This is a genomic window from Enterococcus sp. DIV0561, from assembly GCF_050539875.1.
Classification (GTDB): Bacteria; Bacillota; Bacilli; order Lactobacillales; family Enterococcaceae; genus Enterococcus; species Enterococcus faecalis.
Genome location: NZ_CP172927.1, coordinates 1,596,887 through 1,654,557 on the forward strand (window position 1 = coordinate 1,596,887; position 57,671 = coordinate 1,654,557).

At 37.3% G+C, this 57,671-nt stretch carries 59 protein-coding genes and 1 CRISPR repeat array (2 of these 60 running past the window's edge); of the genes, 8 read left to right on the top strand and 51 right to left on the bottom strand.

The window, feature by feature from the left end; all coding sequences use genetic code 11:
* The 3 genes from IGM13_RS07755 to ccpA form a co-directional block, all read right to left on the bottom strand.
* Positions 1-681, bottom strand: the 5' portion of a protein-coding gene (locus IGM13_RS07755; RefSeq protein ID WP_002420132.1) for an ABC transporter permease. The gene continues 420 nt to the left of window position 1, outside the view; 681 of the gene's 1,101 nt are visible here — the first part of the coding sequence; it begins with the start codon at positions 679-681; its stop codon lies beyond the left edge, outside the window.
* Entirely contained in the window at positions 674-1,366 is a 693-nt protein-coding gene (locus tag IGM13_RS07760; RefSeq protein WP_002420131.1) for an ATP-binding cassette domain-containing protein, read from the bottom strand. Before IGM13_RS07760 ends, IGM13_RS07755 begins: the two co-directional genes overlap by 8 nt.
* 206 nt (positions 1,367-1,572) lie before the next feature.
* Positions 1,573-2,574 (bottom strand): catabolite control protein A, encoded by a 1,002-nt coding sequence (gene ccpA / locus IGM13_RS07765; protein WP_002357319.1) that lies wholly within the window; start codon positions 2,572-2,574, stop codon positions 1,573-1,575.
* A gap of 214 nt (positions 2,575-2,788) precedes the next feature.
* Here ccpA and IGM13_RS07770 point away from each other — a divergent pair, with 214 nt between their 5' ends.
* Entirely contained in the window at positions 2,789-3,892 is a 1,104-nt protein-coding gene (locus tag IGM13_RS07770; protein ID WP_002408910.1) for an aminopeptidase P family protein, read from the top strand.
* Between the two features lie 120 nt (positions 3,893-4,012).
* On the opposite strand, the gene IGM13_RS07775 is transcribed toward IGM13_RS07770, so the two are convergent.
* From IGM13_RS07775 to hprK, 6 genes are all read right to left on the bottom strand, one after another.
* Entirely contained in the window at positions 4,013-4,600 is a 588-nt protein-coding gene (locus IGM13_RS07775; RefSeq protein WP_010715256.1) for a YtxH domain-containing protein, read from the bottom strand.
* 15 nt (positions 4,601-4,615) lie between these two features.
* Positions 4,616-5,047: a DUF948 domain-containing protein gene (locus IGM13_RS07780; protein WP_002357316.1), complete on the bottom strand. Its 432-nt coding sequence runs from the start codon at positions 5,045-5,047 to the stop codon at positions 4,616-4,618.
* A 177-nt stretch (positions 5,048-5,224) separates the two neighbouring features.
* Positions 5,225-6,121, bottom strand: coding sequence for a UTP--glucose-1-phosphate uridylyltransferase GalU (galU, locus tag IGM13_RS07785; RefSeq protein WP_002357314.1), 897 nt, complete (start codon positions 6,119-6,121; stop codon positions 5,225-5,227).
* Between the two features lie 11 nt (positions 6,122-6,132).
* Positions 6,133-7,155, bottom strand: a complete 1,023-nt coding sequence (locus IGM13_RS07790; protein ID WP_002357312.1) for an NAD(P)H-dependent glycerol-3-phosphate dehydrogenase — start codon at positions 7,153-7,155, stop codon at positions 6,133-6,135.
* 68 nt (positions 7,156-7,223) lie between these two features.
* The gene (gene lgt, locus IGM13_RS07795; protein WP_002408908.1) at positions 7,224-8,057 is read right to left on the bottom strand and encodes a prolipoprotein diacylglyceryl transferase; all 834 of its coding nucleotides are present in this window, start codon (positions 8,055-8,057) and stop codon (positions 7,224-7,226) included.
* A 17-nt stretch (positions 8,058-8,074) separates the two neighbouring features.
* Complete coding sequence (gene hprK, locus IGM13_RS07800) at positions 8,075-9,010, bottom strand: HPr(Ser) kinase/phosphatase (RefSeq protein ID WP_002357309.1); 936 nt, start codon at positions 9,008-9,010, stop codon at positions 8,075-8,077.
* A gap of 209 nt (positions 9,011-9,219) precedes the next feature.
* On the opposite strand from hprK, the gene IGM13_RS07805 reads away from it, so the two are divergent.
* Positions 9,220-10,182: a GIY-YIG nuclease family protein gene (locus tag IGM13_RS07805; protein ID WP_002420130.1), complete on the top strand. Its 963-nt coding sequence runs from the start codon at positions 9,220-9,222 to the stop codon at positions 10,180-10,182.
* 34 nt (positions 10,183-10,216) lie between these two features.
* Here the strand turns inward: IGM13_RS07805 and IGM13_RS07810 are convergent, their stop codons facing one another.
* The 22 genes from IGM13_RS07810 to IGM13_RS07915 form a co-directional block, all read right to left on the bottom strand.
* Complete coding sequence (locus tag IGM13_RS07810; protein ID WP_002357307.1) at positions 10,217-10,573, bottom strand: phage holin family protein; 357 nt, start codon at positions 10,571-10,573, stop codon at positions 10,217-10,219.
* On the bottom strand, positions 10,573-10,896 hold the full coding sequence (locus tag IGM13_RS07815) for a PspC domain-containing protein (protein WP_002357306.1): 324 nt from the start codon (positions 10,894-10,896) through the stop codon (positions 10,573-10,575). The genes IGM13_RS07810 and IGM13_RS07815 overlap by 1 nt, the downstream gene beginning before the upstream one ends.
* 74 nt (positions 10,897-10,970) lie before the next feature.
* Positions 10,971-12,572 carry a daptomycin-sensing surface protein LiaX gene (liaX, locus tag IGM13_RS07820; RefSeq protein WP_002360155.1) on the bottom strand — a complete coding sequence of 534 codons (1,602 nt, stop codon included), beginning with the start codon at positions 12,570-12,572 and terminating at the stop codon, positions 10,971-10,973.
* A 209-nt stretch (positions 12,573-12,781) separates the two neighbouring features.
* Positions 12,782-13,459, bottom strand: coding sequence for a phosphate signaling complex protein PhoU (phoU, locus tag IGM13_RS07825; protein WP_002357304.1), 678 nt, complete (start codon positions 13,457-13,459; stop codon positions 12,782-12,784).
* A 14-nt stretch (positions 13,460-13,473) separates the two neighbouring features.
* A complete protein-coding gene (gene pstB, locus IGM13_RS07830) occupies positions 13,474-14,232 on the bottom strand; it encodes a phosphate ABC transporter ATP-binding protein PstB (protein ID WP_002357303.1) in 759 nt (252 codons plus the stop codon).
* Positions 14,233-14,242: 10 nt separating this feature from the next.
* Entirely contained in the window at positions 14,243-15,052 is an 810-nt protein-coding gene (gene pstB / locus IGM13_RS07835) for a phosphate ABC transporter ATP-binding protein PstB (protein ID WP_002420128.1), read from the bottom strand.
* Between the two features lie 16 nt (positions 15,053-15,068).
* Positions 15,069-15,953 (bottom strand): phosphate ABC transporter permease PstA, encoded by an 885-nt coding sequence (gene pstA, locus IGM13_RS07840; RefSeq protein WP_002357300.1) that lies wholly within the window; start codon positions 15,951-15,953, stop codon positions 15,069-15,071.
* Entirely contained in the window at positions 15,953-16,873 is a 921-nt protein-coding gene (gene pstC / locus IGM13_RS07845) for a phosphate ABC transporter permease subunit PstC (RefSeq protein ID WP_002357299.1), read from the bottom strand. The genes pstA and pstC overlap by 1 nt, the downstream gene beginning before the upstream one ends.
* Positions 16,874-16,995: 122 nt before the next feature.
* Positions 16,996-17,850 (bottom strand): phosphate ABC transporter substrate-binding protein PstS, encoded by an 855-nt coding sequence (locus tag IGM13_RS07850; RefSeq protein ID WP_002357298.1) that lies wholly within the window; start codon positions 17,848-17,850, stop codon positions 16,996-16,998.
* A gap of 273 nt (positions 17,851-18,123) precedes the next feature.
* Positions 18,124-18,489: direct repeats of the CRISPR family, unit length 36 nt; unit sequence GTTTTACTGATAAGAAATTATTGAGAGTACAAAAAC.
* A 77-nt stretch (positions 18,490-18,566) separates the two neighbouring features.
* Positions 18,567-19,625 carry a CRISPR-associated protein Csn2-St gene (csn2-St, locus tag IGM13_RS07855; protein WP_002420125.1) on the bottom strand — a complete coding sequence of 353 codons (1,059 nt, stop codon included), beginning with the start codon at positions 19,623-19,625 and terminating at the stop codon, positions 18,567-18,569.
* On the bottom strand, positions 19,625-19,924 hold the full coding sequence (gene cas2 / locus IGM13_RS07860; protein WP_002420124.1) for a CRISPR-associated endonuclease Cas2: 300 nt from the start codon (positions 19,922-19,924) through the stop codon (positions 19,625-19,627). The genes csn2-St and cas2 overlap by 1 nt, the downstream gene beginning before the upstream one ends.
* A gap of 20 nt (positions 19,925-19,944) precedes the next feature.
* Positions 19,945-20,865: a type II CRISPR-associated endonuclease Cas1 gene (gene cas1 / locus IGM13_RS07865; protein ID WP_065420854.1), complete on the bottom strand. Its 921-nt coding sequence runs from the start codon at positions 20,863-20,865 to the stop codon at positions 19,945-19,947.
* 204 nt (positions 20,866-21,069) lie between these two features.
* Positions 21,070-24,522: a type II CRISPR RNA-guided endonuclease Cas9 gene (cas9, locus tag IGM13_RS07870; protein ID WP_002420122.1), complete on the bottom strand. Its 3,453-nt coding sequence runs from the start codon at positions 24,520-24,522 to the stop codon at positions 21,070-21,072.
* A 447-nt stretch (positions 24,523-24,969) separates the two neighbouring features.
* The gene (gene ftsX, locus IGM13_RS07875; protein WP_002364071.1) at positions 24,970-25,854 is read right to left on the bottom strand and encodes a permease-like cell division protein FtsX; all 885 of its coding nucleotides are present in this window, start codon (positions 25,852-25,854) and stop codon (positions 24,970-24,972) included.
* Positions 25,847-26,533, bottom strand: coding sequence for a cell division ATP-binding protein FtsE (ftsE, locus tag IGM13_RS07880; RefSeq protein WP_002361935.1), 687 nt, complete (start codon positions 26,531-26,533; stop codon positions 25,847-25,849). The genes ftsX and ftsE overlap by 8 nt, the downstream gene beginning before the upstream one ends.
* Before the next feature lie 105 nt (positions 26,534-26,638).
* Positions 26,639-27,740, bottom strand: a protein-coding gene (gene prfB, locus IGM13_RS07885) for a peptide chain release factor 2 (protein WP_100908286.1) whose coding sequence is annotated in 2 segments (ribosomal slippage) — positions 26,639-27,667 and positions 27,669-27,740 — 1,101 coding nt in all. Because the reading frame shifts where the segments join, the coding sequence is not laid out codon by codon here.
* Positions 27,741-27,816: 76 nt separating this feature from the next.
* Positions 27,817-30,354, bottom strand: coding sequence for a preprotein translocase subunit SecA (gene secA / locus IGM13_RS07890; RefSeq protein WP_002420121.1), 2,538 nt, complete (start codon positions 30,352-30,354; stop codon positions 27,817-27,819).
* A gap of 255 nt (positions 30,355-30,609) precedes the next feature.
* Positions 30,610-31,161, bottom strand: a complete 552-nt coding sequence (gene hpf, locus IGM13_RS07895; RefSeq protein ID WP_002357293.1) for a ribosome hibernation-promoting factor, HPF/YfiA family — start codon at positions 31,159-31,161, stop codon at positions 30,610-30,612.
* Between the two features lie 138 nt (positions 31,162-31,299).
* Positions 31,300-31,986 carry a ComF family protein gene (locus IGM13_RS07900; protein WP_002408898.1) on the bottom strand — a complete coding sequence of 229 codons (687 nt, stop codon included), beginning with the start codon at positions 31,984-31,986 and terminating at the stop codon, positions 31,300-31,302.
* Positions 31,976-33,292, bottom strand: a complete 1,317-nt coding sequence (locus tag IGM13_RS07905) for a DEAD/DEAH box helicase (RefSeq protein WP_002420119.1) — start codon at positions 33,290-33,292, stop codon at positions 31,976-31,978. The genes IGM13_RS07900 and IGM13_RS07905 overlap by 11 nt, the downstream gene beginning before the upstream one ends.
* Positions 33,293-33,390: 98 nt before the next feature.
* A complete protein-coding gene (locus tag IGM13_RS07910; RefSeq protein ID WP_002360150.1) occupies positions 33,391-33,726 on the bottom strand; it encodes a PTS sugar transporter subunit IIB in 336 nt (111 codons plus the stop codon).
* A 120-nt stretch (positions 33,727-33,846) separates the two neighbouring features.
* Positions 33,847-34,134 (bottom strand): DUF7662 domain-containing protein, encoded by a 288-nt coding sequence (locus tag IGM13_RS07915; RefSeq protein WP_002357286.1) that lies wholly within the window; start codon positions 34,132-34,134, stop codon positions 33,847-33,849.
* A 69-nt stretch (positions 34,135-34,203) separates the two neighbouring features.
* Here IGM13_RS07915 and IGM13_RS07920 point away from each other — a divergent pair, with 69 nt between their 5' ends.
* The 4 genes from IGM13_RS07920 (at position 34,204) to IGM13_RS07935 (ending at position 36,676) form a co-directional block, all read left to right on the top strand.
* On the top strand, positions 34,204-34,938 hold the full coding sequence (locus IGM13_RS07920) for a YigZ family protein (RefSeq protein ID WP_002420118.1): 735 nt from the start codon (positions 34,204-34,206) through the stop codon (positions 34,936-34,938).
* Positions 34,928-35,161, top strand: a complete 234-nt coding sequence (locus IGM13_RS07925) for a DUF2829 domain-containing protein (protein ID WP_002357284.1) — start codon at positions 34,928-34,930, stop codon at positions 35,159-35,161. The genes IGM13_RS07920 and IGM13_RS07925 overlap by 11 nt, the downstream gene beginning before the upstream one ends.
* A 62-nt stretch (positions 35,162-35,223) precedes the next feature.
* Positions 35,224-36,009, top strand: coding sequence for a 3-oxoacyl-ACP reductase (locus IGM13_RS07930; protein WP_002394932.1), 786 nt, complete (start codon positions 35,224-35,226; stop codon positions 36,007-36,009).
* Positions 36,010-36,154: 145 nt separating this feature from the next.
* A complete protein-coding gene (locus IGM13_RS07935) occupies positions 36,155-36,676 on the top strand; it encodes a QueT transporter family protein (protein WP_002408894.1) in 522 nt (173 codons plus the stop codon).
* Positions 36,677-36,715: 39 nt separating this feature from the next.
* Here the strand turns inward: IGM13_RS07935 and IGM13_RS07940 are convergent, their stop codons facing one another.
* From IGM13_RS07940 to IGM13_RS08005, 14 genes are all read right to left on the bottom strand, one after another.
* The gene (locus tag IGM13_RS07940; protein WP_080348946.1) at positions 36,716-37,450 is read right to left on the bottom strand and encodes a TIM44-like domain-containing protein; all 735 of its coding nucleotides are present in this window, start codon (positions 37,448-37,450) and stop codon (positions 36,716-36,718) included.
* Positions 37,451-37,470: 20 nt separating this feature from the next.
* Complete coding sequence (locus tag IGM13_RS07945) at positions 37,471-37,800, bottom strand: DUF1648 domain-containing protein (protein WP_002420116.1); 330 nt, start codon at positions 37,798-37,800, stop codon at positions 37,471-37,473.
* Between the two features lie 127 nt (positions 37,801-37,927).
* On the bottom strand, positions 37,928-39,175 hold the full coding sequence (gene purD, locus IGM13_RS07950) for a phosphoribosylamine--glycine ligase (protein ID WP_002420115.1): 1,248 nt from the start codon (positions 39,173-39,175) through the stop codon (positions 37,928-37,930).
* A gap of 18 nt (positions 39,176-39,193) precedes the next feature.
* Positions 39,194-40,780 carry a bifunctional phosphoribosylaminoimidazolecarboxamide formyltransferase/IMP cyclohydrolase gene (purH, locus tag IGM13_RS07955; protein ID WP_002420114.1) on the bottom strand — a complete coding sequence of 529 codons (1,587 nt, stop codon included), beginning with the start codon at positions 40,778-40,780 and terminating at the stop codon, positions 39,194-39,196.
* Positions 40,732-41,304, bottom strand: a complete 573-nt coding sequence (gene purN / locus IGM13_RS07960; RefSeq protein WP_002420113.1) for a phosphoribosylglycinamide formyltransferase — start codon at positions 41,302-41,304, stop codon at positions 40,732-40,734. Before purN ends, purH begins: the two co-directional genes overlap by 49 nt.
* The gene (gene purM, locus IGM13_RS07965) at positions 41,301-42,332 is read right to left on the bottom strand and encodes a phosphoribosylformylglycinamidine cyclo-ligase (RefSeq protein WP_002420112.1); all 1,032 of its coding nucleotides are present in this window, start codon (positions 42,330-42,332) and stop codon (positions 41,301-41,303) included. Before purM ends, purN begins: the two co-directional genes overlap by 4 nt.
* A gap of 1 nt (position 42,333) precedes the next feature.
* Positions 42,334-43,773, bottom strand: a complete 1,440-nt coding sequence (gene purF, locus IGM13_RS07970; RefSeq protein WP_002420111.1) for an amidophosphoribosyltransferase — start codon at positions 43,771-43,773, stop codon at positions 42,334-42,336.
* Positions 43,749-45,968, bottom strand: coding sequence for a phosphoribosylformylglycinamidine synthase subunit PurL (purL, locus tag IGM13_RS07975; RefSeq protein WP_002420110.1), 2,220 nt, complete (start codon positions 45,966-45,968; stop codon positions 43,749-43,751). The genes purF and purL overlap by 25 nt, the downstream gene beginning before the upstream one ends.
* Entirely contained in the window at positions 45,965-46,639 is a 675-nt protein-coding gene (gene purQ / locus IGM13_RS07980) for a phosphoribosylformylglycinamidine synthase subunit PurQ (RefSeq protein ID WP_002408883.1), read from the bottom strand. The genes purL and purQ overlap by 4 nt, the downstream gene beginning before the upstream one ends.
* The gene (purS, locus tag IGM13_RS07985; protein ID WP_002357271.1) at positions 46,640-46,891 is read right to left on the bottom strand and encodes a phosphoribosylformylglycinamidine synthase subunit PurS; all 252 of its coding nucleotides are present in this window, start codon (positions 46,889-46,891) and stop codon (positions 46,640-46,642) included. It lies immediately after the preceding gene.
* A 13-nt stretch (positions 46,892-46,904) separates the two neighbouring features.
* Entirely contained in the window at positions 46,905-47,618 is a 714-nt protein-coding gene (purC, locus tag IGM13_RS07990; protein WP_002357270.1) for a phosphoribosylaminoimidazolesuccinocarboxamide synthase, read from the bottom strand.
* A 151-nt stretch (positions 47,619-47,769) separates the two neighbouring features.
* On the bottom strand, positions 47,770-48,894 hold the full coding sequence (gene purK / locus IGM13_RS07995) for a 5-(carboxyamino)imidazole ribonucleotide synthase (protein WP_002420109.1): 1,125 nt from the start codon (positions 48,892-48,894) through the stop codon (positions 47,770-47,772).
* Complete coding sequence (gene purE / locus IGM13_RS08000) at positions 48,887-49,375, bottom strand: 5-(carboxyamino)imidazole ribonucleotide mutase (protein WP_002365766.1); 489 nt, start codon at positions 49,373-49,375, stop codon at positions 48,887-48,889. Before purE ends, purK begins: the two co-directional genes overlap by 8 nt.
* 173 nt (positions 49,376-49,548) lie before the next feature.
* Positions 49,549-50,415: an SPFH domain-containing protein gene (locus tag IGM13_RS08005; protein ID WP_025188666.1), complete on the bottom strand. Its 867-nt coding sequence runs from the start codon at positions 50,413-50,415 to the stop codon at positions 49,549-49,551.
* 149 nt (positions 50,416-50,564) lie between these two features.
* Here IGM13_RS08005 and IGM13_RS08010 point away from each other — a divergent pair, with 149 nt between their 5' ends.
* Positions 50,565-51,440 carry an NAD(P)H-hydrate dehydratase gene (locus IGM13_RS08010; protein WP_002420106.1) on the top strand — a complete coding sequence of 292 codons (876 nt, stop codon included), beginning with the start codon at positions 50,565-50,567 and terminating at the stop codon, positions 51,438-51,440.
* A gap of 97 nt (positions 51,441-51,537) precedes the next feature.
* Here the strand turns inward: IGM13_RS08010 and IGM13_RS08015 are convergent, their stop codons facing one another.
* The 4 genes from IGM13_RS08015 to IGM13_RS08030 form a co-directional block, all read right to left on the bottom strand.
* The gene (locus IGM13_RS08015) at positions 51,538-53,178 is read right to left on the bottom strand and encodes a peptide ABC transporter substrate-binding protein (RefSeq protein WP_010816574.1); all 1,641 of its coding nucleotides are present in this window, start codon (positions 53,176-53,178) and stop codon (positions 51,538-51,540) included.
* Between the two features lie 63 nt (positions 53,179-53,241).
* The gene (locus IGM13_RS08020; protein ID WP_002420104.1) at positions 53,242-53,562 is read right to left on the bottom strand and encodes a cupin domain-containing protein; all 321 of its coding nucleotides are present in this window, start codon (positions 53,560-53,562) and stop codon (positions 53,242-53,244) included.
* A 133-nt stretch (positions 53,563-53,695) separates the two neighbouring features.
* Entirely contained in the window at positions 53,696-54,715 is a 1,020-nt protein-coding gene (locus tag IGM13_RS08025; RefSeq protein WP_002408876.1) for a branched-chain amino acid aminotransferase, read from the bottom strand.
* Positions 54,716-54,905: 190 nt separating this feature from the next.
* Positions 54,906-55,358, bottom strand: coding sequence for a DUF2188 domain-containing protein (locus tag IGM13_RS08030; RefSeq protein ID WP_002420103.1), 453 nt, complete (start codon positions 55,356-55,358; stop codon positions 54,906-54,908).
* A gap of 221 nt (positions 55,359-55,579) precedes the next feature.
* On the opposite strand from IGM13_RS08030, the gene IGM13_RS08035 reads away from it, so the two are divergent.
* The gene (locus IGM13_RS08035; RefSeq protein ID WP_002361963.1) at positions 55,580-56,149 is read left to right on the top strand and encodes a hypothetical protein; all 570 of its coding nucleotides are present in this window, start codon (positions 55,580-55,582) and stop codon (positions 56,147-56,149) included.
* Positions 56,150-56,195: 46 nt separating this feature from the next.
* Here IGM13_RS08035 and IGM13_RS08040 read toward each other — a convergent pair whose 3' ends face one another.
* Positions 56,196-56,840, bottom strand: coding sequence for a DUF998 domain-containing protein (locus IGM13_RS08040; protein WP_002420102.1), 645 nt, complete (start codon positions 56,838-56,840; stop codon positions 56,196-56,198).
* A 120-nt stretch (positions 56,841-56,960) separates the two neighbouring features.
* A protein-coding gene (locus IGM13_RS08045) for an AI-2E family transporter (protein WP_002386882.1) crosses the window boundary here: on the bottom strand, positions 56,961-57,671 show its 3' portion. Its footprint extends 444 nt past the window's final position; the window shows 711 of its 1,155 coding nt (coding positions 445-1,155); the start codon falls outside the window, past its right edge; it ends in the stop codon at positions 56,961-56,963.

Here is a 57,671-nt window from a genome sequence, read left to right on the forward strand (position 1 = left end):
TGCACTGATTACAGAAAGAAAGATTGACAGATAAGAAACCAATCCGACTGTAAACAAAATACTACTTATTTTAATAGAATATTTTTTCCATAGTTTTAAGGGAAGGCCGTTCCATAAAGAAACAGTATTTTTTCTTTTTTCTAAAGTTGCGAGCGCTATAATCATTAAACTAGGGATAATTAATAATAATGTATATGGAAAATCCATCGATAAAAGAAAACCTAGGTAATTCAAAGCAGGCATTTTAGCAACTTCAGAAGAATCCACTTGTTTGATCCTGTTTTCAGATAAATATTGCAATTCTTTGACTCTTTTTTGTTGCTCAATAATTGGTATACTGTACAACGTTCCTTTTAACATTGCGTTTAAATTACTTTCTTCCAATTTTTTCTCAGCTTCTAATAAAGCCCATTCATCACCAATTTTGATGGCATTAATTGCTTTCCTTAATTGCTCACTTTCATCTTCTATCTCATTTAAAGTTTCTTTTGCTGCAGGTTCATTTTTCATTTTTTCTTTCGCTTGTTCGTTATTTTTGATTCGGTTTTCATATTGCATTTCTTTAAAAGAAAGTTGTTGGGGTTGAGCTAGTAACGGATAAATTAACATTAAAATAAAGGCTACAAACACAAACCACAGACTCTTCTCTTTCAATATTTTTATCGTTTCTATCTTAAGCATTTCTCTCTTCTCCTCTTAAATATAAGTTATCATATTGTTCACGTAAAGAAAGGTTACGTTGATCATTCTCAACCAACTTTTTATTTTTCATAAATAAAATACGTGTACATGTGTGTTCAACATTATACAAATCATGAGAAGATAAAATAACTATTTTATCTTTAGAAACTATTTCTTTTAAGCACATTATGAATAAACTAACACTAGTAGGATCCAAGCCATTAAAAGGTTCATCTAACAAAAGTATTGTTGCATCACTTGCTAAATACATCGCTAATAATACATGTTGTTTCATTCCGAGCGATAATTTTTTTATTGTTCTATTTTGATATTCTTTCATCTTTAATTGTTCAAAAATATGCTCTATATCGCTATTACTTTTCCAAGCGGCTTTAATATATTCAAGATGTTCTTTCGGCGTCAAATAATCATATAAATTTTTACTACTTTCAAGAAAAAATAGTTCTTTTAAATACGTTGCACCTCTACTATTGTAATCAATCTTATTTAAACTAATATTTCCATTTTTTCTAGGGATTAAACCAGATATAGCTTTAAAAAACGTGGTTTTTCCAGTTCCATTAGGAGCAACTAAGCCAATTATTTCACCAAATTCAGCTTGCATAGATAAATTTTCTATAATTGTTCTATTACCATACTCGACAGTTAATTCTTTTACCTTCACAGAAACACCTCTTTTTTTAATCTAAAGATACCATAAGTAATGCTTTACCGACCGATTTTCTAATCAACTTAATCTTATTTTAATTTTCGATCTTACTGTGTATTAATAGCAGAATGCAAGGAAGTAATTCATTAAAAAAAGCACAAGAAGAAATCATTTTCATGATTTCTTCTTGTACTTTTTTGCATTTCTAATAGAATTTTCTCTTATTTTGTTGAACCTTTTTGATCAATTCCATAAGGTAAAACAACTGTTTTTTCTTCAATTTCTTCTTTGTTCATTAGTTTTGTTAATAAGCGCATTGACACGGCACCGATATCATATAAAGGTTGTGTGATACTTGATAGACGTGGACGAGAGACTTCTGTAAGCAATGAGTTATTGCTTGTAATGATTTCAAATTCTTCTGGAACTTTCACACCAGCATCTAGCATCCCATCTAATAAACCAATCGCTAGCTCATCATCTGTAACAAAGGCAGCAGTTGCCCCACTATTACGGACACGCTCAGCCAAATTAATCCCTGCTTTAAATTTATATTCAGATTCAAAAACTAAGCCTTCATTATAAGACAAGCCATTTTCCGCTAAGGCTTCTTTGTAGCCTTTCATTCGGTTTTGACCATTAATTGGATCGATTAATGCACCACTAACAAAAGCAATTTTTTTGTTCCCATTTTTCGCTAGAGTCGCTGTTGCATCTTTCGTTGCTTCTGTGTAATCAATATTAACGCTACCAACTTGTTCGTCTGGATCAATTGAACCTGCTAAGACAACAGGTGTTTTTGAACGTGAAAATTCACCACGAATATCATCTGTAATGCGATGACCCATAAAGATAATCCCATCTACTTGCTTTGCAAGTAAATTGTTTAATACAGTAACTTCTTTTTGATCGTCTCCATCTGAATTAGCTAAAATGATATTATATTTATACATTGTAGCCACGTCGTCAATGCCACGTGCTAATGAAGCAAAAAATGCATTACTAACATCTGGAATAATGACACCCACTGTTGTCGTTTTTTTACTTGCTAAACCACGTGCGACTGCGTTAGGACGGTAATCTAAGCGATCAATCACTTCTAAGACTTTTTTACGCGTTGCTGGTTTTACATTGGGATTACCATTGACAACACGAGAAACAGTAGCCATAGATACATTTGCCTCTCTAGCAACATCATAAATTGTAATTGTTTGTTTTTCCATGTTTCTTCTCCTATAAATATGAATTTGTTCTCATTTTCTGAAAACACTGTTTACATTTCTTTCCTAGCCTAGAATATCAAAATTCTTCTATTTTTGCAACCGTTTTATCGTTTTTTCATGAAAATTTACTTTCCATTTCAAAAGGAACTTTTTGTCATTTCATGTTATGATAGTACTGTGATTCACTTCAGAATAAAAGAAAGAAGGATGTTTTATGAATCAAGAAAAAATTGCCGATTTAAAAAATTGGATGCACCAAGAAAAGATTGACTTCACTTATATTAGTGATCCTGGTCATATCGCTTACTTTTCCGGTTACGAAAGCGAACCTCATGAACGCGTGTTAGCTTTGTTTATCGCTGCGGACGACCAATCATTTTTATTTACACCTGCATTAGAAGTCGAAGATGCCGAAAATAGTAGTTGGACTTATCCCGTTTATGGTTATTTAGATAGCGAAAATCCTTGGGAAAAAATTGCGGCATTGTTAAATAAACGAACACAAGGCACGCCACGCTTTGCTTTAGAAAAACAAGCTCTTTCTTTAGCTCGTTTCGATCAATTGAAAACCTATTTCCCAGCTAGCGATTTTTCGCATGATGTTACGCCTTTAATTGAAAAACTTCAATTAATTAAAACAGAACCTGAAATTCAACGTTTACTAGAAGCTGGTAGTTGGGCGGATGTCGCTTTTGAGATTGGCTTCAAAGCAATTCAAGCAGGCGTTGCGGAACAAGAAATTGTTGCAGAAATCGAGTATCAATTAAAACGTCAAGGTATTCGCTCAATGAGTTTTGATACGTTAGTCTTAACAGGAAAAAACGGAGCTAGTCCTCACGGGGTACCTGGCGAAACAAAAATTGAGCCCCATGACTTAGTGCTATTTGATTTAGGTGTCGTTCATAATGGCTATTGTAGTGATGCCACACGAACAGTCAGCTACTTGGAACCTTCTGATTTCCAAAAAGAAATTTATGGAATTGTTTTAGAAGCACAATTAGCAGCAACTGAAGCGGTGAAACCTGGTGTTACAGCAGGCGAATTAGATGATATTGCTCGAGGTGTAATCACAAAAGCTGGTTATGGTGAATACTTTAACCATCGCTTAGGCCATGGCATTGGAACCACTGTCCATGAATACCCATCGCTGGTTCATGGCAATGATTTAGTCATTGAAGAAGGTATGTGTTTCTCTATTGAGCCCGGTATTTACATTCCTGGAAAAGTAGGCGTTCGTATTGAAGATTGTTTACACGTAACCAAAACAGGTTCCGAACCATTCACTAAGACAACTAAAGAATTGCAAATTATTCAATAGCATAAAAATAAAATGAGGCTATCAGTCAACCGGACTGATGGCCTCATTTCTAAATTTTAAGGCAAGCCGCTGAACAAAAGCAGCGCGATATGTTGCTAGCTTTCATGAACTAAACGCTTATTACCCTTTAAATTCTTTTTTTACGTCTTTCGCTGCATCTTTAACATCTTCTTTTGCTTCTGCAGCTTTTTCAGGAACATCTTTGGTGGCTTCTTTTGCTTCACCGACACCAGCAGAAACAGTTTCTTTGGCCGCTGCCGCAGAATCTTTAACGTCAATATAGATATCTTCTGCTGCATCTTCGGCGATTTCACCTAAATCTTCCGCGTGATCTTGAGCATCGTCAGCTGCTTTTTTAAATTGATCAGATAAATCACCTGTTTGTTTTTTAAAGTTATCAAGCATGTCGCCAGAAACACCTTGTGCCTTATCTAATGAATCTTTTGTTTTTTCTTTGACAGAACCTGCCAAATCAGAGGCTTGATCTGATAAAACGCCGGCTTTTTGTTTTGCGATTTCTGTTAATTCTGTTCCTTTTTGAACAGCATAATCTGTGTAATCTTGCGCTTTGTTTTTTAAATCATCTGTTTGATTTGATAAATCATCACGTAATTCTTTACCTGATTTTGGTGCAAGTAATAATGCGGCAACGGCTGCTGCTGTTCCACCAATTACTGCTCCTAAGAAAAATCCGCCTTTTTTAGCCATAAAAATCTCCTCCAATTAGTTATTTGTTTTTTTATTTTTTGAACGCATTGCTCTAAAAGCAGAACCGCCTACTTTACTCACTAAACCAGCTTTCGCTGTGCCTTTCCCTACGGTTCCTACCTTCGTAATCAAATGTTTACTTGAGGTGTTCAATTCAGAGACACTTTCGCTTAAATCAGCAACGGCCGTAAACAACGGATCAATCGTTGCTACTTTTTGATTCACATCTGTCAATAGTTCATTACTTTTAACAAGCAAGCCTTCCACTTGGCGACTCAATACATTCACATCGCTAGTCACGACTTTGATTGTTGTATTTGTTTCATCAATTGTATCTTCAATTTTTGAAACAACTTGAGAAACTTTATATAACACAAGTACTAAAAAGATGACTAAAACAACAAATGCTACCGCTGCAATTAAGGCAGCAATTTCCCCACCTGACATATCATTACTCCCCTCTGAAATTTTATTTATAATCTTAGGATAACACCAACTTATATTTTTCACAACTCATAAAGCTAAGAATGACAATTTATTTTATAAAATTCTCATACCCTTTTCTTTAAGAAAATAAGCGTAAAATTTCCTTCTAACGAATTGAAATTTTACGCTTATTTTTATTTATTTTTCTTTTGGTTGCTCTTTTTTCGCTAATTGAGCACCTAAATTAATAATGTATTCTCGTAAATTATCTTTTACTTCTGGATGAGTCAAACCATATTCAATGCTTGTTTTCATAAACCCAAATTTATCACCAACGTCGTAACGTTCTCCTTTAAACTCACGAGCAAAAACGCGTTGTGTTTTATTTAAAGTGTCAATCGCATCTGTTAACTGAATTTCGTTACCAGCGCCTGGTTTTTGATTTTCAAGTACATCAAAAATTTCAGGGGTTAATAAATAACGGCCGATAATCGCTAAATCACTTGGTGCTTCCTCAGGTTTTGGTTTTTCAACAAAGTTCTCGACATTGTATAGTCCTTTTTCGATTTCTTTTTCTGGATTGATAATACCATATTTTGAAGTATCTTCATGGGGTACTTTCATTACCGCAATTGTCGAAGCATGTGTTTGTTCGTAATCATCCATTAATTGTTTCGTTAATGGCACTTTATCTTCCATTAAATCGTCGCCTAACATCACGACAAAAGGTTCATTGCCAACAAATGCTTTCGCTTGTAAAACAGCGTGTCCTAAGCCTTTCGGATGGGATTGACGAATAAAATGTAAATTAACATCCGTTGTTTCTTCGACTAATTTCAATAAATCGGTTTTATTTTTTTCTTTTAAATTATTTTCTAATTCAACATTTGAATCGAAATGATCTTCAATCGGACGTTTGGCTTTACCTGTCACAATTAAAATATCTTCGATTCCTGAAGCTAGTGCTTCTTCTACAATAAATTGAATCGTTGGTTTATCAACAATCGGTAACATTTCTTTTGCCATCGCTTTAGTAGCCGGCAAGAAACGTGTTCCTAACCCAGCTGCTGGAATAACTGCCTTTTTAACTTTCATCTTTTTTCCTCCTAAAAATCAAGTGTAAATTCGTTTTCGGTTTTGCCATCGCGCAACATGATTTCTTTTGCTGCTTGTTGTACATCTTCGTCATTGTACAAGACATTGTAGATTGTTTCTGTGATTGGCATTTCGACTTCTAGTTGTTGTGCCAATTCATAGGCTGCTTTAGTTGTTGAAACACCTTCCACAATCATGCCCATGTTTTCTAAGACTTCATCTAACTTATGACCTTTTCCTAATAAATTACCCGCACGCCAATTTCGAGAATGGACACTTGTACAAGTAACAATTAAATCCCCAACACCACTTAAACCAATAAATGTTAATGGGTTTGCTCCCATCGCAACCCCTAAACGACTAATTTCTGCTAAACCACGAGTCATAATTGCCGCTTTGGCATTATCACCAAAGCCTAAGCCATGAATCGCTCCGGCGCCCAAAGCAATAATATTTTTTAAGGCCGCCCCTGTTTCTACACCAATCACATCATCATTCGTATAAATTCTAAAGTAATCATTCATAAACAACTCTTGCACATACACAGCGTCTGCTAAATTTTCGCTTGCTGCTGTAATGGTTGTAATGTCATGAACAGCGACTTCTTCTGCATGGCTTGGACCAGATAAAACCACAATCCCTTGCCGTTTTTCTGCTGGAATCTCTTCTGCTATCACTTCTGAAATCCGCTTATGTGTACCTTGCTCGAGCCCTTTACTTGCATGAATAATAATTGGTTTTGTTTTTAAATGTTGGGCCACTTCTTGTGCTACTGAACGAATGGCTTTAGTTGGTACCACAAACAGTACCGCATCAACATCTACTAAAGCAGTGGCTAAATCAGTGGTTGCCTGAATTGAAGTAGGTAAGATTAATTCTGGTAAATAATGTTTGTTGGTGTGTTTTGTATTTATTTCATCGATTTGCTCTGGTTTATTTCCCCAAATACAGACCTCGTGTCCATTTTCGGCTAATACTTGAGCTAAAGCTGTCCCCCAGGAGCCTGGACCTAAAACAGCGACTTTTTGTTTCATCGGTGAAACTCTCCTTTCGCTAAACAACGTTACTTCTCTAGTTTACCATATTCTTCGATCAAGTTGGATTAAGAAGTTGTTATTTTTTTCTTTTGTTTCTCCCGATTGTAAAATTTCAAATTGGGATTCCTTCTACGAACAATCACAATAACAATTGCTGCCACGAACATCACTAAAGACAACAATTGTGAGACACGAATGTTACTAAACGCATACAAACTGTCCATCCGTAAGCCTTCGATGAAGAAACGGCCGAAAGAATACCATATTATATAACCTAAAAAGACTTCGCCTTCTTTTAAAAAGTGTGGCTTTTTGCGTAATAACAATAAAACGATAAAGCCTAAAACATTCCAGACAGATTCATATAAAAATGTTGGCTGATGATACGTTCCGTTGATATTCATGTTATCAATGATAAACGTTGGTAAATGGAGATTTTCTAAAAATTGTCTGGTGGTCGCTGGCCCATAGGCTTCATGATTCATAAAGTTGCCCCAGCGACCAATTGCTTGCGCTAAAATCACACTTGGTGCGGCAATATCTAAAAAAGTCCATGTAGAAATGAAACGATGACGCGTAAAGAAAAACAGCGCCAGTCCCCCACCAATAAGACCACCATAAATCGCTAAGCCACCATTTCGAGTAAAGAAAATTTCAATCGGATTGTCTACGTAATCCTGCCATTGAAAAGCGACGTAATACAAGCGCGCGCCAACAATTGCTGCTGGTAATCCCCAGAGCATAAAGTCAAAGACATCATCTTCTTTTAAACCAACACGAACGGCTTCACGACTACTTAGCCAAACAGCTAAAGCAATCCCTGAAACAATAATAATTGCATACCAATAGACGGGAATACCGAAAAGGCGAAATGCAATTGAATTCACTTGAGCTAACATCATCACATCTTCTCCTTCTATTCTCCTGAATTTTCTTCAATTAAACGGGTTAAGCGCTCTTCAAACGTTTTTGTTGCATCATAGCCCATTGTTTTCGCGCGGAAGTTCATTGCTGCCACTTCAATAATAATGGCCACATTTCGGCCGGTCTTAACAGGAATACGAATCTGAGGGACATCAACGTTAGCTATTTCAACCATTGCATCATCACTACCGAGGCGATCATATTTCTTGTCTTTTTCCCATGCCTCTAAATAAACGACCAATTGAACTTGCATAAAGCCGCGGACCGCACTAGCTCCAAACAGGTTCATGACGTCAATAATCCCGATACCACGAATTTCAATTAAATGCTGCAAAATTTTTGGTGGCTCTCCCACCACGGTTAATTCATCTTGCTGATAAACATCGACACGATCGTCTGCGATTAGCCGATGGCCACGTTTAATAAGCTCTAAAGCTGTTTCACTTTTACCAATACCGCTATCTCCTTGAATCAAAACACCAAGTCCATAAACATCAACTAAAACCCCATGGACACTTGTCCGAACAGCTAAGCGACCATCTAAATAACTGGATAGTTCCCCTAATAAACGGGAAGTTGAAATCGGTGAACGTAACACAGAAACCCCATTTTCTTTTGCTGCTGTAATCAATTCTTCGGGGATTTCTAGTCCTCTGGATACTATAAAGGCTGGAGTATCTTTCGCACATAAACGGCGCATCACTAATAAACGCTCTTCAGGCATCATTCGTTCCGCAAAGGTAATTTCTTTGCTCCCAAATAATTGTAAACGATCATGGGAATAATAATTAAAATACCCAGTTAATTCTAAGCCTGGCCGGGAAATTTCACCAGTTTTAATTGTTCTATTTAAGCTTTCTTCATCTCCGTAGACTACTTCTAAAGAAAGATTTTCTACCAGTTGATAAATCTTTACCACTTCTGTCATATCGAATGTCAGTCCTTTCTGCTACTTGTTATATTTTATCATTTAAAAATACAAGTTTCTAGCTATTCACTAGATAATTCCTAGAATTATCATATTTCAAAAAAATGAAACTATTTTTCAGTGAAATTATCTATGCTATTTCTGTTACTTGACTATTTCAGAAAACTTTGTATACTTGAAGCCGATCCTTTTAAGAAAAGAGGAAACTTATGAAAGAATATTTAAAGGAAAAATCCCATCAATTACCGTTAACGCCTGGTGTTTATTTAATGAAAGACGCAACCGACACAATTATTTATGTGGGCAAAGCCAAAAAATTGAAAAATCGCGTGTCGAGCTATTTTATTAATAGTCATCAACATTCTCGAAAGACGATGCGCTTAGTCAAACAAATTATAGACTTCGATGTTCTCCATACTGACACAGAATTGGATGCGCTCCTCCTAGAATGTCAACTGATTCAACAGTACCGGCCGCGCTATAATCGCCAAATGAATGCTTATGAACAATATTCTTATGTATCAGTAGCCGTTAATGAGCGGCAATTAGAGATTAAACTCTTAAATATGCCCACTAAAGAGAACTGTTTTGGTCCTTATTCGATTCGTCGAAAATTAAACCGTTTAAAAATAATTTTGGATAGTATCTACGATCTCGTCCCAACCAACTATTGGCATCAAACCTTTCAAAAAGAGAGTGCCATTCCGACCGAACTATTTCAACAAGAATTGTTCGACTTTTTCCATAATCAAGGACGAGAACCAATCAAACGAATTGCTCAACAAATGCAAGAAGCTGCTGAAAAACAAGCCTTCGAAAAAGCAGCAAAACTCAAAGAAGATTGGCTCTTTTTGACGCGCTTTGCAAACCAAAATCAACGAATTAGTCAAGCTAACCAAAGAGATTGGCAACTGATGTGGTTACCTTGTCAGAAAAAAATCAAATACTATTTAATTTACCAAGGCTTGGTGGTAGCAACACGTGTTGTAACTAAACAAACGTTTCAAAAATATTCACCGCTTGAACTAGCAAAAAAAATTATGCCCAAAAAACCACCGAAAACAATCGAACATTATTCGAAGCAACAAGTTGATTTTTTAAACATTTTATATGGCTATATCAGCTGCCATCCAGAATGTCACCTAGAAAATTTAACCATCGAAAAAGCCTGAAGAACGCATTTTATGCTACGTTCTTCAGGCTTTTTTATTCATATTTAGATAAATTGTGATCCGTAACGATCGTATTGACAATTGACATAATTACAGCCATTAGCACCGCTGCCCAAAAACTTGAGAAGCCAAAGTTCATTTCCCCCACAAAAAACGAGGTCATTTGTAAAATCGCTGCATTGACAACAAAGCTAAATAGACCAAACGTTAATAAAGTAAATGGGAGCGACAAGATTGTTAAGACTGGTTTCACCAACATATTTAGGATTGAGAGAACAAAGGCGGCAATAATTGCAGGCATTATGCCTCTCACATGAATCATGCCAGGAAAAACAACTGATAAAGAAATGAATGTCAGTGTATTAACAACCAATCGCTGAAAATATGTCATTAAAAGTCACTCCATTCGTCATCATCAATTTTTTCCGCTTCTTTACGTTGCTTTTTATTGGCAGCATAAGGATTTTCATTGCGAACATTTCTATTATAAGGATTTTGATGGCCGTAGCCGCGATCACTTCCTGTTCTTCCAGAAGGGATCAAGACTGCTAAGGCAATGTATAAGAGAATGCCTGGAAATCCTGCTGAGAAAAAGCTGAGCAAGACATAAACGACACGAATAATTGTTGGGTCAATTCCTAGCCAATCAGCAATCCCAGCTAAGCTTCCTGTTAAAACCACGTTATTCGGAGATTTTGTTAGTTTTCTTTTCATATGTTTTCACCTCGTCTACTAAATTTTACACTAGAAAGGCTGATTCGTCAGCCCATCTAGCTTAAAATTATTAATTATTTATCCGTATCTTTTAGGAAAATACTTCCCGTTGTTGTAGAAGCATTAATTTGAGCCATTGATTCTTCCAGTACACGTCTAAAATGTAATTGTTGATTGCCGCGATCTTTCTTTTCACGAACAACTTCAATATCTGTTAAACGGCTGTTAATACTACCTAAATTAGTTTTCACTTGCCCTTCAACGCCTAAGTCATTTGGCAAGGCCAACTTGATATTCCCATTTGCAGAGCTTGCTTCAACACGGCGAAGCGTTTTTTCTTTAGCTGTAATGCGGATATCTCCATTAATCAGAGAAACACTTAGACTTTCTGGTGCCGCGGAAATAGACACATCACCATTGACTGTTTCAATAATGTTATCTAAAATTGTTCCTTCTAGGACTTTAATTTCACCATTCACGCCTTCAATTTCTAACATAGTTGCATCAATTTTTTTAAACGTAATCGTCCCATTCGTTGATTTTGTGTAAACATCTTTCGCTGTTAACTCTTCTACTAAGACATTTCCGTTTAATAATTTAACAGATACATGATCGTAAGTGCGTTTTGGTAAATAGAACGTTAAATCTGCTTTCACCCGTTTGTTTGGCACTTGGAAAGAAATTGTTTCGTCATCCACATCAATGTCACTTCGTTCTAAGAAAGCTTCCATTGGTGAATCTCCTGCCATTTTACCATATAATTTGATTTTTGCTTCGACTTTCACATCTTCTTGATCCCAAGTTTTGAAAACCACGGTACCATTTGCTACCTTGACATCAATTAAACTTGCTTGTGGATTTGGATAATTAAACTCATGTTCAAACTTAGTTGTTGCCACACCAGGAACTTTCATTTTAATGTCTTTCCATTCCACATTATCATTCATGGTATCACTGAAAGAATTAAATGTTTTTTTCAAGAATTCTCCCACTTGGCCGCCAACTTCGGCAACTTTGCCGCCGACTTGGTTAAAGGTGTCTGTGGCTTGATCTTTCCACTCTTCAGAGAATTGAGAAGAAACTTTTTCTTTTGTATCATTCCATTGACCCTTCCATTGTTCTTTGCGAATGTTTTTTAGTTCTTCTTCCAATGCTGTTTTTTCAGTACTTTGAGTCGCTAATTTTTCTTCTAATTGTGCAAGTAAAACGTGCAAGTCTTTTCGTTGGACTTGTTCATCTTCTGTTAATGCATCTAATTCTTCTTTTGTATCTAATGTTCCAATTTCTTCTGCGACTTCTTTAATTTCTTCTTTGATGCCGGCAATTTCTGCGTTGACTTCGTCCAATTCAGCCGAAGCGCGATTGGCTTTTGTTGCTAACTCATCAAGAATTCTTTCTAAGTTTTCACGATCTTTTTCTGCACTGTCCTGTGTATTTTCTTCAAACGAATCAACAGTAGGTCCTTCTGATTCGCCTTTTTCTAATGCATCCATTAAATCTGCGACTTGATCTTCTTTATTTGTTGTTCCAATATTTTGTGTATCGACTTTTTCAGCAGCTTTTTCGATTTGTTTTTCATCTTTTTCAGTTGCCATATTTTCTAATAAAATTAACGCTTCTTCTGACGTTAGAATACCTTTTTTCACTAATTCTAATACGCGTTCTCTTTCTTTCATGGATATTGCCTCCTTAGCAAATTTTTCACTCAATAGTGTTTTCCTTACATGCATTATTATGCCTTGTTTTTGATCATTTGTCATAGGACTTAAGAACGATTTCTTCTCATTAGTAAGGACTAGTTTTATAAAATCAGTTCATTTTACGTTAAAAAAACTAGGAATTGGTCTAAAAAAGGCCGTCTCCTAGTTTTTTTTATTTGTTTATCTTAAAATTGTTCGTCACGATTACTATTCAATTCGGTAATTTTACCAGTTGCCAAGTAAACAATCCACTCACAAATATTTGTGACATAGTCGCCAATTCTTTCCAAGTATTGTGCCACATGTAGATAATCAGTTCCGCTAATAACCGTTTCTGGATTAGCTTTCATTGCTTCTACGGCATGTTTGTAAATACTATCGAAATATTCATTAGTACGATCATCCATTTGTGCAATCATTCGTGCATCTTTTTGATCCGTTTTAACATAGGCGATTAAAACATTATCCACCATTTTTTTCACATAATCAGACATATCTGAAATTTCTTTTTCAATTTCAGGAATACGTGTTTCTCCTTTTAAGCGAATCGTTGATTTAGCAATTGAAACGGCATGGTCCGCCATTCTTTCTAAATCCGAACTAGCTTTCATAACAGTGATAATCATACGTAAGTCTGTTGTCACTGGTTGTTGTAACGCAATCATTTCAAAACTCTTTTTCTCAAGTTTGACTTCCATATCATTGATTTCAATATCGCGATCAATCACTTCTTGAGCTAATTTTTTATCATGATTAATATATGCCTTCACGGATTTATGGACGGCACTACTAACCATCATACCCATTTCATAAAATTGATTGTGCAGATTCAATAGTTCTTCTTCAAATTGTGTCCGTAACATTCTTTTTCCCCCTTTTAACCAAATTTACCAGAAATGTAATCTTCTGTTTGTTTTTCTTTTGGATTTAAAAATACTTTTTTCGTGTCATTAAATTCAATTAAATCACCTTGTAAAAAGAAGGCCGTTTTATCAGAAATCCGTGATGCTTGTGACATATTATGTGTCACCATAATCATGGTATATTTCTCTTTTAATGTTAACAGCATGTTTTCAATTTTACCACTAGAAACTGGGTCCAAGGCGCTAGTTGGTTCATCTAATAAAATAATATCTGGTTCCACAGCTAACACACGAGCGATACAAACCCGCTGTTGTTGTCCACCAGAAAGTGAAAGTGCACTTTTGTGAAGTTTATCTTTGACATCCTCCCAAACGGCAGCAGCTTTCAAACTGGTTTCAACTGCTTCATCTAAGACTTGCTTGTCTTTGACTCCTTTTAGGCGCAAGCCATAAATCACATTTTCATAAACTGAAAATGGAAATGGATTAGGCTGTTGGAAAACCATGCCAATTTCTTTACGTAATTCAACGTTATCTGTTTTCGGTCCATAAATATCTTTTCCTTTATAGACAACACTTCCAGTAATAGTTACGTCTGGGATTAAATCATTCATACGATTCAAGCAACGTAAATACGTTGATTTCCCGCAACCAGAAGGACCAATCATGGCAGTTAATTCTCCTTGATTAAAAGTTAAATCAATGCCTTTCAATGCTTCTTTTTTCCCGTAATATAAATGTAAATCTTTTGATGAAATAATTTCTTTGCCCATCTTGCTCCTCCTAACCAAAATGTCCTGAAACGTAGTCTTCCGTTGCTTGAATTTTTGGTCGTGTAAAGATTTTTCTTGTATGGTCGTATTCAATGACTTTGCCCATATAGAAGAAAGCTGTATAGTCACTAATCCGCGCCGCTTGTTGCATGTTATGTGTCACAATGATGATCGTGTAATCATCTTTTAAATTCACTAACGTTTCTTCAACCGTTCCTGTTGAAATCGGATCTAACGCGCTTGCCGGTTCATCTAACAATAGAATATCTGGTTTCATCGCAATTGCCCGAGCGATACACAAACGTTGTTGTTGCCCACCAGAAAGAGCCAAGGCGCTTTTGTTTAAGTTATCTTTCACTTGATCCCAAAGTGCGGCTTGCTTCAAACTTGTTTCAACGATTTCATCTAATTTTTTCTTATCCTTTTCACCATGCTGTTTCAATGCGAATGTGATATTTTCATAGATAGATTTACTAAATGGATTGGGCCGCTGAAAAACCATGCCAATGCGTTTTCTCATTTCGTAGACGTCCACTTCTTTCGTATTGACATCGACATCTTTATACATGATTTTTCCAGTAACACGTGTATTGGCAATGCCATCGTTCATACGATTTAGCGAACGTAAATACGTGGATTTACCGCAACCAGAAGGTCCAATTAAGGCGGTTATTTTGTTCTTTTCAAATTGTAAATCAACACCTTTGATAGCCTCATTGTCCCCGTAAAAGACATGTAAGTCTTCCGTGTGTAACGCAATTGGGTCTTTTTGGCTATCTAGTTGAAGTAAATGGGTATCATTTAAATTGTATTCTTTCATGTTAATTCCCCTAACATTAAGCTGATGTCATTCTCTTATAAAGACGGTTGCCGATAAAACGAGCGCCGAAATTGAAAAGTAAAACTACTAAAATTAACACAGCGGAGGCACCTGCTGAGACCGCAGCGCCATCTGGCATCGTACCTTCAGTATTAATTTTCCAAATATGCACAGCCAACGTTTCCGCTTGACGGAAAATACTAATTGGACTTGAAACGCTCAACGGATTCCAATTACTGAAATCTAAGGCAGGTGCGCTTTGTCCTGCTGTATAAATTAGCGCAGCGGCTTCACCGAAAATCCGACCAGAACTCAAAATAACCCCTGTCAAAATTCCTGGTAACGCTTCTGGCAAAATAACTTTTTTAACTGTTTCCCAACGTGAAAGACCTAAGGCTAACCCCGCTTCACGCTGTGTATAATGAATGGCTTTCAAAGATTCCTCAACATTTCTAGTCAATAATGGTAAGTTAAAAAATGTTAATGCTAACGCACCTGATAAGATTGAAAAGCCATATCCGATTTGTACAACGAAAATCAAGAAGCCGAACAGCCCCACAACAACGGAAGGCAATGAACTTAAAATTTCAATCGAGGTACGAATTAAATCAGTTAACCAATTCTTTTTCGCATATTCCGATAAGTAAATTCCAGCACCTAATGAAATTGGAATACTAATAATCATTGTAATCAATAGTAAATATAGTGAATTGAAAAGCTGAATACCAATCCCACCACCAACTTGATACGCTCTGGATGGTTGTGTTAAAAATTCCCACGAAATATGTGGAATTCCTCTAGCTAAAATGTAAATCAGTAAGGCCGCCAAAATTAAAACAATGACGCCAGATACGGCATATAAGATACCTGTTGCGATTTTATCTGCTTTTTTTGCATTCATTATTTTAAGGCTCCTCTCTTACCGATAATTCGGATAACAATGTTGAATAGTAAAGACATCAACAATAGAATCAAGGCTAAAGACCAAAGAACGTTGTTTTCAACTGTTCCCATAATTGTATTCCCAATCCCCATTGTCAAAATACTTGTTAGTGTCGAAGCTGGTGTTGTCAAACTAGTTGGCATCACAGCTGCATTTCCGATTACCATTTGGATTGCTAAGGCTTCACCAAACGCACGAGCCATACCAAAGACAACCGCAGTTAAAATACCAGGCACAGCTGCCCGCAAGACAACTTTATAAATCGTTTGCCAACGCGTAGCACCAAGCGCCAACGACGCTTCACGATAATGTCTAGGTACAGCTTTTAGCGCATCCACGGTCATTGTAGTGACCGTTGGTAAAATCATAACAAATAGTACAAATGTACCAGCTAAAATACCGAAGCCAGTTCCGCCAAAGATTGAACGGACAAAAGGAACAATGACAGATAAACCAATAAATCCATAAACAACAGAGGGAATCCCTACAAGTAATTCAATAACTGGTTGTAAAAATTTCGCTCCTTTTTTAGGTGAAATTTCTGTCATAAAAACAGCCGCTCCAATCGCAAATGGCGTCGCAACAATCGCTGACAAAAACGTTACAATAAAGGAACCCGCAATCATTGGTAAAGCCCCAACCATGGGTTTACCGTCTGCGCCGATATCACTTGGGTTCCAGTTTGTTCCAAATAAGAAATCAAACACGTTAATCTTATCTTTAAAGAATGTAGCAAGTCCTTTACTTGCAACAAAATAGAAAATTGAAACAACCACTGCTACAATTAAGGCAATACATAGGAAACTAATAAATTTCCCTCGTTGCTCCATCTTGGCTCTTTTCGATTTTGTTAATAATTTTTTCTGTACATCTTCCAAGAATATTTCCTCCTCAAACAATCCAACTTTTACAGATAAAAATAGTGTACCTTTTTTACATCAATTTGTTTTTAATAACATGTAAATTTTATGTTAAGTTTGTAAATTTTGTGTTAAGAGAATTATTTAATGACATTTCCTTGCCAATCCCGTTCAATTTCCATTTTCGAAACAGGAATATACCCTAATTGACCAATCACACGTTCTTGGATATCATCTGACAACATAAAGTCTAAAAACTCTTTGGTTAAATCACTTGGATTTTTACGAGTGTACATGTGTTCATAAGACCAAATAATCCATTTATTGTTCATTACATTTTCATCTGTTGGCTGAACACCATCAATACTTAACGTAGCTACTTCATCAGTAACATATGAAAATGCGGTATAACTAATCGCTCCTGGTGTATCAGAAACAATGGAACGAACCATGCCACTGGAATCTTGTTCTTGCGCACGAATGGCTGTTTTATCTCCCAAGACCCACTTTTCAAAAGTCGCACGCGTACCACTACCGGCCGCTCTATTCAAAATAACAATTTTTTGATCTTTTCCGCCAAGTTCTTTCCAGTTTGTTACTTCACCTAAAAAGATTTTCTTTAAATTTTCCATTGAGATATCTTTGACACCGACATTTTTGTTAACGATTGGTGTAATCCCAACAACAGCAACTTTATGATCAATTAAGTCTTCCGCTTTGATGCCCTTTTTCTCTTCTGCAAATAAATCAGAATTACCAATGTCTACCGCGCCAGATTGGACTTGACTCAGACCTGTTCCGCTTCCGCCACCTTGGACATTAATAAATCTTCCCGGATTTTGGCTTTGATATTCCTCACTCGCTGTCTCTACTAATGGTTGTAAAGCTGATGAGCCTACCGCTGTGATGGATTCACCACGATCAATCCATTTTGCACATCCTGTCAAAGTAAGTATACTTGCCAAACCAATAAATAATAGCAATCTTTTTTTCATCGATTCATTATTCCTCCAATTAATTTCAATCCATTCTATTTTACCATTATATGTAGGACTTGAAAATTATAAGTTATCAATTTGTTGGTACAACTGAGAAAACTCTTAAATTAAATAACAAAAAGTATCTGAAGAAGCCAATTTGGCTGTTGCTTCAGATACAAATAATTATGCTAGAAAGATGACTATATTTAAGAATTTAGTGGGGATGGCTTTTTTGAAAATTATTGGGAGTATAAAAGCGAGTTCGTACATCCAACCTACTTCCTTATTGTTTTACTGATAAGAAATTATTGAGAGTACAAAAACCAAACGGCAATCATGTTCTCTTTTGCTTCTGTTTTACTGATAAGAAATTATTGAGAGTACAAAAACACTAATCAAAGTTTTCCTTACAATCATTTTGTTTTACTGATAAGAAATTATTGAGAGTACAAAAACCCATTTACAGACGAAACAGTACCTGCTCCAGTTTTACTGATAAGAAATTATTGAGAGTACAAAAACGCCAGAAGTTCGAGAAAATTTGAATTTATTGTTTTACTGATAAGAAATTATTGAGAGTACAAAAACCAGGACTAGCTCCATGTTCAAAATCTAATGGTTTTACTGATAAGAAATTATTGAGAGTACAAAAACCTCAAATTTAAAATTTGAAATCTCATTAATAATCCTTTTGATAAAAAATATAACTTTACGCGGTTAAAATTCCAGACTCAATCTTTCCGCAATAACCGTTCGCGAAAATATTGTTCTTCCAACACAGTGAGCTTTTCCATCGACGTCTCGACACACTCACTATTGTCATCTAGCAATTCCTTCAACAATTTTAATAATATCATATCTTTAGGTAAAAGATAATTTTTTGTATACTGATCCCCAACAAAATGACAGACTCGATAAAAAGCATCAATTAGTTGTTGATTTGTCCAAGAGAGTTGATCTGGATAATGTCGCTCGATACTTTGACGAAAAACATCAAAAACTGGCAACTGCTGATACTTATCATATAACAAAATCGTTTTCTCAACATCTTCCTCCGTATACGGTAAAGGTAAGCTTCTATTACTAAAAATAAAAAACTTCAACTGCTTTGTTTCTTGAGCCAATTTCTTTAACTGCTGAAAGAGATAATGAATTGATTCCATCTCCAAAAAACTTTCTGGATTTGTAATAACAAGCCAGACAGGCTGTTCTCTTCGGCTGATACTCCGTTGCAAGAGATAAATAAATTCAGCCAACAATTCCCCTGTATCCATCATTTCTAGAGGCAACGATAGGCCATTTTCTAAATAGTTTAATGACAACGAATACTTCAAAATATCCTGAAAATTCATTTCTAAAAAATGCGGTTCAATATTCGTTAAATAATTATTTAATTTATCATTCATTAAATTTTCTAGTTTTAACAACTGATCATTTAAATTGCTCATTTGATTTGTAATATCAAAATCATCTTGTAAATAAAGTAATTCCTGATGAAGTAACGTACCTTTGATAAAATTCATTTGTTGAAAAATACTTGTATTGTCCTCTAAAAAGTAAAAATCAATACTCTTTGCCTTTAACTTTTTTTCTTCTAAAAAAATTTCAATACCGTTATCTCCATAGACTGATTCTTCTAAGTCACTTAACGCTTTTTGTTTCGCAAACCGTTTTAATGTCCGTAATATTTTACGACGCCATTGATTTTCTCCTCCATAAAAAAATACATAATCTTCCAAAGAAAATTCAATAAATTGTTGATACTGATATTCCAAACGAATTTGTTTCATTAAATCACCACCAAGCGGCGAACACCAACTACTTCTTCTTGATGACTACGACTGCCCGCCAATAATAGCATATCTTGAAACTGAATTTCTGAAACATACAACAATCGCACATTCCCTGAACGTGGTACTTTTCTCTTTAAAATTGTTTCATATTTTTTTAACGCACTACGATTGGGCAAACTCCGATAATAAATAGAATACTGCAACATAATAAATCCATTTTCCAGTAAATTTTTTCTAAAAATTCGGTATTCTTTCTGCTCCTGTTTCGTTTCAAAAGGTAAATCAAATAAACACATTAATCGCACGACTCCTAAACTCACTTCCCCTCACACTCCAACATATTTACCAAATGAATTTTCTGAACGCTTTCAAAATCACCTGTTTCCATTGCTTTCACAAAAGCAGCCACATATTCAGACATTGCTTGGTTCATATAAATTTTTTTGTTTTTCACCTTAATCTTTTGATGTAAAAATTCCACCAAGGTTAAACGACTATGATAGGTTAAATACTTTTCATTCTTTTTCAATATCGTTTGATGAATATACCAATCCATTAATGGACGAAAAGGTTCTATTAAGTCATCAACTAGGTTAAACGAATTATATTCATTTTTATGGAAAATCCCTAACATCGGTAATAATCCTAACGCTACCACGCAACGGGCCATTTGTGCACGAATAACTGCATAGCCATAATTCATACAGGCATTCGGTAAGCACTCTTCTTCACGAGTAAAACCCACACCATACAATGAATGAAAATATACTTTTGCAACATGTCCTTCACGATTCGTTGTATCCCCTGGTAAAATTCCTTCACTAAGTTTTTCTAAGACTTCCACTCGTTCTGAATCTGTTCCTAAATATTTCGCAACTGCAATTTGATTCTGAATTTTTTGTGTTACGATTTCGCACCATGCTACTTGTTTCTGTTCTTCTTTCCAATTACTTTGCCAGATTGCTCGTTTCGCACTGCGATGATACTGACCAATACCAAGAAAAACACCTACAGGCATGAACGTATTATCACAAATCACGGTATCAATATGATGTTGTGCGAACTTCGCTAGTAACCGTGTAGTGATAACTGTCTGGTCGCCTTCTAAAATTACACTTTCAATATCTGTCAAAGGAATGACATATGTATTCCCTTCTTTTATCACTTCTAAATTATCTAACTTTACTTTTAATTTCTCACCATTTTTTACAAAAACTGTTCGAAATCCCAACAACATTTCCTCCTTTTTAATAAAAAACCGCCCTACATATGTAGGGCGGTAAATTCGGCAAGATGCCTTATTTTTGTAGATTCTCAATAATTTCTTATCAGTAAAATTATTAAAGACGTGTTTCGTCAAACACGGTAGTCCGTCGACTACAATTAAAGATTACTACAAAAACGCTAATCATGCAACCCTTTTCTTTTTGTTTTTTCCTTTTTATTTAATAATATTCTTTGGTTCTTTTTCATAAAATAGATAATGTTTCTTTCCTAAAATATCTGTATTGAATTTTCGTAACTTTTTGCCTTCTTTGCCATATTTAGCAATATTTAAATTGATGGCTCCATTATTATAAGGTTTTTGCTTAAATTGATTTTCTGCTGGCATTATTTCTTGCTCTAACCCTTTAAAGTTAATACTATTAGCACTTTGGAAATTATAAAAACGCACATCATAGCGTTGGCTATCTTTCCATTCAATTTCCAAACCATCATTTTTTTGTAAAGAAAAACAGAAACGCACCACTTGTCCTTTTGTCTGTTCGGCGACTTTTTTCATGTATTCTTTTTCTGTGATTCCATACTTACCTTCCACAAAACGTAAGTCAGAATAATATAGTTGTACTGTATAATAAGCCTTAGTTTCTAAATCTTGATAAATATCGTAGCGATATGGTTTTAAACTTTGTAACGTAACTTTGCGACCATTTTTAGTTTTTTCAACAGGTCGTCCTTGTGAATCCTTGGTGATATTAATATGTTTATTCAATTTACCGTCATAATACTTCAAACTACGAATAAGTGGTCCATTGTTTTTTTTCGCATATTTCTGAATCGCTGGAATATCATTTTCTTCACAGTAAACAGCAAACGGTGAACGTTTAACACGCTTTACCTTACCATTTTTTTCTTCCACTTCTTGAAAATCAGGAGTTGTTTCTGCTATAGACAACAATCGTTCATAGGTCTTTTCGTCAAGATCTTTCATTAAAAGTTTATCTTGTTTTTTCTTGAAGGCTTCCCAACCATCTAACGTGTAAATGTCTTTGATTTTACCAATTGTGTACTCGTCAGTCGTTATTTTTTGTTTACCACTTTTCAGTGTTTTGACTTCCGTTTTCTCTCGAACAGAATAAATAGTGGCATCACTGAGTTTGCGGTTAGCTTTACGATCCACTTGGTGAGAAAATTTAATTCTTGGATGGAGGTTTACTGGCTTCAATTGCTCACGAAAATTAGGCCATTTTACCTGATAGGTTTTTCGTTCATACTTCTTTGATTTTTTGAATTCCCGGTAAGACATTTCATTGACAATTTCACCAGTTTCGAAATCAATTTCACGCATGACTTTTTCACCAGTTTCTTCCTTCACTGCATAGTGATAACGACTAACCTTGACAAACGGAGTGACTGCACACAATGTTGCATCAACGGCATGATGATGATGTGTTTCACGAGTTTTATCTAAGTCAGCACCCCATTTTTTACGTAAAGTATGAGTAAAACTGCCGTTCACTACTCGAACTTTCGTTTCCTGATTCGTAAAAAAACTCTGTAAGGTATTTAAAACTAAACGACTGGCATAACGCGTGTCATTCAGATTTCTAGCTAAAAATTTTTCGACTTGCTCACTGTCAAAAATATTCCGCGTTTCCAATAAATTATTTTCTTTTTTATGACTAAAATGGCGACTTTCCACCCATTTTTGATAGTCATCCCAGTTGCTAAATTTCCCGTTAATTTTTTTGAAAGAACCGTCCATCCATGCATCATATGGTGTTTGTTGTCCTTTGACTTGATTAGCTTTACTTAAAACCAGTACTTTATTATTAATAGAATCATCTAAGCTAATCGAAATTGGAATAATATGATCAATTTCTGTTGAATCACTAACCAATAATTCAGGAGAAATAGGCAGTCCTGTATAGGCACATATGCCATCTTGTTCGTAATAGTATAATAACTTAGCTAAAAAACGACGATTTTTTTGAATGGTCGTTTGAAATTTTTCTTGGCTCCATCCAGACTTTTGCATAAAATAACTTTGGCTGTCATTCTTTCGTTGACTATTCTTTGCATGTAATTCTTTTATTCGTTTTTTTTCATCTTCTTCGTTATCGTCCCTAGGCATTTCAATAGTGATGTAACGAATTTGCTCTTTTCCATATTTTACTAACAAAGCATCTATGACTTTGAAGGCTTGGCTCACTGTTTTGTTCACCGTTGGATTATAAATTTCTGCCAAAACATCTTTTGTTGGTAATTTTTTATATTCACTATAACGTTTTCTAACATCTGACTTTAACTGAAACTGTTCTAAGAGTGTATTTTGTTCTGAAGTGGCGTTCATTAGTTCTGGAATTAATAAGTGTAATGTTTTTAAAGAAAAACGATGCCACGATTGCGTGCTAATACTTTGGCTTAATTCTTTGTAGCGATCCAAAACGAGTAACTTCACAGATTCAGATAATTCAGGCAGTTCAAAAGCTAAAGTATTTTCAATCCCTTCGCGTTCGGTATTTAAGGTTAAAACTTTAGCTAAACAATCGATCGTTTCAGTTGGTAGCGTAGCCAAATCGATTCCTGCTTCTGCAAAAATTTTCCGCCAATTCCGATAACCTTTCAATGTATGAATTTCTGGTTTACCTTTTTTATCCAAACGCCAACCACTTAGTCGTTCTTTTTTCACACCTAGTAATTTAACCACATCATTAACGCCAAAACGAGTAAATTCTTTGGTCATTAATTCTGTTAAAATGTATTCTTTTTGCTCTGACGAAAGTGGCACTTCTCCATCAATTTTTAAATTGGTTAAATCATTGAGTAAATTATATTGTTGTGCAGATAGACTTAAACCACTTGCTCGTAATTCACCTTGAAAGTCTTTGCCAATCAATTTATCAAAAATATTTGTTGCTGGTTCTCCTGTTTTTTGAAAATCAGACCAACGACCATAAGGACTGTTATTGGCTTCATTTCCTGGCCCATGGTAATACGGTCGTTTGCGATAAATTAATCCAGCTTCCTCTGCAATACCAGGCTGTACAAATAACGCAATCCAATCATCTGTCAATTCGTTAGGATAAAAGGCTTGTTGGGTTTTAAGAATGGTTGCCAATTCATTTGCATAAGCAGAAACTTTAAAAACATTTAACTGATAATTACCTTGAACATTGATTCCTGTTTTCACTCGATTATTTTCTTTCAGTCGCTGTAATTGGATTTGACCAGGTGTATATTTTGTTAACAGCTGAGCATTTTTTCTGACTTGTTCTTTATAATCTTGACTTTCTTTCGCTGCTTCCGTATCATCTTCGTCTAAGTAACTAATTCCACGTTTTTTTAAAATGTGAAGAGTCACTTTATAAATTTCTCCTTTGCTTAATGGTTCTGTCAATCCTTTTACTCTTAATTGGTACGGGCAACTATTTTTTAATGATTTATCTTCATAAAATCCAACAGCCGCAAGTATTTTTTTTGCATCTTTTAAGCGATTCGTTTTCCGTCTAATTAAACGACGTCCACCTCGATTTGTGCGTCGTTCTAAATTTTTTTCACTATTTTTCGCACTAAATAAACGGACACCTAAATCAATAACATTGCCTGTCCGTTCATCAATCACTGACCAACCAACACTACTAATCCCTAAATCTAAACCTATACTGTACATGAGAACCTCCTTTAAGCAATGACAATTAATAATTTAATTATACAATATTTTTTGTAAAGGGATACAATTTTCAATAAATAATTTTCAGAAATTTATGATAACTATTATCCCTTTAATTTATCATGATTTAGAAAGAAAAAAATAACAACTTCCACAATTTTAATCTACGGTTATCTGCTTGCGCCAAAATAATATATATGTTTTAAGCAAATGACGATAAATTTTACCATTAGATAGGTCCTTCCGTATGCAAAATCTACTACAGAATTTCCGATGGATTAGTGTGTTGATTATTAACTAAAAAATGACACATAAGTCGAGTCAACTTATGTGTCATTTTTTACTTTTAAGATAGTCTACTGAACAAAAACATTTCTCCCATCCTAGCAATCTCTACGTGATAAATCACTTAGATGGCAAGATCTTTGTCCGCAAAATTAAACTTTTTTAAATTTTCAAGAAACGACGCATTGAAATAACTGAACCTAGTGATCCAATAATCATTCCTGTTGCAATCATTAATAGATTAACTTTCCAGATAAAATCTTCTGGACGAATTAATGAATAATTCGAACGCAATAACTGCGGGTTAAACATGTTATAAACTTGATGGTAGCCTAACGTCATAATAATGACTGGCACGATTGCGCCAATCAACCCAATCCAAGCACCTTCTAAGAAAAACGGCCAACGAATGAAACTGTTTTTCGCTCCTACAAGACGCATAATTTGGATTTCTTTTTGACGAGATAAAATCGTAATCCGAATGGTATTGGAAATTAAGAACACTGCAACGAATAAAAGTAATGCAGCAGCTGCTAAGCCCCAAGTTCGAACGGTTTGAGCGATTTTAAAGATTTTGTCTGAGTTTACACCACCGTAATCGGCTTTAAAAACACTCGGGAATTTAGCTGCTTGTTTCGCAATATCTTTCGTGTCTTCTGGTGTTTTTGCACGGACATAATACACGTCGTATAATGGGTTACTGTCGCCTTCGAAAAGATTCCAGGCATCCCCCATTTGTTCTTGGATTTTTTTCAATTGTTGATCTTTGTTTGAATAAGAAATATCTTCAACATTGTCTAATCCTTTAAGTTGTTTTTCTAATGTTTTCATTTCATTTTGTTTTGTACCAATATCGACAAAGACAGACACTGTCACGTTTTTTTCGATATCATCAGCAAGTTTCGTTGCATTAAAAATAACGCCCATAAAAATACCAACTAAAACTAATGTAATTGTAACCGCACTTGCTGAGGCAACAGTCATCCAACCGTTCCGTTTTAAACTTTTGATACTTTCAAATAAATGAGAAAAGAATGTTCTAATCATCGTAGCCGTATTCTCCTTCCACTTGGTCACGGATAATGCGACCATTTTCAATGGCAATAACACGGTGACGAATCGTATTTACAATTGTACTATTATGCGTTGCCATCACGACTGTTGTTCCTTGTGCGTTAATCCGGTCCAACAATTTCATGATTTCCCATGAATTCTCTGGATCTAAGTTTCCAGTTGGTTCATCGGCAATTAAAACTTTCGGTGTATTTACGATTGCTCGTGCAATGGATACCCGTTGCTGTTCCCCACCAGAAAGTTCGCTTGGAAAAACACGTACCTTATGTTTTAGACCGACTAAATCTAAAACTTCCATCACGCGTTTTTTGATTTCGCGAGGACGTCGTCCGATAACTTGCATCGCATAGGCCACGTTCTCATACACAGTTTTCTTTGGTAATAGTTTATAGTCTTGGAAAACGATGCCGATTTCACGACGTAAATAAGGAACTTCTTTATTTTTTATTTTCATTAAATCATGACCTGCAACTGTCAAATTACCTTTTGTTGCTTTTTCTTCACGATACATTAATCTAATAAAGGTTGATTTCCCTGCACCTGAGGGACCAACCACATAGACGAACTCGCCTTGGTCAATCTCTACTGAAATATTTCGAATCGCTGTTGTACCATTCGAATATTTCTTCATTACATCTTTCATTTCAATCATGGCGTTCTCTCCATCTCTTTTTTCTTCAATCCTACTCATTATAACATGTCAATATTGCAAACTTCTTGCATTAAGTTACATTTTTATTTCAATTTAATGAAGAGCTTAACTTAAGCGCTGTTTTAAGTAGGCATCAATGAAACCATCAAGGTCTCCATCCATCACAGCTTGCACATTGCCAGTTTCGTAATTTGTCCGATGGTCTTTGACCATTGAATACGGATGGAACACGTAAGAACGGATTTGTGAGCCCCAGCCAATTTCCATTTGTTCACCACGTAAACTTGCTGCTTCTTGGGCTTTCTTTTCCATTTCCAATTGATATAATTTGGCTTTTAACATACTCATTGCTTGCTCACGGTTTTTTAATTGAGAACGTTGTGCTTGGCTTGCGACAACGGTACCTGTTGGAATATGTGTGATTCGAACAGCCGATTCTGTTTTATTAATATGCTGACCACCGGCACCACTTGCTCGATAGGTATCAATTTTTAAGTCATCTAGATTGATCGCAATCTCTATTGTATCGTCTAATTCAGGCATTACATCAACTGAACAAAACGAAGTATGACGGCGTTTAGCGGAATCAAAGGGCGAAATCCGCACAAGACGATGGACACCTTTTTCAGATTTTAGGTAGCCATAAGCATTGTAACCTTTGATTAATAAGGTGACACTTTTAATCCCTGCTTCATCTCCAGCTTGGTAATCCAACGTTTCAACTTGGAAACCGTGACTTTCTGCCCAACGTGTATACATTCGTAAAAGCATACTTCCCCAATCTTGTGATTCAGTACCACCGGCACCAGGGTGTAATTCAATTAGGGCGTTATTATGATCATATGGCTCATTTAGTAGTAAGGATAGCTCATACGTTGTTAAACGTTCTTGCAAGAGATGAATTCTTTCTTCCAATTCTTCTTGAATCTCTGCATCATATTCTTCTTGTTGTAATTCAAACATCACCGTTAATTCGTCCAGTTCCTCAGAGAGCTGATGAAATTGTTGATATTTTTCTTTCAAACTATTGGTTTCGTTAATTAGCTTTTGAGCCGTTTCTGTGTTGTCCCAAAAACCAGGTTCTCCCATCCGATTTTCCGCCTCGGCAATGTCTTCTTCTAACTGGTCTAAGTCAAAGAGACCTCCTGAAGCTAGTAATTTTTTGTGTCATTTCGTCTAATAATGTACGAATTTCTGGGTTTTCCAAAATGATTCCTTCTTTCTTTTTATTGTAAAAAGAGCAAAGGCGGGACAAATTGCCCCACCCTGCGTTTTTTCTTTAATTAAGCGTTTCTTCCATGACAATTTTTGAATTTTTTGCCACTTCCGCATGGGCATAAATCATTACGGCCCACTTTTTTATCTACACGCACAGGTTGACGCTTCGCACTTGTGTTGCTTTGTGCAGCTGCATCTTGTTCTGTTTCTGGATGTTCCGCTTGTCCTTGAGCTACTTGCTCACGTTGGACATTTTGGCGAATTTCCGATTTCATGAATAAACGTGTTACTTCATATTCGATTGAACCCACCATATTGTTATACATAGAATAACCTTCTGTTTGATATTCTACTAATGGGTTGTTTTGACCGTACGCACGTAAGCCGACAGATTGGCGTAATTGATCCATTGCATCAATGTGATCTGTCCATTTAGTATCGACGACACGCAAGATGACAACTTTTTCAAATTCTAGCAGTTGTTCTTGACCATTCAATTGTTGAGATTTTTCTTCAAATACTTCTTGCGCACGTGCCACTAAGTAGTCTTTGATTTCTTCAGCTGATTTATTTTCTAAATCTTTTTTAGAAATCGTATCTTCATGGACAAGTGTTGAGGCTGCAAAATCGACAATCCCATCTAAATTCCATTCTTCTTTTTCTAATTGTGTATGGCTATCCACCACTCGGCCAATCGTCCGTTTTACCATGCCCATCAATACATCAGACAAGTCATTTTCTTCCATAATTACTTCTTGTCGTTGTGCATAAATAACTTCACGTTGCTCGCGCATCACGTCATCGTATTGTAAAACATTTTTACGTGTGTCATAGTTATTTCCTTCCACACGTTTTTGAGCAGATTCTACTTGGCGAGTAAACATTTTACTTTGAATAACTGCATCTTCTTCTTGCACATTCATTCGTTCTAAGAATGTTTTAATTCGTTCTGAACCAAAGCGTTTCATTAAGTCATCTTCTAAAGATAAATAAAATTGTGAAACCCCTGGATCCCCTTGGCGTCCTGCACGTCCACGCAACTGATTATCAATACGACGTGACTCATGACGTTCTGTCCCGATAACTGCTAGACCACCTAGTTCAAGTACACCTAAACCAAGTTTAATATCCGTTCCACGACCAGCCATATTTGTTGCAATTGTAACTGCGCCTTTTTGACCGGCATTCATAATGATTTCGGCTTCTTTAAAGTGATTTTTCGCATTTAATACTTCATGAGGAATTTTAGCTGCGTTTAATTTATCAGAAAGTAATTCTGACGTTTCTACCGCAACAGTCCCCACCAACACTGGTTGTCCTTTGTGGTAACGTTCTTTAATATCTTCCACCACTGCATTAAATTTACTTTCTAAGGTTGGATAAAGTAAATCTGGACGATCGTCACGGATAATTGGACGATTGGTTGGGATTTGAATGACTTGAATATTGTAAATTTCACGGAATTCTTCTTCTTCTGTTTTAGCAGTACCAGTCATCCCGGCTAGTTTTTTGTACATCCGGAAGTAGTTTTGGAACGTAATCGTCGCCATTGTTTTTGTTTCATCTTCAATTTCGACGCCTTCTTTTGCTTCAATCGCTTGATGCAAGCCATCAGAATAACGACGACCATCCATGATACGACCAGTAAATTGGTCAACAATTAAGACTTTATTGTCTTGCACCACGTAATCAATGTCTAGTAACATGATATAGTTTGCCCGTAACGCTTGATCTAAATGGTGCGTTAATGCTGTATTTTCAATATCGTAAAGGTTATCCAATCCAAAAGTTTCTTCAGCTTTTTCAATCCCTGCTTCTGTTAAACCAATTGTTTTAGACTGAATATCAATTTTGTAATCTTCATCTTCTTTTAAGCGTTTGACAAAATTATCGGCACGCGTATAGAGTGCTGTCGATTTTTCAGCTTGTCCAGAAATAATTAATGGGGTTCTTGCTTCATCAATTAAGATTGAATCCACTTCATCGACAATTGCATAGTTTAATGGACGTTGAACCATTTGGCTGCGATAAACAACCATGTTATCACGCAAATAGTCAAATCCTAATTCGTTATTTGTACTATAAGTGATATCACAGTTATACGCTTCACGTTTTTCATCAGAAGATTTAGAGTTAATGTTTAAGCCAACGCTTAAGCCTAAGAAATTATATAATTCTCCCATTTCGTTAGAGTCACGGGTTGCTAAGTATTCATTAACTGTAACAACGTGTACTCCTTCGCCAGATAGTGCATTCAAGTATACAGGCATTGTGGCAGTCAAGGTTTTCCCTTCACCTGTTCTCATTTCAGGAATGTTCCCGTCATGAAGCACAATCCCACCCATTAATTGGACACGGTACGGGAATAAACCTAGTACTCGTTTAGCAGCTTCGCGGACAACCGCAAACGCTTCTGGTAATAGTTCGTCTAAGGTTTCCCCTTTTTGATAACGGGCTTTAAATTCATCTGTTTTTTCACGTAATTGTTCATCGCTTAGTTGTTCCATTGCACTTGCATGTGCATCAATTTTATCGGCGATTTTTTCTAATCGTCTTAATTCTTTTTTATCGTTTTCAATCATTTTTTTCAAAAAATTTGCCATTGGTATCTGTGTTCCTTTCAATTACCTCTTTTTATTTTTGTATCCTTTTTGTACAAGAAGCACAATCTATCCGTTTTATTTTATCATTACTTGACGAGAAAGAAAACCATTTCTCTCTATTTTACAGACATTTTCCTTTAAAAGAGAAACTTTTAAAGTTATTTTATGTATTTCTTTATTTTTTCTTTACTCCGTGCTTTAAAGATGTTTAAAGAGCTGAAATGCACGAAGGCATTTCAGCTCTTATTTTAAGCTTTAGTCTGTTTCAATCAAGCCATATTTGCCATCTTTACGACGGTAAACAATGCTTGTTCCATTTGTTTCAGCATCTTCAAAAATAAAGAAGTTGTGTCCTAACATGTTCATTTGTAAAACAGCTTCTTCACTGTCCATCGGTTTTAATGATAGACGTTTTGTACGAACGATGTCTAATTCTGAAGGTGTTTCTTCTGTTTCTTCACCAACTAAGAAGACAGCGGCTTTTGTATTGTTACGTCCTGTTTCACGAGATTTTCTGTTGATTTTTGTTTTAAATTTACGAATTTGTCGTTCTAATTTATCGACAACCAAATCAATACTTGCGTATAAATCAGGTGACGTTTCTTCAGCTCGTAAAACTAGATAAGGAAGAGGAATAGTAACCTCGACTTTGGCTGTTTTTTCAGTGTACACTTTCAAATTCACGTGAACCGTTGCTTCAGGTGAATCGCTGAAATATCTTTCTAATTTACCGACTTTTTTCTCAACATAGTCTCGAATCGCTTCGGTTACCTCGATATTTTCTCCACGTACATTATATCTAAACATAACAATTACCCCTTTCATCTACCAGTAAAGAAAAGATTAAAGGACCACTCTTTAATTCCCTTCTTCTTAATTTCATTATATCGAATAATCTGGGTTTTGCCAACAAAATAGTCATCAAATTTATGAATTCTTTTCTTTTTACCGCGCGAGAGTAAACGTATTCAAACTTTTAGGATAACAGTCATTGATAACAGCAGCTGCGTGGAAAAGAGTTCGTCCAGTGGTATAGATGTCATCCACCAAAATAACAGAACAATTTTTTAATTTTTCTTGATTTTCTTTTTGGATGGCAAATGGTTGTTGCAACTGCATCCTTTCCTTTCTAGTTTTCTTAGATTGCGGAACATTTTCCTCTTTTCTAATTAAAAAAGGGCTGTACGGAACATCAGCCGCTTCTAGTAAGCCAATTACTTGGTTGAAGCCTCGTTCTTGCATTCGCTTTTCGGATAAGGGCACCGGAATAATATAGTCCGCAGATTGTTGCTGAAAGTAAAAGTTGATTTCCTCGTTAAAACACATTCTTAAGCGATAGTCTCCTTGAAATTTATAGCGTTCCATCCACTCTTGCATTCCTTCATCATAATGAAACAACGCTGCATTATGAAAAGAATACTCTGGATAAAGCAGCTGCCACCTTTGACAATCAAAACAATAGCGCTCTTGGCTGACGCGATTACAGCCAAAACAAGTGCCTATCATTGGCAGTTTCTGGAACTTTGCTTGGCAGTGCTGGCAAAGTGAAGGCCTCGCCCATTTTTTAAAACATAAGAGCATTTTTAATGTTATTTCCAAACGAATGGGGCTTGCGCAATTTTTACAATCCATCTAACATCCCTCGTTTGCTAGCCAAGCGATTCATTTGCTTTATTTGCCGAATTGCCTCTTTCATGTCTCTTGTTTCCCCATCATGTAAAAATAAAACTTCGCCGTAATTGAATTCTTGTCTTCGATCGACTCGACCCGCAATTTGGACAAGTGTTGAAGAAGTGAAGACTCGATGATTGGCACCATAAACAATAACTGAGACTGCATCAAAAGTCACACCACGTTCTAAAATGGTTGTAGTGATCAAAATATCCGTTTTCTGCTGACGCATTGCTTGAACTTTTTCTAGACGAAGCTCATCACTACCATAAACGGCGACAACTTTTTTGTCGGAAAATCGCTCAGCTATTAATGCATGCAATTGGTGAATTAATGAAATACTTGGGCAAAATAGTAAAACTGAATTACGCACCAATAAACGTTTCAAATGATATGCAATGATTTTAATATTTTTGCTAGAAAGACGTTGCCACGACTGAACCCAAAATCGGCGTGGCACAGGTAATGGCCTACGATGATATCTTGCTGGCAAAATACTGGCCGCTAACTTCTTTTGCTGTAAAAGCTTCCGCAATTCTTTCGTAGGGGTTGCTGTTAAGTACACCAAACTACTTCTTTTTTTTCGTGCGTTACGCACTCCATAATAAAGATGCTCGTTATTAACAAAAGGAAAAGAGTCGACTTCATCAACGATAAGTAAATCAAATGCTTGATGGAATTTCAATAATTGATGCGTGGTGCAAATCACTAGTTTCGTATAACGATACGGCTCTTGACTGTTTCCATGAAGTAAAGCAATTGCTTCGTGAGGAAAAACCGCTTGGATTCTGGGAAACAGTTCTAAGCAAACATCGACACGCGGCGAAGCCAGCGCAATCCGCCCCCCTTCTTGTAAGGTTTGGTGCAAAACAGCAAATAACATTTCTGTTTTGCCTGCACCTGTAACTGCCCACACTAAGCGATTCTCTCTTGCTTTTGCTGTCTCACAAAGTTCAACCGAGATCGCTTGCTGTCCCTTTGTTAATTGTCCAGACCACTCAAAAAAGACAGTTCTTGGGCTATTGGGCCTTTCTGGTAAATGACAAAATTTTTGACAAGAAGTCACACGGCCTAATTGAATGCACGCATGACAGTAGTATACATTTGTCGCCAGTCTGTTTTCTTTTTTGGATACGACTTCCCCGCACCGCTGACATTGAATTGTTAGGGGTGAACGCTCTAACATTGTTGATAAATAAACCAGTTTTGTCTGTATTGAACGTTCTGTTTCTTCAAGAATTATTTTACGTCCATGCAAGTCTTCCATGTTAACCACCTCAATTATAAAATACGCATTTCTCTAGCTTTTTTGCGAAAAAAAAGACAAGTTGCTTTTTCGAAGATTCTCGAAAAAACAACTTGTTTTTACTCTTTTTTATCTGCTTGTGCTAACAAACCCAAGGCTTGTTCCAAGACTTTTTCGCCGTTCATTAAGCCGTAATCAGACATGCTAATGACATCTGTTGGGATACCTTTTGGTGATAGACGCTTTTCAAAATCACTCTTCATATAACGAACTTGTGGACCTAACAATAACACATCGACTGGATTATTTTCTAAATTTGTTTCTGCTTCCGATGCAGAAGCCGCAAATATATGGGCATCTAAGCCTTGATTAAATGCTGCTTTTTGCATTTTTGTAACAAGTAAACTAGTACTCATTCCAGCGGAGCAAACTAACATAATTGTTTTTTTTGACATTTTAACAGCCCCTTTTACCATTGCCTTTTTCAATTTTCAACATTATCTATTAAAAATATTATAGTGTAAAGTTAATTTTTGTCAATCATTCTTGTTTTTTAAAGCGGATACAATCCTGGTTTAAACGTACCATGCTGACTTCAGCAATTTATTAAATACCACATATTCTTTTTCCAAATTCACTTGAACTACTTGATAACTCGCATTCAACCAACCATAAGCGCCTTTTTCTGGATGCTTATAATCGTTCGCCCACCAATCGACATCTGTCTTAGCAGTTTTTGGTAAACCAGAATGAGGGAATAACAATTCATCAAACTGGGTAAAGGTCAAGGTAACTTGGGAACCGCCATTCGTTTTCAAATAATGAGTAATTGTATCATATTTTTTCTGTCGTGTATGTACCATTTCCAGCGCCTCCCTTTTCTCTATCATACCTTATTATAACGTTTTTTTCCAAAAAATCTCACAAAAAAGATGAGAGAAAAAGTTGCTATTCAGTTGATTCTTTTTTATACTGACTTTATTACGAGAGAAAAGGATGCCCATATGTTAGAAAGCTATATTACAGTCAAACAAGATGGTTTCAGCGAGATTGAAATCAAGAAATCGCGGTTTATCTGTTCTGTAAAGCGCGTAACATCAGAAGAAGAAGCAAAAGCCTTTATCGCCGCAATAAAAAAAGAACATTGGAAAGCCAATCATAATTGTAGTGCTTTTGTGATCGGCGAAAAAAATGACATTCAGCGGAGCAGCGATGACGGCGAACCTAGTGGCACTGCTGGTGTTCCAATGCTAGAAGTCTTAAAGAAAAAAGAGTTAATCAACGTAGTGGCTGTTGTCACTCGTTATTTTGGCGGAATAAAATTAGGCGCTGGTGGTTTAATCCGAGCATATAGTCATGCTCTTTCCCACACTTTAGATGAAATTGGTTTAGTCATTGGCAAATTGCAACAAGAACTATTGATTACGATCGCCTATCCTTTATTAGGAAAAACCCAAGCCTTTTTAGAACATAGTCCCTACACGCTTAAAGAAACTATTTACACAGAGTCTATTCAGTTAATTTGTTTAGTAGATGAACAAGCAACAGAAACATTTATAGCTGAAATGACGGATCTACTTAACGGTCAGTTGACAATTGAAAAAGGCGCAACGAGCTATCACGAACTACCATTTAACGAAAAAGGAGCACAAGCAAATGACATTTGAAGAAGTATTGCCACAGATTAAAGCAGGAAAAAAAGCCGTACGTAAAGGCTGGAGCGGTTTTGAACTTTTTATTGAATTACGTGATGAAATTGGCACCTCCGAAGGTGAATTTTTACAAGTTACCCCGTATTTTTTAATCAAAACTTCTGATGAAGGCTACAGCATGTTTTCACCAACACCTTGTGATGTCTTAGCAGAAGATTGGGTGATTGTTGAAGCATAACTACACACATAAGGTCTGGCAGATTACGGCGATTGCTCGTTCTTCCAGACCTTAATTTTTAAATGTTTAAAGGAGTTTTTCTTATGCCAAAAGAATTTGAAACAAAACGGGTGCTTGTAACCGGTGCAGCTTCAGGGATTGGCCAAGCACAAGCAATTGCCTTTGCTGAACAGGGCGCTGAAGTTATTGGCATCGACCTAGACGAAACGGGGTTAAAACAGACAGCCGCACTGGTTAATCCAGATTCTACTAAGCCATTTACTTATTTTGTCGGTGATGTGTCTTCTCCCTCATTTGTGCAAGCCACGATGAAACAAATTGTGAAAAACAACGGCCAAATTGATATTTTATTAAATACGGCAGGTATTTTAGATGATTATCGTCCTTCTCTAGAAACTTCGGAAGCTTTATGGGATCAAATTTTAGCAACCAATTTAAAAAGTGTCTTTTTAGTGACCAATGCTCTATTACCTTATTTCCTCCAACAAAAAAAAGGAGTAATCGTTAATATGGCATCTATCGCTGGCTTAGTAGCTGGGGGCGGCGGCGCAGCGTACACTGCCTCCAAACACGCAATCATCGGGTATACAAAACAACTTTCCTACGATTATGCCAAATTAGGCATTCGAGCAAATGCGATTGCGCCAGGTGCCATCCAAACACCCATGAACGCAGCTGATTTTGCAGGAGAAGGCGAAATGGCTACTTGGGTAGCACGTGAAACACCAGCGGGCCGTTGGGCACAGCCACAAGAAGTAGCAAAACTTTCATTATTTCTAGCTAGTGATGACGCTGATTATATCCATGGCACAGTTATGACCATCGATGGTGGTTGGACCATGAAATAAAAAGACTTTACAGAGTGTCTGTTCTTCAGTAACATGTAACACAGTGAGGCAGCTCACACCATAACACTTCAGTTGGCTTTACTGCCCTTCCTTTGGTTATGGTTATCACTAAAACACGTCGTTGTTTTATAAAGGAGAATCTCAAATGAATCATTCATCAAATCCACAAACCAGTACGTGGTCAGCTACGGTTTTGGCTAAAATGGCGCTGGTTACCGCTTTGTATGTCGTTGTCACTGTACTTCTCGCTCCGCTTAGTTTTGGTCCGATACAGCTTCGTCTTGCCGAATTATTTAATTATTTAGGCGTTTTTAACAAGCGATATATCTGGTCCATTACGTTAGGGGTTGCGATTGCCAACACCGCTTCGCCTCTTGGTATCATCGATATAGTCATCGGTAGCGCTGGCACGTGCGCAGTCTTATGGATTGCCTATTTGGCGACAAAAAATCAGCAAAATTTATTGATTAAACTGATGCTAACGGCCATTCTTTTTGCTTTGTCCATGTTCACTGTCGCCGGACCCTTAACGTTCTTTTATCAGTTACCTTTTTGGTACACATGGTTGACCGTTGGACTTGGTGAACTTCTTTCAATGACAGTCGGCGGTATCCTGATTTACGTATTAAATAAAAAAATACAGCTTGTAAAACGCATTGAAGAATAAAAAAGCGCTTGGGATTTAAACCCCAAGCGCTTTTTAGCACTATCCTTTAGGTTGAATGAAGTCTGCTTGCCATTTTCCAAGAGATGGATTGTAATCAAAATACCAAAGTTGTGAAAAATATTGTTTTTGATGCTTGTATCCCGATAAAACACGACCGCTTTGAGTATCTTCCTCGTAGTCAATACAAGAAAAATGAAGCATCAGTGAAAAACTGGTTTCACTAATATGATGATAATTCGAAGCTGGCGCTACTTTCACTTTTTTTACATGATTTCTGATGCCCGCTTGTTGATTTTCTTGTAATACTGCAAGATGTTTTTGATAAAGTTTTTCTGTATAGTTATCTTTGACTACAGACAAATTTTCTTGATCCCACGCTTGTTGTATTTCTAAAAACGTTTGTTGTATTTCTTTTAAGAGTGCCTTTTTTTCTTTTGATGTTCCAGGTAATGCTGCCCACATTTCTTGAAAAGCACCTTCATCGACTGGCTGATTTCTACGGCGTCTTTGCCAAATCATCGCGACCCCAAAAAGAACAAAAAACACTGTTGAAATTAAGCTTTCCAGTGGCGTTGTGTTGCTGGTCCCGGTCTCGTTATGATGAACATAACTTCTTGATCCATCACCGCTTGGCGAAAAACCATTCGAGGGATTGCCCCCGCTAGGACTTTCTACACGTCCACCGCCATAGCCTCCAGCTACAGCCGCCGCTTGATTAGGCCATAAACAAAAGACCATGACACATCCCACAAAAACCAAAATTAACTTTCTCATTTTCTCACCTTTCGATCCTTTCAAACCAACAAATTAATAAATAGACGCAGAATACTAAACAAAGCGCCAAGATTAACAATAATTAATAATACCTTCAGCCATCTGCCATATGGTTGTACTGATTGATAACTTCGTTGATAAATACTCAAGCCAAACAGGACCGCTGGCCACATAAATATACTAGATCTTGGGCCAAATGAATTACCCTCGCCCCAAAAATTCACATGAATGGGCACATGAGCTGGTAAATCAGGATAGACCACCGCACTTAATAATAGTAAACTGACTGCTAAAATACTTGTAACAATAAACAATCCCTGACTAACTTTTTCAATCTGCTTTTCTCTCATTAATTTAGCTTTCTCCTCTAGTTTAATGATGGATATACTATCAGTTTATGCCTCCCTATCTGAATTTGCAATAAAAAAAAGACAAGGAAACATCCAATTAAATGTCCTTGCCTCTGTTTTAAAAATCCTAAATCAAGCCTTTCACGCCTATATCTTTTCGATAGTACATTCCAGGAAATGAGTAATTATCCAATGTTTGATAAACTTTTTTGCGGGCTTCTTCAAGAGTCGAAGCAGTTGCTTCTGCTAAAAAGATTCGTCCGCCAGCCGAAACCAGAGCCTGTTCTGAACGAGTTACCCCTGCATAATAGATGGTTTCACCAGACATTTCGGGCAATGGTAGATTTGTCTTGTATTGATTAGGATAGCCTTCTGCTGCTACAACAACACCAACACTCGCTAACTCATTCCATACAATCGTTGGTTGCTCTTTCGCCAGCAATGAAGAAATTATTTCTGAAAGGGGACTCTCTAAACGTGCCAACACAACTTGTGTTTCTGGATCCCCAAATCGAGCATTAAATTCAATAACCTTGGGGCCAGTTGCTGTTTGGATTAAACCAGCATATAAAATCCCTTGAAACGGACGTTTTTCAGCCACCATTCCTTTAGCAGTCGGTTTCAGGACTTGGCTAATGGCTTGCTGAACCGCTTCTTCTGGGATCTGAGGCACTGGTGTGTAAGCACCCATCCCCCCTGTATTCGGCCCAGCATCCCCATCGAAAATCCGCTTATGATCTTGAGCAATCACCATCGGATATACCTTCTCATTAGAAACAAAGGCCATTAAGGAAAATTCTTCTCCTTGCAAAAATTCTTCGATTACGACCGTTTGACCGCTTGCTCCAAATTGTTGGTCCTCCATCATCGCAACTAGCGCCCGTTTTGCGTCTGCTTTTGTTTCGGCAACTACTACTCCTTTTCCAGCTGCCAAACCATCCGCCTTAATAACAATTGGTACTCCTTGCTGTTCAATATATTCTAAGGCAGGTGCCAAACGTCGAAAGACCCGATATTCCGCCGTTGGAATCTGGTATTTTTGCATAAAATCTTTCGCAAAACTTTTTGAACCTTCAATTATTGCAGCTGCTTTTGTCGGGCCAAAAATCAGTAATCCCGCTGCTTGAAAGGCATCTACAATCCCTTCAATTAATGGCGTTTCCGGTCCGACGAATGTCCAATCAATCTGATTATCCTTCGCAAATTGAATTAGTTCCGTTTGCTGCTCTTCACTGATAGGTACAGTCCGAATATTATCACCACTCATACCAGGATTACCTGGTGCACAATAAACAATCTTGACTTTGTTTTCTTGCTGTAATTTTTTGGCGATTGCATGTTCACGACCACCACGCCCAATCACTAATATATTCATCGGTTTCTCCTTTAAAAATTAATGTTTGAAATGACGAGTCCCAGTAAAAATCATCGCAATGCCATAATGATTCGCTAGATCGATTGATGCTTGGTCTTTAATGCTCCCACCTGGCTGAATAATTGCTTGAATGCCATGTTGTGCAGCATATTCCACGCTATCTGCCATGGGGAAAAAGGCATCACTTGCTAAGACGGCCCCTTGTAATTTTCCAGCTGCTTGGGCTTGATCAACTGCAATTTTTACTGACCCAATTCGATTCATTTGACCAGCGCCAATTCCCACTGTTTGACTTTCATTGGCTAAAACAATAGCATTTGATTTTACATGCTTGACTGCTTTCCAAGCAAAGTTCAATGCGTCTCTTTCAGCTGGTGTGGGTTGGCGCTCTGTAACTACTTGCCATGCTTGTTCATTTTCAACAACTGTATCTTGTTCTTGAATTAATAACCCGCCCATAACAGAAACTAATTCCGCCGCTTTTTTTTCTTGAGCATGAAAATCTAACGTTAACAAACGAAGATTCTTTTTCTGAGATAACAGTGCCAGAGCTTCTTCTTCAAAACTAGGCGCAATAATTATCTCTAAAAAGATTTGATGCATTTCAGCCGCAGTCGCTTGGTCCACTGGACGATTCAAAACAACAATGCCACCAAAAATTGAAACTGGATCTGCTTCAAATGCCTGACGATAGGCTGCCAAAATCGTTTTTCCTGTTCCAATTCCACATGGGTTCATATGTTTGACAGCGACGACCGTAGGTTCTGTAAACTCGCTAGCAATCCGGAGCGCTGCATCAGCATCTCGAATATTGTTATATGACAGTTCTTTGCCATGAAGTTGTCGAGCGGAAGCAATGGATAATGATACAGGTACAACGGATTGATAAAAGGTGGCTTGTTGATGGCTATTTTCGCCATAACGCAATGTTTGCTTACGTTCATAAGTAAGCGTCTGTTTCTCTGGTTCAGTTTCACCCACTTGCGTCGTTAAATAGTCAGCGATAAGCGCGTCATAAGCAGCGGTATGACGAAAGACTTTTGCTGCCAATCTTTTTCTAGTGGTTAACTGGCTAGTTCCAGTGCTGCTAATTTCACTTAATACCTGTTCATAATCACTAGGATCAACCACTGCTGTTACGTCTTGATAATTTTTTGCCGCTGAACGTAACATGCTAGGACCGCCAATATCAATCATTTCAATCGCTTCTGCTTCAGAAATCGCTGGTTTTAAAATTGTTTCTTTAAATGGATAAAGATTCACTACTACAAGGTCAATAAAGTGAATGCCTTGTTCAGTCAGTGCTTTTTGATGCGCTTGGTTTCCCCTTTTTGCCAAAAGTCCGCCATGGATATTCGGATGTAACGTTTTGACACGGCCATCTAACATTTCTGGAAAACCAGTGATGTCGTCAATAGCAAGTGTCGGTACCCCCGCTTCTTCTAAGACAGTCCTTGTTCCCCCAGTAGAGATAATTTCAAAGCCATTTGCAACTAAGCCTGCTGCAAATGTTGTCACTCCTGTTTTGTCTGAAACGCTAATCAATGCTCTTTTGGTCATTTCATTGTCTCCTTTACAATTTGTGAAATTATTTTTGGGTACCATTCGTGCTCAAGAGCATGAATTTTCTCTGTTAATGTGTCCAATGTATCTTCAGTATCAATCTTGGTGGTTGTTTGGAAAATAATCGGTCCTGTATCAACCCCAGAGTCAACATAATGGATAGTGATTCCTGTTATTTTCACTCCATAATGAAATGCCTCTTCAATTCCGTGAAGACCTGGAAAACTAGGTAACAGCGAAGGATGAATATTGACGATTCTCTTTGGATAAGCCTCCAGTAAAGTCTTGCCGATAATTCTCAAATAACCAGCTAACACGATTAAATCGATCCGATGCTCTTTTAAATGTTTCAATACTTGTTCTTCATACTGCCCACGAGATGGAAAATCAGATGGCGAAAAGCAAACAACGGGAATCTTGCGTTTTTGGGCACGGGTCAATACATAGGCTTCAGGCTGGTCACAAAAGACTAAGCTCAACTGCCCTGCGATTTTTTTTTGGGAAAAAGCTGCAGCAATCGCCTCAAAATTGCTACCATTGCCAGATGCAAAAACAGCTATCTTCATAAGGCTTCCTTAAAAATAACGGCTTTCGTTTTCCTAGGTACCAAACGACCAATTTCAAAAGCTTCTGGTAAAAGCTCCTGAACTTTTTCAACATGCTCTGGACTCACCGCTAAAATCATCCCTAAGCCCATATTGAAAATTTCATACATTTCTTCAGATGGAATTTCACCGTATTTTTGAATCAATTTAAAAATTGGTAGCACTGGCCAACTATTTAATTGAATCTCTGCAGCTAATGAAGAAGAAAACATTCTTGGTAGATTTTCTAAAAACCCGCCGCCAGTAATATGCGCAGCACCATGCACGAGTCCTGCTTTTAACAATGGCAATAATTCCTTCACGTAAATTTTTGTTGGTGTTAATAATTCTTCCCCTAACGTTTTGGGTGCCAATTCTGGAAGCTTGTCCGTTGTTTTAAACGAATGTTTCTTAAAAAAAACATTTCTTACTAAAGAGTAACCATTAGAATGAAGACCACTTGAAGGAAGACCAATCAAGAAATCGCCTTCTTTTACGTTACTTGGAGTCAAGAGTTGACTTTTCTCAGCAATACCCACGGCAAAACCAGCTACGTCATAAGCATCTACTTCATACATATCAGGCATTTCAGCTGTTTCGCCCCCAATTAAGGCTGCATTCGCCTCACAACAGCCAGCCGCAACACCCGCAACAATTGCTTCAACTTTAGCTGGATTAACGGTCCCTAACGCTAAATAATCTAAAAAATATAACGGTTCGGCGCCTTGTGCGACGACATCATTGACACACATTGCTACACAATCAATTCCGATTGTCTCGTGTTTCTGTTCTTCAATTGCCAAGAGTAACTTTGTGCCTACGCCATCCGTTCCTGATACCAAAACTGGTTCTTTAAGCTTGTAACTACTTAAATCAAAACAACCACCAAAACCACCAAGCATGCCCAACGTTCCCGTCCGTTGTGTCTTTTGGCTATGCTTTTGAATTCGTTCCACTACTTCGTATCCCGCCTCAACATTTACGCCAGCTTTTGAATAGGCATTTTCCATGTCAATTCCTCCTAGTTTCTTTTTTCAAGGATGCTTGATATTGTTCTTCATAATCATACAAAGGCGTTGGATAGTCTCCATTAAAGTAAGCCATACACAGCCCAGAATAAGGAGCATCATAATTTAATTGAATCCCATCAATCAGCCCTGCTTCACTCAAAAAAGCCAGCGAATCTGCGCCAATCTGCTCTTTGATCTCTTCAATTGAATAGTTTGCCGCAATTAGTTCGTCCCGCGTCTGTATATCAATGCCATAAAAACACGGATATTTTAATGGTGGTGAAGCAATTCTGACATGAACTTCTTGCGCTTCTGCTTCTTTTAATAAATGGATAATGCGTCGAATAGTGGTCCCGCGAACAATCGAATCATCTACTAAAATGACTTTTTTTCCTTTGACCACGCCACGAACTGCCGATAGTTTCATACGGACACCTTGTTCTCTTAATTCTTGTGTCGGCTGAATGAATGTTCGAGCGACATATTGATTTTTTACTAAACCTAGTTCGTAAGGAATCCGTGCTTCTTCTGCATAGCCGCTAGCTGCAGACAATGACGAGTTTGGTACCCCAATTACCATATCAGCTGCGACTGGACTTTCGATTGCCAAGTTCTTCCCCATTCTTTTACGAGCTGTATGCACATTAACTCCAGCAATAGTTGAATCTGGTCGTGCAAAATAAATATATTCCATTGCGCAAATCGCTGGTTGGACTTCCGTAGTGAAAACCTCTATTTTCAAGCCTTCATCAGAAATGATGACTACTTCACCAGGCGCCACATCTTGAATAAAGCGAGCCCCAACTGTTTCTAATGCACACGTTTCGGATGCCACAACGTACGCCCCATTGTTCATTTGTCCGATGGAGAGAGGGCGAAAGCCATTGGGATCGAGTGCAGCAATCATCATCGTTTCTGTTAATAAAAGATAAGCAAAGCCCCCCTTAACCAAATTCAAGCTCTCTTTTAGTTTATCGAGAAACGAGGCAGCAGTGCTTTTTCGAATCAAGTGCATTAAAATTTCAGTGTCTGAATTAGAATGAAAAATAGCGCCTTCTCTTTCTAGTTGTTTTCGTAAACGCTTGGCATTTGTCAAATTGCCATTGTGTGCTAACCCAATTTGACTATCATAAAATTTAAATAAAAATGGCTGAATATTATCCACGCTACCCGTACCAGCGGTTGCATAGCGTACATGACCAATAGCCGCCGTTCCTTCTAACGCATTCAGTTGTTCTTGCTTTTGGAATACTTCTGCTAATAAACCTAAATCACGGTGGCCATCTAATTTCCCAGAATTGTTCGCCACAATTCCCGCGCCTTCTTGGCCTCGATGCTGCAAGCTGTGTAAGCCAAAATAGGTCACGTGTGCCGCATCAGGATGACCCCAAATACCAAAAATACCACACTCTTCATTTAAGCTTTTTGCTTCATAAGACATGGAATCGCATCCTCCCATAAGGCTTTGGCTTCTTTTGTTGAACAATTGATCACATCATCTAACGCATGGATGACCAAACCAGTTTCAGTCACTTTCCCAATGTGTTGGGCTTTTTTTCCAATTAGTGTTTCAAATTCTTCTTGATGCCGGGGACTAACTGAAAGAATAAAACGGGATTGCGTCTCCGCAAATAGATATTCTTTTTTTAATGGCAGTGTCACCTGTAACCCCAGTTCGTTGGCAAAAGCCGACTCGGCTAAAGCAACGGCAACGCCGCCTTCAGCGCAATCATGCGCGCTAGCAACTAGGCCTGCTTGAATTGCTTTTAAAACTAATTCTTGGTTTGCTTTTTCCTCTTTTAAATCAAATGAGCGTAATTGCCCTTCAATTCGACCCAGTTGCATTTTTTGAATTTCCGAGCCGTTAAAATCTGCGTGGGTTTCACCGATGAGATAAATTAAGTCATCCACTTGTTTAAACGCTTGTGTGGTAATTTGTGAAACATCTTCAATCACGCCCACCATGCCAATCATCGGCGTAGGGTAAATGGCTTGACCATCTGTTTCATTGTAAAGAGAGACGTTCCCTGAAATCACGGGTGTTCCTAGCTGACGGCAGGCTGCGGCGATTCCATCCGCCGACGTCCATAATTCCCAAAAACTTTCTGGTTTATCTGGGGAACCATAATTCAAGCAATCAGTGATAGCCAAAGGTTGTGCTCCACTTGCTACAATATTACGGGCTGCTTCTGCAACCGCAATTTGCCCACCAATTTCAGGATTTAAATACAAATAACGGCTATTACAATCTGTTGTCATCGCTAAGGCTTTATTGGTGCCCCGCACTCTTAAAACAGCTGCATCACTTCCTGGTTGCACCACTGTATTCGTTTGTACTTGACTATCATAGGTTTCGTAAACTGATTTTTTCGATGCAATCGTTGGCTGTTGCAATAGGCGTTTTAATAATTCCGTACTATTCGTAATTTCTGGAATGAAGGGCGCTAATTTTTTAAAAGCACGCATCCGTTCTGGTTCTTGATAGGCTTTCTGGTAAACAGGTGCTTCTTCTGCCAAAGCATCTACTGGTACATCTGCGACTATTTTGCCACCGTGAAAGACACGATACTGTCCATCATCTGTTACGGAGCCAATCGCTACCGCTTCTAAGTCATACGTTTGAAACAATTCACAAACTTGCTGTTCTGCTCCTTTTTCCACACAGATTAACATCCGTTCTTGGGACTCAGACAAGAGCATTTCATAGGGGCTCATCTGCGTCTCTCTCTGTGGAACTTTATCTAGCTCTAGAATCAAGCCTGAACCTGCTTTTGATGCCATTTCAGCACTTGAAGAAACCAAGCCAGCCGCCCCCATATCTTGGATGCCGATTAAAATATCTTGATGATTTTTGATTAAATCAAGACAAGCTTCCAATAATAATTTTTCCATAAACGGATCACCAACTTGTACCGCAGATCGTTGCTGTTCTTCACCTTCACTAAATTCTTCTGAAGCAAAGGTCGCACCATGAATTCCATCTCGTCCTGTTTTCGCACCTACATAAAGAATGCTATTTCCGACGCCTTTTGCTTGGCCTTTTTGAATCTCGTCATGACGAATCAATCCCACACACATAGCATTAACAAGTGGGTTTCCTTGATAACATGGCTCAAAAGCAATTTCGCCGCCAACGGTTGGAATACCAATACAATTTCCATAACCGCTAATCCCCGCCACAACTTCTTGAAACAAATAACGTGTTCGTGCATCCGTCAGTTCGCCAAATCTTAACGAATCCAGTAAAGCAATCGGCCGCGCCCCCATACTGAAAATATCGCGAATAATTCCACCAACGCCTGTAGCTGCTCCTTCGTAAGGTTCTACTGCAGAAGGATGATTATGGCTCTCTGCTTTAAAAACAACAGCTAATCCGTCACCAATATCGACAATCCCAGCTCCTTCACCAGGACCTTGAAGCACTTGTGGCCCTTCCGTCGGAAACTTTTTTAAAACGGGCTTGGAATTTTTGTAAGAGCAATGTTCACTCCACATCACGGAGAATAAGCCAGTTTCTGTATAATTAGGTTCTCTTTGCAAAATGGTCTCAATCTGATGATATTCTTCATCTGTTAGTCCCCATTCTGCATACAACCGTGTCTCCTTGATTTCTTTTGGTGTTGGTTCATTCATCATTGGCTTAATTCCTTTCCAAAGTTTTTAATGATTGAAGCAAAAAAACTGCGTCCATCTGTTGAACCTAACAATTCTTCCATCGCTCGTTCCGGATGAGGCATCATTCCTAAAACATTGCCCTGTTCATTACAAATACCAGCAATATTCGCAAGACTACCGTTCACCCTTTCTTGATACGTAAAAACAATTTGGTTCTTTTCTTTCAGCTCTTTCAACGTTTTTTCATCACAATAGTAATTCCCTTCGCCATGTGCTACTGGTAAATGTATCGAAACATTTTCAGGATACTCGCTTGTAAACTTTGTGTGTGTATTCACTTTCAAGGGGACACTTTTACAAATAAAACGAAGCGAATCATTTCTTAACAACGTACCAGGAAGCAAGCCAATTTCTGTTAAAATTTGAAAGCCATTACAAGTACCAAAAACCATTTTGCCTTCTGTAGCAAAGCGAATCACCTCATTGATAATTGGCGAAAACCGAGCAATTGCACCACAACGCAAGTAATCGCCATAAGAAAAACCACCAGGCAATAACACGCCATCAAATTTTGCTAAAGAAGTGGCATCGTGTCGGACAAATTCTGCATCGACGCCCATCACCTCTTTGACAGCCCACAATAAGTCTGCATCACAATTAGATCCTGGAAAAACAATCACTGCCAATTTCATTTAAATTTCCTCCAAAGATAAAATTTCAAAACGATAGGATTCCATATTTACATTGGCTAATAGTTGATCACAAATTTGTTCAATTTTCTCTTCAATTGCTTCTGTCTGCTGGACGTGCATTTCAAAATACTTACCGACACGGATTTCGGCTACTTCTGTAAAACCAAGCCGATGGACTGCTTCCTTAACCGCTTCACCTTGGGGATCCAAAATTGATTCTTTATACGTAACATAGACTTTGACAAAATACATACGCGCTTCCTCCTCAATTAGCTGTTAGTAAACGTTGTAAAACTTCTTCATATACAGGAACTATTTCTCCTAATTCACGGCGATAAACATCTTTATCCAGATGTTCGTTTGTGTTTAAATCCCATAGACGACAGGTGTCTGGAGAAATTTCATCTGCCAGTAACAATTGATTGGCCTTCGTCCGACCAATCTCGATTTTAAAATCGATCAAACAAATATTGAGGCGTTGAAAGAGTTGACTAAGCGCCTGATTAATTTGTAAAGCCAATGCTTTAATCTCCACAATTTCAGCAGGAGTGGCTACTTTTAGAAATTGAATATGATCTTCGTTAATAAAAGGATCATCCAGACGATCTTCTTTGTAATAAAATTCAATAATGGGCGTCACTAATTTAGTGCCCTCTTCAATCGCTAAACGCTTTGAAAAACTTCCTGCCGCATAATTACGTACGACAACTTCCAAAGGAATCATTTCTACGGCCTGAATTAATTGTTCGTGTTCAGATACTTTTTTGATAAAATGATTGGGAATCTTCTGTTGCTGTAAATGTTCAAAAATTAGACTAGTGATTTGATTATTTAAAGCGCCTTTCCCAAGAACTTTGTCTTTTTTTTGACCATTTAAAGCTGTTGCTTGATCAAGATATTCCACAAAAAGAACCGCTGCATTTTCTGTTTGATACAACTTCTTCGCTTTTCCTGTATACACAAGTGCTTTCTTTTCCATTCTTTCCCTCTTCTCGTTAGCTTCATGAACCCTATTCTTTCTAAGCCAGCTGATTTACATCAGACAAAAACTTACATTAGTTACAAAAAAACAATAATCGTTCGTGTTTGTCGAATGTAAAAATAAAAAACTTGCTTGGAGCAAGCATTTATTAAGTTACGTTCCAAATACCAACAGCCTCAATTTCCTTTAACGTTTCTGATAAGCAAGGTGTTGTAATGGTGACGTGGCCCATTTTTCTGCCCACTTTTGATTCAGCTTTTCCATAGTAATGGACTTGCCAAGTGGGTTTTGACGTGCATAACTGGTAGCTTTTTTCTAAGTGTTCACCTAAGAGATTCACCATAACCACTGGTTGAAGTAACTGGGGTAACCCAATGCCCCAATTGCTAATCCCTCGAATATGCGCATCAAATTGACTAAATGAGCAAGCTTCAATAGAGTAATGACCTGAGTTATGAGGCCGTGGCGCTAATTCATTGACGTACAACTCTTCTGAATCCGTTAAAAACAGTTCGATAGCTAAAACCCCAGATAAATTTAATTCCTCAGCAATGTGTTGCGCCAATTCCGCTGCTTTTTGTTGCACATTCTCAGAAATTCGAGCGGGCACAATTGATTCATGCAAGATATTCTTTCGATGAATGTTTTCAGATACAGGAAAGCTTTGGTAACCATGCTTATTCCCTGCAACGATGATTGAAAGTTCTTTAGTGAAAGGCACCCACTTTTCTAATTCACAAGTAGCGTTAGCTAATAATTCAGTCGCTTGGGAGAAATCCTCTTCGCATTTTAAGACGACCTGTCCTTTTCCATCGTATCCACCTTGAATAGTTTTTAAGACACATGGAAAACCAATCTTTTCTGTTGTTTGTGGCAGCTCTTTCTGACTTTTCACTTCCGCAAAAGAGGCAATCTTACAGCCAATCGATTGAAGAAACGTTTTTTCAAGCAATCGATTTTGAGTAATTTTTAACAATTCTGTTCCTTGTGGCAGCTTTTCTAGAGGAATGGCCTTTTCTAGGGAGGCCACTTCAATATTTTCAAATTCATAGGTGATCACATCGCATAACTCTGCTAGTTCAGTTAAAGCAGATATCTGATCAAAGGCTGCCACAATTTGACGGTCAGCTACTTGACCAGCTGGACTATTGAGCGTTGGGTCCAACACAATCATTTGGAAACCCATTTTTTTACCACTCATGACTAGCATTCGCCCTAACTGTCCCCCACCTATAATGCCAATAGTTGCTCCGACTTTTAAAGGTTTATTCAAGTTGTTCCCCACTTTCCATAACCGCTTTTTCCAATGATTGTCGTCTTGCTTGGATTCTTTCTGCTAACTGTAAATCATCAATACTTAGTATTTCTGCAGCTAATAACCCAGCATTGGTAGCACCTGCTGAGCCAATCGCAGTTGTTGCTACAGGAACTCCCCCTGGCATCTGCACAATAGACAACAGTGAATCAATACCGTTTAATGTTCGTGTTTTAACTGGAACACCAATGACAGGTAAGGTTGTCTTTGCAGCTACCATCCCTGGTAAATGGGCCGCTCCACCAGCGCCAGCGATAATAACCTTCAATCCTTTCGTTCGTGATTCCTCTGCAAAACGAAACATCAAGTCAGGGGTCCTATGTGCTGATATCACTCGTTTTTCATAAGGAATTTTCAACTCTTCCAACACAAGACAAGCAGCTTTCATCGTTGCCCAGTCTGAGGTACTTCCCATAATCACAGCGACTAATGGTTTCATGAATGTAATAACTCCTTCCGCCTTTTTTCACTGTTATTCTAACAATGAGAAAAAGAGATGTCAAAGAAAAACCGAAATATTATAGATTAAAATTATATAATGTTCGTGTTTATCAAAAAAAAGAGTCATCGGAAAGATGACTCTTTTTTGCTATTTTTAGCGTTGCTTCCTCTTTAAGAAGAAACATCGCCTGTATTAATAACTGGTTGTGTGCCTTTATCAGTAATGATTGAGACTAGTAAATTATTAATAAGTTGTACTTTTCGTTCATCGGTAAAATTAATTTCTTGCCCTTCTTCGATCTGTTCTAAGGCCATTTGTGTCATGCTTACCGCACCTTCAACAATTGTTTGTCGAGCCGCTAAGATTGCTTTTGCTTGCTGTCTTTGCAACATGGAGCTAGCAATTTCAGTTGCATAAGCTAAATGATTCAACCGTGTTTCGATAACCTCTACACCAGCCACTGCTAAGCGTTCTTGCAATTCTTTGGTTAACTCCTCGGAAATTTGTTCGGTATTTCCTCGCAGAGTTACATCATTATCTGAAAAAGTGTCATAAGGATATTGTGTTGCTACATGCCGGATTGCCGTTTCGCTTTGAATTTCCACAAAGTCTTGATAATAATCGACATTAAATAACGCCTTAGCTGTATCGACTACCCGAAAAACGATGACCGCAGAGATTTCGATTGGATTCCCGTCAGAGTCATTGACTTTTAATAGAGAACTATTGAAATTTCGTACTTTCAAAGAAATGTTCATTTTTTGCGTAAATGGAATGGTAATAAACAACCCATTTTCTTTAATCGTACCTAAGTAGCGACCAAAAAATAAAATCGCTTTCGCCTGGTTAGGACTAACAATAGTTAAGGAACTTAAAAATAAAATAGCGCCAATTAACAAAATAATACCTAAAACAACAAGAACACCATTGGTATGACTCGCTCCATAAATAAATAGACCAATTCCCGCAATTAAAATAACTAATAAGCTCGCAATTCCTACGTAGCCACTCATATAAAATGTTTTTTGCTCTTCCATCTGTTTCACTCTCCTAACTCATTTATCTGGTCCTTATTATACACCTCATTGCCTTCAATAGAGTAACTTTTAACATTAAATAAACTGATTTTTTCAGTGCTCTTGTAGTATACTGAGAACAAAGAAATCCCAAGAAAAGGAGTGATAGAATGCGCTATTTAAGCAAGGACATTTTAGAGGAAGTCATCACTCAACGCCCTTCCGACTCTTATAAAAGCAATTTTGGGCGTGTCGTATTAATCGGAGGAAACCGTCAATATGGCGGAGCCATCATCATGAGTACCGAAGCGTGTATCAATAGTGGCGCTGGTCTCACCACTGTGATTACTGATGTTAAAAATCACGGCCCTTTACATGCAAGATGCCCAGAAGCGATGGTCGTGGGCTTTGAAGAAACAGTCCTTCTGACGGACGTCGTAGAGCAAGCGGAGGTTATTTTAATTGGTCCAGGTTTAGGCTTAGATGCTACTGCACAACAAATATTAAAGATGGTACTCGCCCAACATCAAAAACAACAATGGTTAATTATCGATGGCTCAGCGATTACCCTATTTAGCCAAGGCAATTTTTCCCTTACCTATCCTGAAAAAGTTGTTTTCACACCTCATCAAATGGAATGGCAACGTTTGAGTCACTTACCTATCGAGCAACAAACACTGGCAAATAACCAGCGCCAACAAGCAAAATTAGGCAGTACGATTGTTTTAAAAAGTCATCGCACCACAATTTTCCACGCAGGAGAACCTTTTCAAAATACAGGTGGCAACCCTGGGATGGCTACTGGCGGAACTGGGGATACCTTGGCTGGCATCATTGCTGGGTTTTTGGCTCAGTTTAAGCCGACAATTGAAACCATTGCTGGCGCCGTTTACTTACACAGTCTCATTGGAGATGATTTGGCCAAAACCGACTATGTTGTTTTACCAACGAAGATTAGTCAAGCCTTGCCGACATATATGAAAAAAAATGCCCAGCCACACACTGCACCTGATTCTGAACTATTAGAACAGAAGCGTTCGAGATAAAACCCAAAAAGGATAAATGGTGACAAATTTTGGGTTAAAAAGCAGGATTTAAGCCTGGGCCGAAAATCAAAAGCGATTTTCAGCCCAGGCTCTCTTTTTATTTTTCCTTATAAACATTTTTTAACGTTAATGGAGCGCCAAAGGTATGAAAATTCAAGCCTTTGACTTTATCATTTTGCAGGACTGTTTGTTCATTTTGGCTAAGTGGAATCATACCAGCAGTCGTTTCAATCACTTCTTTTTCAGCTGCAATCAGTTTCCCCCATCTTTTTTCTGGCTCTAAGGCATAGGTTGTGGTTGCTTCATCTAATAATTTGTCATAGACAGGGTTCTGATAATTGCGATCATTGCCCTTGTATAAAGTCATCAGGGTAGAAATAGGATCTTGATAGTCTGGTGTCCAGTAAATTAAGAATAAATCATAGTCGCTTTCTCGCCCAAAGTTCAATGCAGCTTCCGTTGGCAATACGGTTAGCTCTATTGTCAAACCAGGAAACAGTTCTTGTAGCGAGCCTTGCAAACTTTCACCAATTTTTTTGTAAGAACCATCATCTGTTACCATCAATTCAACGTTAACCTTTTCTCCTAATTCTGCTTGTGCTTTTTTCCAATAACTTTGCGCTTTTTCTTTGTTATAAACCATTAAATTACCTGCTTCTTGACGAAAATCGAGGCCCGTTGTGGGATTCGCCACAAAACCTTCCGTAATCGCACCATGTAAAGCTTTAGAACCATCTGCAATAATATTATTGACTAGATTTTCTTTATCTATGCCTAAAGCCAACGCTTTACGCAAGTTTTCGTTTGCAAGCGGCGTTGCTTGCCCTTTCCGTTTTTGATTTAAGCGCAAATAGTTCATTGTTGCTGTTGGGTACGAATGATACAACGTATTATTTTTATTCTGTTGCGCCAGTTCACCACTTAGTGTAGCCACATCTAATTGTCCATCTTCAAAAAGATTCAATGCAGTAGATGTTTCTTTGATAACCGTATAATTGATAATGTCTGAGCGCACGTTCTGGCGATCCCAATAGCGATTATTTTTTGCTAGTTGCCAGTCCATCTTTGTTTGCTGCCAATCTTTTACCACGAACGGGCCATTATAGACGACTTTATCACTAGCAGTTCCATAGTCCGCACCAAATTGTTCGACTACTTTTTGATTTTGCGGGAAAAATGTAGGAAAAGCTAATAAGGACGTAAAGTACGGTTTTGGCTCTTTGAGCGTCACCTTTAATGTATAATCATCCACAGCTGTGACACCAAGTTCATTGGGAGCTAATTTCCCAGCTGAGATTTCTGCACCATTTTGAATTGTTTCAACGATGAGGAAGCTATAAACAAAGCCGTTTTTAGGATCAATCATTTTTTTCCAAGCATATTCAAAATCATGTGCTGTGACAGGATCATCGTTACTCCAAACCGCTTCTTTTCTCAAAGAAATCGTGTAGGTTTTTCCATCTTCTGAAATCGTCGGCAATGCTTTTGCTACGGCTGGTACCAATTGGTCTTGTTCATCTAAACTATATAACCCTTCAAACGCTGCAGTTTGGACAATAGCATCTGGAAAATCCAATAATACAGAGGTGTTGAGTGTTGTTAATTCCGAGGGTGACATCAGTTGAACGGCTTCTTTGGTATTTTTCTGTTTCTTTTTATTTTCATTTTTATTGGTACACCCAGCTAAAAATCCTACCAATAAAACACAAACTATTGTGATTTTTAAATACTTTTTCATCTTCTTTCTCCTATAACTCTTCATTTTTTTATGCTCTTACTTACAGAAAGACAGCTTCCCGTTTTATTCTGTTCTTTCCACAAGCATCCAGACAACGACTGCTGGCTCCAACCCATCATTATAATTAATGTGCCCTTCACCAGCTTCAATTAATTGGGCTTGTCCAGCTCTTCCAACTAAGTCTTGACCATCTTCTAAAATCGTATGTGCTTCGCCAGAAATCACATAAGAATATTCATCTTGTTCATGGCGAGCATATCCAGCTAAAGGCCGTTTTTCACCAGGCTGTAATGTAATAATGCCCATTTGAACTTGTGCATTTGGTTGGTTTTCTTTATCAAAAAAAATCGTCATTTCTTCTGATTCTGCTGATTTAATAAGCAATAGCTTTCCCTCCTTTTTTAAATCTTGTATCTTCCATTATTCCTTTAAATAGTATTAAAGTCAATCTTTTTATAGAAAATTCTGAATATTCTACACAAAAAAAGAGAACGTGAATTCTCTCTTTTTTATCTCTTTAAACTTTTACTATCCAGCCTTCTGGCGCTTCTTTGTCACCAAACTGTATGCCAACCAATTCATCATATAGTTGTTTGGTCACTGGTCCAACTTCTGTTTCACTATAAAATACATGGAAATCTGTGCCATTTTGAATCCCACCGATAGGAGAAATAATCGCCGCCGTGCCACAAGCACCCGCTTCGGAGAAGTCCGCTAATCGATCAATGTAAACGTCTCCTTCAAGCGCCGTCATCCCTAAACGTTCTTTTGCTAGCATCAATAATGAATATTTAGTAATACTTGGTAAAATAGACGCTGATTTCGGCGTAATAAAAGTACCATCTTTGGTTATGCCAAAGAAATTAGCTGCACCAACTTCTTCAATTTTCGTATGCGTATACGGATCTAAATAAATGCAATCACTAAATTCTTTCTCATGTGCTTCTGCACCTGGTAAAAGACTAGCTGCATAATTGCCCCCCACTTTAGCGGCCCCAGTTCCTCGGCCCGCCGCTCGATCATATTCAGAAACGATAAAGTTGGTTGGTGCTAAACCATTTTTAAAATACGAACCAACTGGCACACAAAAAATAGAAAAAATGTATTCTTTGGCAGGTGCTACGCCAATATTATCGCCAACACCAATCATATAAGGGCGAAGATACAACGTGCCACCCGTTCCATATGGCGGTAAATAAGCAAGGTTGGCTTTCACCACTTCTTGGCATGCAGAAACAAAGGTTTCTACTGGCACTTGTGGCATCAGTAGACGCGCACAACTTTTTTGTAGCCGTTTGGCATTTTCATCTGGACGAAACAAATTGACAGAACCATCTGCACATTGATACGCTTTTAATCCTTCAAAACATTGTTGGCCATAATGTAGAGCAGGCGAACCTTCACTAATCGTTAACTGATTGTTATCTGTTAGCGTGCCTTCTTCCCACTTGCCATCTCGCCAATAACTAATATAACGAAAGGGCGTTTTAATGTAAGAAAATCCTAAATTATTCCAATCAAGATTGGCTTTTTCCATTGTCGTAGCACCTCAATTATTTTAATTTTTTATCTTAATTAGTGTAATTGTACCCACCAAAAACTAGAAAAGCAAGCCTTATTCTCATTCTTAACTTTTGTTATTTTTTCTTACTTGTCCATTTCTCCCTCGCCAAAAAACCTTGATAGCCGTTTCTTCAATTGCAACGGAATATCAAAGTTTCGAAAAATTATTCAGTATACTCTTTAGTTTCTTGTAACGTCCCATCTTGTTTATAGATTTTCAGCTTTGTTTGTTTATTCCGAGCAATTTCTTGAGCTCGTTCAACCGCCTCTTGTTTGTGGGTAAATGTATTACTTGCTTTTTCAGCGCTGTCTGAAATCACCAACCATTGGTTGTCTTTATATTTAACGTTGACAGCCGCCGTTAATAATTTTCCAGCATGTTTATCCTGTTTATGCGAATCTTGTTTCGTAGGATTTGCTTCTTGTTCGAAGGCCTTTTTGTCTGCTGCACTTGCCTCTTGATACCATTTCTCCGCTTGACTAATCGCAATTGGAATGGCACGATCATCAGGGTAGCCATCCGCAAGCAACGCATTGCCAATATCTATCGCTTTTTTCCGAATCAAAGGTGCTAAATTTTTCATTGATGTAGGATAATCATTCATATTCCAAGGCATCAAAATCTCCTCCTTAAATTCTGTCTATTACTAGCTTACTACAGAAAAGGAACATTTGAAAAAGAAATGATTACTTTGAATATTTCCTGAACCTTCTTGAGAGAATAAGCCTAATTTCCCGTTGGCCAAACTTCTCAATCTTTGAGTGTATGATTACTCATTTCCCTTTGAATCAGTTATGATAAAGGAAGAAATAAATAAATTTTTTTGGAGGGATTTTCATGAAAATGTCTAAAGTACTCACCACTGTTTTGACGGCAACTGCTGCTCTTGTGCTGCTTAGTGCTTGTTCATCTGATAAAAAAACAGATAGTAGTTCTAGTAGCAAAGAAACAGCTAATTCAAGTACAGAAGTAGTCTCTGGTGCTTCAATTAGTGCCAAGCCTGAAGAACTCGAAATGGCGTTAAGTGATAAAGGAAATTGGATTGTCGCAGCTACTGACAATGTCACTTTTGATAAAGAGGTAACAGTTGCTGGTACTTTCCATGATAAGGGGAAAGATTCCAACGATGTCTATCGTAAATTAGCGCTTTATTCTCAAGATGATAATAAAAAAGTAACTGCTGAATATGAAATCACGGTTCCTAAGCTAATCGTTTCTTCTGAAAATTTCAACATCGTTCACGGGACTGTCAAAGGTGATATTGAGGTGAAAGCAAATGGCTTTACTTTAAATGGTACCAAAGTTAATGGCAATATTACTTTTGATAAACAAGAATACAAAGATTCTGCTGACTTAGAAAAAGATGGTGCCACTGTTACTGGTGAAGTCACCGTAGCCAATAATTAAGTTATTACCAGACAATTTTAACTAGTAAAAAACCAATGACAAATGTTCAATCAAATTTGTCATTGGTTTTAGTTTGTAAACACAGTGCCAGCATTGGTAGATAATTACAAAATGAACTCACTCTTTGCCATAAGCCTAAATAATTAAATGGTTTTACCTGTTGTAGCTGTGGAATCCTTGCTAAGCCATATAAGCCGGCTGCAAGCATACATAAAATAAACAAAAAGCCAAAAAGGTTTTTATTTTTTTGCGAACCGTATTTACTATAGATAATGGTTAAGACGCCTGATAACAACAAAAAGCCTGTATAACCGACTGCTGATCCTCCGTTATGAAGCGCGGCAGCAACTGTGCCAGCGCTTGAAGTGTCTACACTGAAGAGCCCACTGAAAATACAATCAAATAAACCATAAGCGCCAATCATTGCCACTACTAACCAAGCACCTTTTTTCGTTTTTCTGGAAAAAATAGCATATATCCTAGGTAAACTTGCTAACATCAACATTCCCGCAATGATAGTTAACCGATTAAAGGTTTCCCTAACTGGACTATTCACATCACCTAATAAGCTAATTACTTCTGTCAATTGATTGTAACCTTGATCTTTGAATCCGACATAATAAGGTGTAAAAAAATCAAGTAAGACCCCTAAAACTAAAAAATAGCCGCCATATTTTTTTAAAAACTGCATCTATTCACCTCAATTTTGATTTTCTATTTACTTCAAGTATAGCATATCAAAAATTCCAAATAATGAAACTTTCTTTCCCACTAAAAAACTTTTCGTCAACGCGAGACGAAAAGTTTTACTTTAGGATTCAATAGAATCTACAATCTTATCATTTTCTTTTGATTCATTTAGCCACTCCGAGACAATAATTTTAATGATTGCAGCAACAGGAACTGCTAAAAACATCCCTAAGACGCCGAAGTACGCTCCCCCAATCGTAATTGAAACAATAATTAAAATCGGATTGACATTTAGGGCATCTCCCATAATTCGAGGACCAATAATATTGCCGTCAATTTGTTGTAAAATTAATAAAACTAGTAACACCGTAATGGCTTGAGTAACACCACCTGTGAAAAGCGTAATCACACCAGCAACAATTGACGCAAAAATCGAACCAAAATAAGGAATCATATTACAAATACCTAATAAAATCCCCAAAGTCACAGCAAATTTCACATTCAAAATACTTAACAAAATCGTTGATGAAACGCCAATAATACAAGCATCAAGAAATTGGCAACTGATAAATTTATAGAAAATTTTATTCGTTGTATTTAACCAAGTTTGTGTTTGCTTGTACACTTTTTCAGACAGCAATTTGTGGGCGGCCTTTTCAACAAATGTCAAAATAGATTGCTTAAATACCAGCGCATAGATTGAGATAATCAACGTCAAAAATGCATTTAAAAAGAATGAAGAAACATTTTTAGTCAACGTTCCTAATGAAAACAACGCTTGTGTCCATTGATTTAAAAAACGTTCCGGCGACAAATCTTTAAGGACACTATT

Excerpts from the sequence above, each read along its gene's own strand:
- IGM13_RS07805 (WP_002420130.1), top strand. The coding sequence starts at position 9,220 with ATGAAAGAATATTTAAAGGAAAAATCCCATCAATTACCGTTAACGCCT.
- purS (WP_002357271.1), bottom strand. The coding sequence starts at position 46,891 with ATGTATTTTGTCAAAGTCTATGTTACGTATAAAGAATCAATTTTGGAT.
- IGM13_RS07945 (WP_002420116.1), bottom strand. The coding sequence starts at position 37,800 with ATGAGAGAAAAGCAGATTGAAAAAGTTAGTCAGGGATTGTTTATTGTT.
- IGM13_RS08015 (WP_010816574.1), bottom strand. The coding sequence starts at position 53,178 with ATGAAAAAGTATTTAAAAATCACAATAGTTTGTGTTTTATTGGTAGGA.
- csn2-St (WP_002420125.1), bottom strand. The coding sequence starts at position 19,625 with ATGAAACAAATTCGTTTGGAATATCAGTATCAACAATTTATTGAATTT.
- purN (WP_002420113.1), bottom strand. The coding sequence starts at position 41,304 with ATGAAGATAGCTGTTTTTGCATCTGGCAATGGTAGCAATTTTGAGGCG.
- IGM13_RS08010 (WP_002420106.1), top strand. The coding sequence starts at position 50,565 with ATGCGCTATTTAAGCAAGGACATTTTAGAGGAAGTCATCACTCAACGC.
- purL (WP_002420110.1), bottom strand. The coding sequence starts at position 45,968 with ATGATGAATGAACCAACACCAAAAGAAATCAAGGAGACACGGTTGTAT.
- IGM13_RS07925 (WP_002357284.1), top strand. The coding sequence starts at position 34,928 with ATGACATTTGAAGAAGTATTGCCACAGATTAAAGCAGGAAAAAAAGCC.
- IGM13_RS08005 (WP_025188666.1), bottom strand. The coding sequence starts at position 50,415 with ATGGAAGAGCAAAAAACATTTTATATGAGTGGCTACGTAGGAATTGCG.
- purF (WP_002420111.1), bottom strand. The coding sequence starts at position 43,773 with ATGTCTTATGAAGCAAAAAGCTTAAATGAAGAGTGTGGTATTTTTGGT.
- galU (WP_002357314.1), bottom strand. The coding sequence starts at position 6,121 with ATGAAAGTTAAAAAGGCAGTTATTCCAGCAGCTGGGTTAGGAACACGT.
- purC (WP_002357270.1), bottom strand. The coding sequence starts at position 47,618 with ATGGAAAAGAAAGCACTTGTGTATACAGGAAAAGCGAAGAAGTTGTAT.
- secA (WP_002420121.1), bottom strand. The coding sequence starts at position 30,354 with ATGGCAAATTTTTTGAAAAAAATGATTGAAAACGATAAAAAAGAATTA.
- hpf (WP_002357293.1), bottom strand. The coding sequence starts at position 31,161 with ATGTTTAGATATAATGTACGTGGAGAAAATATCGAGGTAACCGAAGCG.
- IGM13_RS07910 (WP_002360150.1), bottom strand. The coding sequence starts at position 33,726 with ATGTCAAAAAAAACAATTATGTTAGTTTGCTCCGCTGGAATGAGTACT.
- cas1 (WP_065420854.1), bottom strand. The coding sequence starts at position 20,865 with ATGTTGTTGGGATTTCGAACAGTTTTTGTAAAAAATGGTGAGAAATTA.
- purD (WP_002420115.1), bottom strand. The coding sequence starts at position 39,175 with ATGAATATATTAGTGATTGGGCGTGGTGGTCGTGAACATGCAATCGCC.
- IGM13_RS08030 (WP_002420103.1), bottom strand. The coding sequence starts at position 55,358 with ATGCCTTGGAATATGAATGATTATCCTACATCAATGAAAAATTTAGCA.
- IGM13_RS07940 (WP_080348946.1), bottom strand. The coding sequence starts at position 37,450 with ATGAGAAAGTTAATTTTGGTTTTTGTGGGATGTGTCATGGTCTTTTGT.
- IGM13_RS07850 (WP_002357298.1), bottom strand. The coding sequence starts at position 17,850 with ATGAAAAAAAGATTGCTATTATTTATTGGTTTGGCAAGTATACTTACT.
- IGM13_RS07905 (WP_002420119.1), bottom strand. The coding sequence starts at position 33,292 with ATGGAAGACTTGCATGGACGTAAAATAATTCTTGAAGAAACAGAACGT.
- ftsX (WP_002364071.1), bottom strand. The coding sequence starts at position 25,854 with ATGATTAGAACATTCTTTTCTCATTTATTTGAAAGTATCAAAAGTTTA.
- IGM13_RS07915 (WP_002357286.1), bottom strand. The coding sequence starts at position 34,134 with ATGGTACATACACGACAGAAAAAATATGATACAATTACTCATTATTTG.
- ccpA (WP_002357319.1), bottom strand. The coding sequence starts at position 2,574 with ATGGAAAAACAAACAATTACAATTTATGATGTTGCTAGAGAGGCAAAT.
- ftsE (WP_002361935.1), bottom strand. The coding sequence starts at position 26,533 with ATGATTGAAATGAAAGATGTAATGAAGAAATATTCGAATGGTACAACA.
- cas2 (WP_002420124.1), bottom strand. The coding sequence starts at position 19,924 with ATGTGTTTATTTGATTTACCTTTTGAAACGAAACAGGAGCAGAAAGAA.
- IGM13_RS07900 (WP_002408898.1), bottom strand. The coding sequence starts at position 31,986 with ATGGATTGTAAAAATTGCGCAAGCCCCATTCGTTTGGAAATAACATTA.
- phoU (WP_002357304.1), bottom strand. The coding sequence starts at position 13,459 with ATGTTACGGACACAATTTGAAGAAGAACTATTGAATCTGCACAATCAA.
- purQ (WP_002408883.1), bottom strand. The coding sequence starts at position 46,639 with ATGAAATTGGCAGTGATTGTTTTTCCAGGATCTAATTGTGATGCAGAC.
- purE (WP_002365766.1), bottom strand. The coding sequence starts at position 49,375 with ATGAAACCATTAGTCGCTGTGATTATGGGAAGTACCTCAGACTGGGCA.
- IGM13_RS07935 (WP_002408894.1), top strand. The coding sequence starts at position 36,155 with ATGAATCATTCATCAAATCCACAAACCAGTACGTGGTCAGCTACGGTT.
- purM (WP_002420112.1), bottom strand. The coding sequence starts at position 42,332 with ATGGAAAATGCCTATTCAAAAGCTGGCGTAAATGTTGAGGCGGGATAC.
- pstB (WP_002357303.1), bottom strand. The coding sequence starts at position 14,232 with ATGGGCAAAGAAATTATTTCATCAAAAGATTTACATTTATATTACGGG.
- hprK (WP_002357309.1), bottom strand. The coding sequence starts at position 9,010 with ATGACAGAAGTGGTAAAGATTTATCAACTGGTAGAAAATCTTTCTTTA.
- lgt (WP_002408908.1), bottom strand. The coding sequence starts at position 8,057 with ATGTTAGCTCAAGTGAATTCAATTGCATTTCGCCTTTTCGGTATTCCC.
- IGM13_RS07810 (WP_002357307.1), bottom strand. The coding sequence starts at position 10,573 with ATGACATATTTTCAGCGATTGGTTGTTAATACACTGACATTCATTTCT.
- pstB (WP_002420128.1), bottom strand. The coding sequence starts at position 15,052 with ATGAAAGAATACAATTTAAATGATACCCATTTACTTCAACTAGATAGC.
- IGM13_RS08025 (WP_002408876.1), bottom strand. The coding sequence starts at position 54,715 with ATGGAAAAAGCCAATCTTGATTGGAATAATTTAGGATTTTCTTACATT.
- IGM13_RS07790 (WP_002357312.1), bottom strand. The coding sequence starts at position 7,155 with ATGAAACAAAAAGTCGCTGTTTTAGGTCCAGGCTCCTGGGGGACAGCT.
- pstA (WP_002357300.1), bottom strand. The coding sequence starts at position 15,953 with ATGAATGCAAAAAAAGCAGATAAAATCGCAACAGGTATCTTATATGCC.
- cas9 (WP_002420122.1), bottom strand. The coding sequence starts at position 24,522 with ATGTACAGTATAGGTTTAGATTTAGGGATTAGTAGTGTTGGTTGGTCA.
- IGM13_RS07920 (WP_002420118.1), top strand. The coding sequence starts at position 34,204 with ATGAGAGAAAAAGTTGCTATTCAGTTGATTCTTTTTTATACTGACTTT.
- purH (WP_002420114.1), bottom strand. The coding sequence starts at position 40,780 with ATGGTACCCAAAAATAATTTCACAAATTGTAAAGGAGACAATGAAATG.
- IGM13_RS07930 (WP_002394932.1), top strand. The coding sequence starts at position 35,224 with ATGTTTAAAGGAGTTTTTCTTATGCCAAAAGAATTTGAAACAAAACGG.
- IGM13_RS07815 (WP_002357306.1), bottom strand. The coding sequence starts at position 10,896 with ATGAAAAGAAAACTAACAAAATCTCCGAATAACGTGGTTTTAACAGGA.
- IGM13_RS07770 (WP_002408910.1), top strand. The coding sequence starts at position 2,789 with ATGAATCAAGAAAAAATTGCCGATTTAAAAAATTGGATGCACCAAGAA.
- IGM13_RS08040 (WP_002420102.1), bottom strand. The coding sequence starts at position 56,840 with ATGCAGTTTTTAAAAAAATATGGCGGCTATTTTTTAGTTTTAGGGGTC.
- liaX (WP_002360155.1), bottom strand. The coding sequence starts at position 12,572 with ATGAAAGAAAGAGAACGCGTATTAGAATTAGTGAAAAAAGGTATTCTA.
- IGM13_RS08035 (WP_002361963.1), top strand. The coding sequence starts at position 55,580 with ATGAAAATGTCTAAAGTACTCACCACTGTTTTGACGGCAACTGCTGCT.
- IGM13_RS07775 (WP_010715256.1), bottom strand. The coding sequence starts at position 4,600 with ATGGCTAAAAAAGGCGGATTTTTCTTAGGAGCAGTAATTGGTGGAACA.
- IGM13_RS07780 (WP_002357316.1), bottom strand. The coding sequence starts at position 5,047 with ATGTCAGGTGGGGAAATTGCTGCCTTAATTGCAGCGGTAGCATTTGTT.